The sequence below is a fragment of the Nonomuraea sp. NPDC049725 genome (genome assembly GCF_040674795.1).
Classification (GTDB): Bacteria; Actinomycetota; Actinomycetes; order Streptosporangiales; family Streptosporangiaceae; genus Nonomuraea; species Nonomuraea ceibae.
Genome location: NZ_JBFANJ010000010.1, coordinates 282,594 through 340,264 on the forward strand (window position 1 = coordinate 282,594; position 57,671 = coordinate 340,264).

General features: G+C 72.2%; 46 protein-coding genes, 1 tRNA gene and 1 pseudogene (2 of these 48 cut by a window edge). 17 read left to right on the plus strand and 31 right to left on the minus strand.

Annotated features, from left to right (window positions below; all coding sequences use genetic code 11):
• From AB0J53_RS26695 to AB0J53_RS26720, 6 genes are all read right to left on the minus strand, one after another.
• Positions 1–537: the beginning of a sugar transferase gene (locus tag AB0J53_RS26695; protein WP_219500396.1), read on the minus strand. Its footprint begins 816 nt before the window's first position; 537 of the gene's 1,353 nt are visible here — the first part of the coding sequence; it begins with the start codon at positions 535–537; its stop codon lies off the left edge, out of view.
• A gap of 193 nt (positions 538–730) precedes the next feature.
• Complete coding sequence (gene pth / locus AB0J53_RS26700; protein ID WP_219500348.1) at positions 731–1,315, minus strand: aminoacyl-tRNA hydrolase; 585 nt, start codon at positions 1,313–1,315, stop codon at positions 731–733.
• 60 nt (positions 1,316–1,375) lie between these two features.
• Positions 1,376–1,990: a 50S ribosomal protein L25/general stress protein Ctc gene (locus AB0J53_RS26705; protein WP_357586222.1), complete on the minus strand. Its 615-nt coding sequence runs from the start codon at positions 1,988–1,990 to the stop codon at positions 1,376–1,378.
• Positions 1,991–2,090: 100 nt separating this feature from the next.
• Complete coding sequence (locus AB0J53_RS26710; RefSeq protein WP_219500340.1) at positions 2,091–3,068, minus strand: ribose-phosphate diphosphokinase; 978 nt, start codon at positions 3,066–3,068, stop codon at positions 2,091–2,093.
• The gene (gene glmU, locus AB0J53_RS26715) at positions 3,055–4,515 is read right to left on the minus strand and encodes a bifunctional UDP-N-acetylglucosamine diphosphorylase/glucosamine-1-phosphate N-acetyltransferase GlmU (protein WP_364177028.1); all 1,461 of its coding nucleotides are present in this window, start codon (positions 4,513–4,515) and stop codon (positions 3,055–3,057) included. Before glmU ends, AB0J53_RS26710 begins: the two co-directional genes overlap by 14 nt.
• A gap of 120 nt (positions 4,516–4,635) precedes the next feature.
• Positions 4,636–4,707, minus strand: a tRNA-Gln gene (locus tag AB0J53_RS26720).
• Between the two features lie 268 nt (positions 4,708–4,975).
• Here AB0J53_RS26720 and AB0J53_RS26725 point away from each other — a divergent pair.
• The 4 genes from AB0J53_RS26725 to AB0J53_RS26740 all read left to right on the plus strand — a co-directional run bounded on the left by AB0J53_RS26725 (position 4,976) and on the right by AB0J53_RS26740 (position 9,874).
• Positions 4,976–5,917, plus strand: a complete 942-nt coding sequence (locus tag AB0J53_RS26725; protein ID WP_364177031.1) for an acyl-CoA desaturase — start codon at positions 4,976–4,978, stop codon at positions 5,915–5,917.
• 48 nt (positions 5,918–5,965) lie between these two features.
• The gene (locus AB0J53_RS26730) at positions 5,966–6,910 is read left to right on the plus strand and encodes a TetR family transcriptional regulator (RefSeq protein ID WP_364177034.1); all 945 of its coding nucleotides are present in this window, start codon (positions 5,966–5,968) and stop codon (positions 6,908–6,910) included.
• An 80-nt stretch (positions 6,911–6,990) separates the two neighbouring features.
• Entirely contained in the window at positions 6,991–9,051 is a 2,061-nt protein-coding gene (locus tag AB0J53_RS26735; RefSeq protein ID WP_364177037.1) for an RNA degradosome polyphosphate kinase, read from the plus strand.
• Entirely contained in the window at positions 9,041–9,874 is an 834-nt protein-coding gene (locus tag AB0J53_RS26740; protein ID WP_364177040.1) for an NUDIX hydrolase, read from the plus strand. Before AB0J53_RS26735 ends, AB0J53_RS26740 begins: the two co-directional genes overlap by 11 nt.
• On the opposite strand, the gene AB0J53_RS26745 is transcribed toward AB0J53_RS26740, so the two are convergent.
• From AB0J53_RS26745 to AB0J53_RS26755, 3 genes are read right to left on the minus strand one after another with little or no spacing between them, the layout of a single operon-like run.
• Entirely contained in the window at positions 9,849–11,357 is a 1,509-nt protein-coding gene (locus AB0J53_RS26745) for a CYTH and CHAD domain-containing protein (protein ID WP_364177043.1), read from the minus strand. The two genes, AB0J53_RS26740 and AB0J53_RS26745, sit on opposite strands and share 26 nt — an antisense overlap.
• Positions 11,358–11,411: 54 nt before the next feature.
• Positions 11,412–11,759, minus strand: coding sequence for a VOC family protein (locus AB0J53_RS26750; protein ID WP_364177046.1), 348 nt, complete (start codon positions 11,757–11,759; stop codon positions 11,412–11,414).
• Complete coding sequence (locus AB0J53_RS26755; RefSeq protein ID WP_357586216.1) at positions 11,756–12,523, minus strand: trans-aconitate 2-methyltransferase; 768 nt, start codon at positions 12,521–12,523, stop codon at positions 11,756–11,758. The genes AB0J53_RS26750 and AB0J53_RS26755 overlap by 4 nt, the downstream gene beginning before the upstream one ends.
• 55 nt (positions 12,524–12,578) lie before the next feature.
• On the opposite strand from AB0J53_RS26755, the gene AB0J53_RS26760 reads away from it, so the two are divergent.
• Positions 12,579–13,079 carry a MarR family transcriptional regulator gene (locus AB0J53_RS26760; protein WP_219500316.1) on the plus strand — a complete coding sequence of 167 codons (501 nt, stop codon included), beginning with the start codon at positions 12,579–12,581 and terminating at the stop codon, positions 13,077–13,079.
• Between the two features lie 177 nt (positions 13,080–13,256).
• Here AB0J53_RS26760 and AB0J53_RS26765 read toward each other — a convergent pair whose 3' ends face one another.
• Together AB0J53_RS26765 and AB0J53_RS26770 are read right to left on the minus strand one after the other, a co-directional pair.
• Positions 13,257–15,083 (minus strand): ABC-F family ATP-binding cassette domain-containing protein, encoded by a 1,827-nt coding sequence (locus AB0J53_RS26765; protein WP_364177050.1) that lies wholly within the window; start codon positions 15,081–15,083, stop codon positions 13,257–13,259.
• A 578-nt stretch (positions 15,084–15,661) separates the two neighbouring features.
• A complete protein-coding gene (locus AB0J53_RS26770) occupies positions 15,662–16,564 on the minus strand; it encodes a 4-(cytidine 5'-diphospho)-2-C-methyl-D-erythritol kinase (RefSeq protein WP_364177052.1) in 903 nt (300 codons plus the stop codon).
• Between the two features lie 215 nt (positions 16,565–16,779).
• Here AB0J53_RS26770 and AB0J53_RS26775 point away from each other — a divergent pair, with 215 nt between their 5' ends.
• Positions 16,780–17,682, plus strand: coding sequence for an arginase family protein (locus tag AB0J53_RS26775; RefSeq protein ID WP_364177055.1), 903 nt, complete (start codon positions 16,780–16,782; stop codon positions 17,680–17,682).
• Here AB0J53_RS26775 and AB0J53_RS26780 read toward each other — a convergent pair.
• Entirely contained in the window at positions 17,655–18,236 is a 582-nt protein-coding gene (locus AB0J53_RS26780) for an NlpC/P60 family protein (RefSeq protein ID WP_219500308.1), read from the minus strand. The two genes, AB0J53_RS26775 and AB0J53_RS26780, sit on opposite strands and share 28 nt — an antisense overlap.
• Positions 18,237–18,358: 122 nt before the next feature.
• Positions 18,359–19,198: a 16S rRNA (adenine(1518)-N(6)/adenine(1519)-N(6))-dimethyltransferase RsmA gene (gene rsmA, locus AB0J53_RS26785; protein WP_364177297.1), complete on the minus strand. Its 840-nt coding sequence runs from the start codon at positions 19,196–19,198 to the stop codon at positions 18,359–18,361.
• 90 nt (positions 19,199–19,288) lie between these two features.
• On the opposite strand from rsmA, the gene AB0J53_RS26790 reads away from it, so the two are divergent.
• Both AB0J53_RS26790 and AB0J53_RS26795 read left to right on the plus strand, forming a co-directional pair.
• Positions 19,289–20,887, plus strand: a complete 1,599-nt coding sequence (locus AB0J53_RS26790) for a serine/threonine-protein kinase (protein ID WP_364177059.1) — start codon at positions 19,289–19,291, stop codon at positions 20,885–20,887.
• Positions 20,884–22,065 carry a hypothetical protein gene (locus AB0J53_RS26795; protein WP_364177062.1) on the plus strand — a complete coding sequence of 394 codons (1,182 nt, stop codon included), beginning with the start codon at positions 20,884–20,886 and terminating at the stop codon, positions 22,063–22,065. Before AB0J53_RS26790 ends, AB0J53_RS26795 begins: the two co-directional genes overlap by 4 nt.
• On the opposite strand, the gene AB0J53_RS26800 is transcribed toward AB0J53_RS26795, so the two are convergent.
• Positions 22,051–22,992, minus strand: coding sequence for a ubiquitin-like domain-containing protein (locus tag AB0J53_RS26800; RefSeq protein WP_364177065.1), 942 nt, complete (start codon positions 22,990–22,992; stop codon positions 22,051–22,053). The genes AB0J53_RS26795 and AB0J53_RS26800 overlap by 15 nt on opposite strands.
• An 80-nt stretch (positions 22,993–23,072) precedes the next feature.
• Positions 23,073–23,927, minus strand: coding sequence for a TatD family hydrolase (locus tag AB0J53_RS26805; protein ID WP_364177067.1), 855 nt, complete (start codon positions 23,925–23,927; stop codon positions 23,073–23,075).
• An 18-nt stretch (positions 23,928–23,945) separates the two neighbouring features.
• Here AB0J53_RS26805 and AB0J53_RS26810 point away from each other — a divergent pair, with 18 nt between their 5' ends.
• Both AB0J53_RS26810 and AB0J53_RS26815 read left to right on the plus strand, forming a co-directional pair.
• Positions 23,946–27,035: a BTAD domain-containing putative transcriptional regulator gene (locus AB0J53_RS26810; RefSeq protein ID WP_364177069.1), complete on the plus strand. Its 3,090-nt coding sequence runs from the start codon at positions 23,946–23,948 to the stop codon at positions 27,033–27,035.
• A gap of 55 nt (positions 27,036–27,090) precedes the next feature.
• The gene (locus tag AB0J53_RS26815; protein ID WP_364177072.1) at positions 27,091–28,308 is read left to right on the plus strand and encodes an FAD-dependent monooxygenase; all 1,218 of its coding nucleotides are present in this window, start codon (positions 27,091–27,093) and stop codon (positions 28,306–28,308) included.
• Here the strand turns inward: AB0J53_RS26815 and metG are convergent.
• On the minus strand, positions 28,253–30,034 hold the full coding sequence (gene metG, locus AB0J53_RS26820) for a methionine--tRNA ligase (RefSeq protein WP_364177075.1): 1,782 nt from the start codon (positions 30,032–30,034) through the stop codon (positions 28,253–28,255). The two genes, AB0J53_RS26815 and metG, sit on opposite strands and share 56 nt — an antisense overlap.
• Positions 30,035–30,078: 44 nt before the next feature.
• Positions 30,079–31,308: a glycosyltransferase gene (locus AB0J53_RS26825; RefSeq protein ID WP_364177078.1), complete on the minus strand. Its 1,230-nt coding sequence runs from the start codon at positions 31,306–31,308 to the stop codon at positions 30,079–30,081.
• A gap of 186 nt (positions 31,309–31,494) precedes the next feature.
• Here AB0J53_RS26825 and AB0J53_RS26830 point away from each other — a divergent pair, with 186 nt between their 5' ends.
• A complete protein-coding gene (locus AB0J53_RS26830) occupies positions 31,495–32,952 on the plus strand; it encodes a hypothetical protein (protein ID WP_364177081.1) in 1,458 nt (485 codons plus the stop codon).
• Here the strand turns inward: AB0J53_RS26830 and AB0J53_RS26835 are convergent.
• Both AB0J53_RS26835 and rsmI read right to left on the minus strand, forming a co-directional pair.
• Positions 32,888–34,462, minus strand: a complete 1,575-nt coding sequence (locus AB0J53_RS26835) for a phospholipid carrier-dependent glycosyltransferase (RefSeq protein ID WP_364177084.1) — start codon at positions 34,460–34,462, stop codon at positions 32,888–32,890. The two genes, AB0J53_RS26830 and AB0J53_RS26835, sit on opposite strands and share 65 nt — an antisense overlap.
• A gap of 10 nt (positions 34,463–34,472) precedes the next feature.
• Positions 34,473–35,321 (minus strand): 16S rRNA (cytidine(1402)-2'-O)-methyltransferase, encoded by an 849-nt coding sequence (gene rsmI, locus AB0J53_RS26840; RefSeq protein ID WP_364177087.1) that lies wholly within the window; start codon positions 35,319–35,321, stop codon positions 34,473–34,475.
• Positions 35,322–35,399: 78 nt separating this feature from the next.
• On the opposite strand from rsmI, the gene AB0J53_RS26845 reads away from it, so the two are divergent.
• A complete protein-coding gene (locus AB0J53_RS26845) occupies positions 35,400–37,034 on the plus strand; it encodes a phospholipid carrier-dependent glycosyltransferase (RefSeq protein ID WP_364177090.1) in 1,635 nt (544 codons plus the stop codon).
• Positions 37,035–37,147: 113 nt separating this feature from the next.
• Entirely contained in the window at positions 37,148–38,332 is a 1,185-nt protein-coding gene (locus AB0J53_RS26850; protein ID WP_219500282.1) for a hypothetical protein, read from the plus strand.
• A 321-nt stretch (positions 38,333–38,653) separates the two neighbouring features.
• Here the strand turns inward: AB0J53_RS26850 and AB0J53_RS26855 are convergent, their stop codons facing one another.
• Positions 38,654–40,447, minus strand: coding sequence for a glycoside hydrolase family 15 protein (locus AB0J53_RS26855; protein ID WP_364177092.1), 1,794 nt, complete (start codon positions 40,445–40,447; stop codon positions 38,654–38,656).
• Between the two features lie 38 nt (positions 40,448–40,485).
• Entirely contained in the window at positions 40,486–40,962 is a 477-nt protein-coding gene (locus tag AB0J53_RS26860; RefSeq protein WP_364177094.1) for a MerR family transcriptional regulator, read from the minus strand.
• Between the two features lie 46 nt (positions 40,963–41,008).
• On the opposite strand from AB0J53_RS26860, the gene AB0J53_RS26865 reads away from it, so the two are divergent.
• Positions 41,009–41,602, plus strand: a complete 594-nt coding sequence (locus AB0J53_RS26865) for a methyltransferase domain-containing protein (RefSeq protein WP_364177097.1) — start codon at positions 41,009–41,011, stop codon at positions 41,600–41,602.
• On the opposite strand, the gene AB0J53_RS26870 is transcribed toward AB0J53_RS26865, so the two are convergent.
• From AB0J53_RS26870 to AB0J53_RS26880, 3 genes and pseudogenes are all read right to left on the minus strand, one after another.
• The gene (locus tag AB0J53_RS26870; protein WP_364177100.1) at positions 41,593–42,903 is read right to left on the minus strand and encodes a hypothetical protein; all 1,311 of its coding nucleotides are present in this window, start codon (positions 42,901–42,903) and stop codon (positions 41,593–41,595) included. The genes AB0J53_RS26865 and AB0J53_RS26870 overlap by 10 nt on opposite strands.
• Positions 42,904–42,914: 11 nt before the next feature.
• Positions 42,915–43,019, minus strand: a pseudogene (locus AB0J53_RS26875) (SDR family oxidoreductase); the annotation flags it as partial.
• Between the two features lie 51 nt (positions 43,020–43,070).
• Positions 43,071–44,039, minus strand: coding sequence for a hypothetical protein (locus AB0J53_RS26880; protein WP_364177103.1), 969 nt, complete (start codon positions 44,037–44,039; stop codon positions 43,071–43,073).
• Positions 44,040–44,072: 33 nt separating this feature from the next.
• Here AB0J53_RS26880 and AB0J53_RS26885 point away from each other — a divergent pair, with 33 nt between their 5' ends.
• Positions 44,073–44,504: a MarR family transcriptional regulator gene (locus tag AB0J53_RS26885; RefSeq protein WP_364177106.1), complete on the plus strand. Its 432-nt coding sequence runs from the start codon at positions 44,073–44,075 to the stop codon at positions 44,502–44,504.
• Here the strand turns inward: AB0J53_RS26885 and AB0J53_RS26890 are convergent.
• The 6 genes from AB0J53_RS26890 to AB0J53_RS26915 all read right to left on the minus strand — a co-directional run bounded on the left by AB0J53_RS26890 (position 44,482) and on the right by AB0J53_RS26915 (position 54,686).
• Positions 44,482–44,970: a hypothetical protein gene (locus AB0J53_RS26890; RefSeq protein ID WP_364177109.1), complete on the minus strand. Its 489-nt coding sequence runs from the start codon at positions 44,968–44,970 to the stop codon at positions 44,482–44,484. The two genes, AB0J53_RS26885 and AB0J53_RS26890, sit on opposite strands and share 23 nt — an antisense overlap.
• Before the next feature lie 79 nt (positions 44,971–45,049).
• Positions 45,050–48,154, minus strand: a complete 3,105-nt coding sequence (locus AB0J53_RS26895) for a DUF5722 domain-containing protein (protein WP_364177112.1) — start codon at positions 48,152–48,154, stop codon at positions 45,050–45,052.
• An 11-nt stretch (positions 48,155–48,165) separates the two neighbouring features.
• Positions 48,166–49,617 carry an extracellular solute-binding protein gene (locus AB0J53_RS26900; RefSeq protein ID WP_364177115.1) on the minus strand — a complete coding sequence of 484 codons (1,452 nt, stop codon included), beginning with the start codon at positions 49,615–49,617 and terminating at the stop codon, positions 48,166–48,168.
• A 49-nt stretch (positions 49,618–49,666) separates the two neighbouring features.
• Entirely contained in the window at positions 49,667–50,491 is an 825-nt protein-coding gene (locus tag AB0J53_RS26905; RefSeq protein ID WP_219500261.1) for a carbohydrate ABC transporter permease, read from the minus strand.
• Positions 50,488–51,378 (minus strand): sugar ABC transporter permease, encoded by an 891-nt coding sequence (locus AB0J53_RS26910; protein ID WP_308125605.1) that lies wholly within the window; start codon positions 51,376–51,378, stop codon positions 50,488–50,490. Before AB0J53_RS26910 ends, AB0J53_RS26905 begins: the two co-directional genes overlap by 4 nt.
• 170 nt (positions 51,379–51,548) lie before the next feature.
• A complete protein-coding gene (locus AB0J53_RS26915) occupies positions 51,549–54,686 on the minus strand; it encodes a family 78 glycoside hydrolase catalytic domain (protein ID WP_364177120.1) in 3,138 nt (1,045 codons plus the stop codon).
• 182 nt (positions 54,687–54,868) lie between these two features.
• On the opposite strand from AB0J53_RS26915, the gene AB0J53_RS26920 reads away from it, so the two are divergent.
• Both AB0J53_RS26920 and AB0J53_RS26925 read left to right on the plus strand, forming a co-directional pair.
• Positions 54,869–55,903 (plus strand): LacI family DNA-binding transcriptional regulator, encoded by a 1,035-nt coding sequence (locus AB0J53_RS26920; protein ID WP_308125604.1) that lies wholly within the window; start codon positions 54,869–54,871, stop codon positions 55,901–55,903.
• Between the two features lie 92 nt (positions 55,904–55,995).
• Positions 55,996–57,537 carry a DUF5722 domain-containing protein gene (locus tag AB0J53_RS26925; protein ID WP_364177123.1) on the plus strand — a complete coding sequence of 514 codons (1,542 nt, stop codon included), beginning with the start codon at positions 55,996–55,998 and terminating at the stop codon, positions 57,535–57,537.
• Here AB0J53_RS26925 and AB0J53_RS26930 read toward each other — a convergent pair.
• Positions 57,522–57,671, minus strand: the 3' portion of a protein-coding gene (locus tag AB0J53_RS26930) for a methyltransferase domain-containing protein (RefSeq protein ID WP_364177126.1). 195 nt of this gene lie beyond the right edge of the window; only the last 150 of its 345 coding nucleotides appear in the window; the start codon falls outside the window, past its right edge — the gene reads right to left on this strand; its stop codon occupies positions 57,522–57,524. The two genes, AB0J53_RS26925 and AB0J53_RS26930, sit on opposite strands and share 16 nt — an antisense overlap.

The following is a 57,671-nucleotide window of genomic DNA, read 5'->3' on the forward strand; positions in this document are numbered from 1 at the left end:
GTCGCTGAAGTGGCCGGCGACGGGCACCTCGGCCACGCTGTCGAGGGCGGCGTCGTCGGGCAGGCAGGCGGCCACGACGTCCATGCCGTGGTAGCGCTCCTTGCGGAACAGGCGTACGAGCTCGTCCACGGAGGCGGCGTGGCCGACGGCCACCACGCGGCGCAGGCACTCGCCGCGCGCCCGGCGGCGGTGCAGGGCGCGCCGCAGGGCGTGGCGCAGCGCCAGCGTCAGCAACGTGACCAGCGGCAGCGCGAGCACCACGTAGCCGCGGGCGACGTCGGCCTTGGTCAGGTAGGAGCCGATGGCGAGCAGGGCGGTGAGCGCGGCCCCGCAGCGCACGATGCGGCGGAACTCCTCCGAGCCCTCGCCGATGAGGCGCGGCTCGTAGGCCCGGTTGAGCGCGACGGCGCCCAGCCACACAGCGGGCAGCGCGACGCTGACCAGCAGGTAGGGGAGCGCGTGGGCGCTGACGTGGCCGAACCGGAAGCAGAACGCGGCGGCCGACCCGGCGCCGGCGGCGAGCAGGTCGGCGCCCATCGCCCGGAGCTGGTAGGCGCGCACCCAGCCGGGCACGCGCGGCCCGGCGCGCCAGGCGACGCTGGGCTCGGCTCCGGCGACGGTCAGCAACCCGTCCTGCACGCACGCCTCCAGGTGACGTTCGTCAACGGAATGTCACCAGATCGTAGCCCTGTGTGCAGGCTGCCCAGGCGGGAACGGCGTTATGAGCGGATCAGCGTGGAGGGCCGGAAATGTTCAGATCGGCGCGGTGAAACTCGTTCTGCGTCACGTCGAGGCCGCGCTCCATGAGCGACTCCACCACGTCGGCCGCCCGGTCGACCAGGAACGGCAGGTCCTTGCGCTCGGCCGTGGCGAAGTCCTTCAGCACGAACGAGGCGGGGTCCATCCGGCCGGGCGGCCTGCCGATGCCGAACCGTACGCGCAGGTAGTCGCGGGTGCCGAGGACCTTGGTGATCGACTTGAGCCCGTTGTGCCCGTTGTCGCCGCCGCCCAGCTTGGCGCGCAGCGCCCCGTACGGGACGTCGAGCTCGTCGTGGACCACGATGAGCCGGTCGGGGCCGATCTTGTAGAAGTCGGCGAGCGCCTTGGTCGGCCCGCCGGAAAGGTTCATGTACGTGAGCGGCTTGGCGAGCACGGCGGCCCGCGTCTCCAGCACCTCGGCCCGGCTGCGGTGCGCCTTGAACCGCCCGCCGGCCCTGGCGGCCAGCTCGTCGAGCGTCATGAAGCCCGCGTTGTGCCTGTTGCCCGCGTATTCGGGGCCGGGGTTGCCGAGCCCGACGATCAGCCAGCGGTCCATGTGCTTCCCCTCAAGCGGAAAGGGGCAGCCGGCATGCCGACTGCCCCGTGACCGGGATGGTTACTCGGCGGCAGCGGCCTCGGCGGCCTCGCCCTCGGCAGCCTCGCCCTCGGCGCCCTCCTCCTCGGCGGGAGCCTCGGTCGGCTTGGCGTTGACCTGGATGACCACGGTCTCCGGGTCGGCGATCAGCGTGGTGCCCTTGGGCAGGTCGAGCTGGCCGGCGGTGATCGAGGCGCCGACCTCCAGGCCCTCGACGCTGACCTCGACGCCGGTCGGGATGTGCGTGGCCTCGGCCTCGACCGCGATGCTCATGAGCTGCTGGTCGAACAGGCCCTCGGAGTTGACGTCACCGACGGCGGTGACGGGGATCTCGACGGTGACCTTCTCGCCGCGCTTGACCAGGAGCAGGTCGACGTGCTCGACGAAGCCCTTGATCGGGTCACGCTGGACGCCCTTGGGCAGCGCGAGCTCGTCGACGCCCTCGCCGTGGAGGCGGATCAGCACGTTGGGCGTGCGGAGCGCGAGGAGCACCTCGTGGCCCGGCAGGGTCAGGTGCTTGGGGTCGATGCCGTGCCCGTAGAGGACGGCGGGCACCTTGTCGGCGCGGCGGATCTTGCGGGCGGCGCCCTTGCCGAACGTGGTGCGCTGCTCGGCGGCGATACGGACTTCAGACACGACATCTCCTAGGGATGCAGAGTGCGAATGGGGTTTTGCGCTCCCCCTCACCCGCCCTAGCGGAAGGCGTTACGAGCGCAACCCTCTCAGCCTACCGGGCTCAGGTGTCTCCCTCGAACAGACTGGTGACGGAGCCGTCGGTGAACACCTCGGTGATGGCGCGGGCGATCAGCGGGGCGATGGACAGCACGGTCAGCTTGTCGAAGCGGCTCTCCTGCGACAGCGGCAGCGTGTTGGTGACGATGACCTCGGAGATGCGCGAGTTCTTCAGCCGGTCGACCGCCGGGTCGGAGAACACCGCGTGCGTGGCGGCGGTGATCACATTGGTGGCGCCCTGCTCGTAGAGGGCGTCGGCGGCCTTGCAGATCGTGCCGGCGGTGTCGATCATGTCGTCGATGAGCACGCAGGTCCGGCCGCGTACCTTGCCGACGACCTCGTTGACCTTCACCGAGTTGGCGACGTCGAGGTCGCGCCGCTTGTGGATGAAGGCCAGCGGGGTGCCGAGCGTGTCGGCCCAGCGCTCCGACAGCCGCACCCGGCCGGTGTCGGGCGAGACGATCGTGGTGTTGGCCAGGTCGAGCTTGTTCTTCAGGTAGCTCTCCAGCACCGGCATGGCGAACAGGTGGTCCACCGGGCCGTCGAAGAAGCCCTGGATCTGCGAGGTGTGCAGGTCGATCGACATGAGCCGGTCGGCGCCCGCGGTCTTGAAGATGTCGGCGATCAGCCGGGCGGTGATGGGCTCACGGCCGCGGCCCTTCTTGTCCTGCCTGGCGTAGCCGAAGAACGGCATGACCACGGTGATGCGCTTGGCGGAGGCCCGCTTGAGCGCGTCGACCATGATGAGCTGTTCCATGATCCACTGGTTGATCGGGCCGGTGTGGCTCTGGATCACGAAGGCGTCGCAGCCCCGGACGGATTCCAGGTAGCGGGCGTAGATCTCGCCGTTGGCGAAGTCGATCAACTTGGTGGGGGTAAGGGAGACGCCCACGTGCTCGGCGACCTCCTCGGCCAGCTCCGGATACGCGCGGCCGGAGAAGAGCATGAGGTTCTTCTCGCCCGGCTGTTTAATGCTGGTCACTGCTGCTCTCCTGCTGTTGCTGCTCGGCCAGCGCCCGCTCGGCCGCGGCTGCCGACTTCGTGCCCGCGCGCCTGCGCAAGACCCATTTCTCGATGTTGCGCTGACGCGCTCTCGCCACCCCGATCGCGCCGGGCGGCACATCGCCGTCGATGACGGAGCCGGCGGCCGTGTAGGCGCCGTCGCCGATCGTCACCGGGGCGATGAGCATGGTGTCGCAGCCGACGAACGCGCCGTCGCCCACGGTGGTGCGGCTCTTGTTGACGCCGTCGTAGTTGACGAAGACCACGGCCGCGCCGACGTTGACGTCGTCGCCGATCGTGGCGTCGCCCGCGTAGGTCAGGTGTGGGACCTTGGAGCGTTCGCCGACCTGGGAGTTCTTCATCTCGACGAAGGTGCCGGCCTTGGACTTGCGGCCCAGGACGGTGCCGGGACGCAGGTAGCAGTAGGGGCCGACGCTGGCCTCTGGGCCGATCTCGGCGCTGTCGGCGACGGCGTTGCGGACGACCGCGCCGGCGCCGACCCGGGTGTCGGTGAGCGTGGTGGCGGGCCCGACCTCGGCGCCGGCCTCGATGACCGTGCTGCCGTGGAGCTGGGTGCCGGGGTGGATGACGGCGTCGGGCTCGATGGTGACGCCGACGTCGATCCAGGTGCTGGCCGGGTCCACGATGGTGGCGCCGGCGCGCATGTGGCGCTCCAGCAGGCGCTGGTTGAGCACCTTGCGGGCGTGGGCGAGCTGGACGCGGTCGTTGACGCCCTCGACCTCGGCGTGGTCGGCGGCGACGTGCGCGCCGACCCGGTGGCCGTCGCCGCGCAGGATCGACAGCACGTCGGTGAGGTACTCCTCGCCCTGGGCGTTGTCGGTGGACACCCGCTTGACGGCGTCGGCCAGGAGCGCGCCGTCGAAGGCGTAGATGCCGGAGTTCATCTCCTTGATGGCGCGCTGCTCGGGGGTGGCGTCCTTCTCCTCGACGATCTCCAGCACGGCGCCGTCCGGGTCGCGGACGATGCGGCCGTAGCCGGTGGGGTCGGGCACCTCGGCGGTGAGCACGGTGACCGCGTTGCCGTCGGCCTCGTGCTTGCGCAGCAGCTCGGCCATGGTCTCGGCGCGCAGGAGCGGCACGTCGCCGTAGGTGACCAGGACGGTGCCGGTGATGGCGCCGACCTCCTCCAGCACGGTGCGGACCGCGTGGCCGGTGCCGCGCTGCTCGCGCTGGACGACGGCGCGGGCGTCGGGGCTGGTCTCGGCGAGGTGGGCGCCGACGCGTTCGAGCGCGTGGCCGATGACGACGATGAGCCGCTCGGGACCGAGGTCACGGGCGGCGGAGAGCATGTGGTCGACCAAGGCTCGGCCGCACAGCTCGTGCAGGACTTTCGGGGTCTGGCTCTTCATCCGGGTCCCCTCGCCGGCGGCGAGGACGACGACGGCTGCCGGGCGCGGCACACTCACGGACTGAGGCTCCCTGTGGCTGGACGGTTCAGGGCAGTGGCTACCGCACCGCTACCCTCCCGACATCGTGAGGATACCTGCCCGTCCTGGGCTCTCTCGCGAGGGGGGACGCCCGAAAGGCTCCCGGAAGAGGACTCGAACCCCTACAAAGTGGACCAAAACCACTTGTCCTGCCGATTAGACGATCCGGGATTAATCGGACACCGTGGCGTCCGACACACCCCCTACGATACCGATTCCGCGCCCACCTTCGCCCCCATCTGAGTGTCAGGGCGTTCTCTGGGCAGGGAGACGGCATAACAGACCGTCCCAAAAGCCGCAAGCCATGAAACCCACGCATGTCGTTGGCAAGCCCGTTGCGAAACACACATCGCCGCTTAGGGCTTCCTAACTTACGATGGCGTAGGTTACGTTTGCGTAGCCAGGACAATCACCGCAAACAGCTCGTGAGAGGCAGCCGATGACCGTACTCGCCGAACGCTCGACCCCAGGACCGAAGCCCGACTTCGAACCCGAACCGCGCACCAAGGCCGAACTGATCACGTTCGCGCTGGTCGTCGGGCTCCCGCTGATCGCTATCGGCGCCGCCGTGCCGATCGCGTGGGGATGGGGGCTCATCGGCTGGAGCGACGTGGTGATCGCGGCGGTCTTCTACGTCATCTCCGGTCTCGGCGTCACGGTCGGCCTGCACCGCTACTTCACCCACGGCTCGTTCAAGGCCAAGCGCCCGCTCAAGATCGCTCTGGGGATCGCGGGCAGCCTCTCCCTGGAGATGTCGGTGCTCGACTGGGTCGCCACCCACCGCAAGCACCACAAGTTCTCCGACAAGGAGGGCGACCCGCACTCGCCGTGGCGCTTCGGCCCCGGATTCAAGTCCATGACCAAGGGCCTGCTGTACGCGCACATGGGCTGGCTGTTCGACGCCGACCGGGTCAACCGTGAGAAGTACGCCCCGGACCTGGTCAGGGACCCGGACGTGATGAAGCTCCACCGCTGGTTCGGCGCCCTCGCGCTCACCTCGATCCTGCTGCCGGGCGTCATCGGCGGCCTCGTCACCTGGTCCTGGCAGGGCGCGCTGACCGCGCTGTTCTGGGGCTCGCTCGTGCGCATCGGCCTGCTGCACCACGTCACCTGGTCGATCAACTCCATCTGCCACGTGTTCGGCGAGGAGGACTTCCAGGTCCGCGACAAGTCGCGCAACGTGTGGTGGCTGGCCATCCCGTCGTTCGGCGAGTCGTGGCACAACCTGCACCACTCCGACCCCACCTGCGCCCGGCACGGCGTTCTCAAGGGGCAGATCGACCTGAGCGCCGGCGTCATCCGGATCTTCGAGCGGCTCGGCTGGGCGCACGACGTGCGCTGGCCCACTCCGGAACGCCTGGCGGCCAAGAGAATCTCCTGACAGCACGCCATTATGGGAACCGTGACCGAATCCCGATCTCGCAGGCGTATGACCGGAAGAGAACGAAGAGAGCAACTGATACTGATCAGTCGCACCCTGTTCGCTGAGAAGGGGTTCGACGGGACCTCCATCGAGGAGATCGCCGCGACCGCCCAGGTCTCCAAGCCGGTGGTCTACGAGCACTTCGGCGGCAAGGAGGGCGTCTACGCGGTGGTCGTCGACCGCGAGATGCAGAAACTCCTCGCCATGATCACCGAGGCGCTGTCGGCCACCCACTCGCTGGTCAAGCTGGAGCGGGCCGCACTGGCCCTGCTCCGCTACATCGAGGAGAGCAGCGAGGGGTTCCGCATCCTGGTCCGCGACTCGCACGCCGCGTCGGGCACCGGCACGTTCGCCAGCCTGATCAGCGAGATCGCGAGCCAGGTGGAGGACGTCCTGGCCGACGAGTTCGTCGGCCGGGGCTACGACCCCAAGCTCGCCCCCATGTACGCCCAGATGCTGGTCGGCATGGTGGCGCTGACCGGCCAGTGGTGGCTGGACGTGCGCAAGCCCGGCCGCGAGGAAGTCGCGGCCCACCTGGTCAACCTGGCCTGGAACGGCCTGACCGGGCTCAACCCGCAGCCCACGATCACCCTGGCCACCCGGCCGCAGCCCGTCGCCGTACCGCAGCCCGCCGTACCGCAGCCCATCGTCCCGCAGCCCGCCGTCGCGCCGCGCACCAGCGACAAGGAGCTGCGCGAGCTGGAGAAGGCCCGCGAGCGGGAGCAGAAGGAGGCGGAGAAGATCCGCCAGCGGGAGCTGAAGGAGGCCGAGAAGGCCAGGGTGCGCGAGCTGAAGGAGCGCGAGCGCCTGCTCAAGGAGGCCGAGAAGGAGCGCGAGCGGCTCATGAAGGAAGCCGAGAAGGTCCGCGAGCGCGAGGACAAGCTGCGCCAGCGCGAGGCCCGGCTGGCCGAGCGGGCCGCCCGCCTCGGACAGGGCGAGCCGGGTGACTGAGAGCCGGGCGTCTCGCCAGGCGAATAAGTCGTTGCGGGGAAGTTAACGTTCTGTTCAACCGGACCGGGCATATTCCACGTATGTCCGCTGAACTGCTGCATTCCGGTAACGATCTACCCCTGCCACAGGAGAGGTTCCTCAATCGCGAGGAGAGCTGGCTGCAGTTCAACGAACGCGTGCTGGAGCTGGCCGAGGACGCGTCACTGCCGCTGCTGGAACGGGTCCGCTTCCTGGCGATCTTCGCCAGCAACCTCGACGAGTTCTTCCGCGTCCGGGTGGCCGGGCTCAAGCGGCGCATGGCGACCGGCCTGCTGCTGCGCACCAAGAGCGGGCTCAAGCCGAGCGAGGAGCTGGCCAGGATCGCGACCGTCGCCGACGATCTGGCCCGGCGGCACGCGGCGGCCTTCCACCAGCGGATCCGCCCGCAGCTCGCGACCGAGGGCATCGAGATCGTCCGCTGGGACGACCTGGGCCGCGAGGAACGCACCGAGCTGCGCAAGCTCTTCCGTGAGCGGATCCGGCCGGTCCTGACGCCGCTGGCCGTCGACCCCGCCCACCCGTTTCCGTACATTTCAGGGTTGAGCCTGAATCTGGCTGTCGTGGTGCGCAACCCGGCCACCGACCACACCGTGTTCGCCCGGGTCAAGGTGCCCTCCCAGCTACCCCGGTTCGTGACCGCGTCCAAGGACCGGTTCGTACCGCTGGAAGACGTCATCGCCGCGCACCTGGGCCAGCTCTTCAAGGGCATGGAGATCGTCCAGCACCACGTCTTCCGGGTCACCAGGAACGAGGACCTGGAGGTCGACGAGGACGTCACCGAGAACCTCATGCAGGCCCTGGAGAAGGAGCTGCGGCGGCGCAGGTTCGGGCCGCCGGTGCGGCTGGAGGTCGAGGACACCATCACCCAGGAGGTGCTCGACCTGCTCGTGGAGGAGCTGGAGCTGGCCCCGCACGAGATCTACCGGATCGCCGGGCCGCTCGACCTGACCGGGCTGCACGCGATCGCCGACCTGGACCGGGGCGAGCTCGGCTACCGCCCGTTCGTGCCCGCCGAGGCGATCAGCTCGGCCGACGACCTGTTCGCGGTGCTGCGCGAGCGCGACGTGCTGCTGCACCACCCGTACGACTCGTTCGCCACCAGCGTGCAGCGCTTCATCGAGGTGGCCTCCGCCGACCCGAGGGTGCTGGCGATCAAGCAGACCCTCTACCGGACCAGCGGCGACTCCCCCATCGTCGACGCGCTCATCGACGCCGCCGAGGCGGGCAAGCAGGTCGTGGTCGTGGTGGAGATCAAGGCCAGGTTCGACGAGCACGCCAACATCTCCTGGGCCCGCAAGCTGGAACGGGCCGGCTGCCACGTCGTCTACGGCGTCGTCGGGCTCAAGACGCACTGCAAGCTCGCGCTGGTCGTCCGCCAGGAGGCCTCCGGCGAGCTGCGCCGCTACTGCCACATCGGCACCGGCAACTACAACCCCAAGACCGCCCGGCAGTACGAGGACTTCGGCCTGCTCACCGCCGACCCGCTGGTCGGCGAGGACGTCACCGACCTGTTCATCCACCTGACCGGCTACTCCAACCATTCGGCCTACCGCCGGCTGCTGGTCGCGCCGCACTCGCTGCGCGGCGGGCTGCTGGCCAGGATCGAGCGGGAGATCGCCCACCAGCAGGCGGGCCGCCCGGCGCGGATCAGGATCAAGACGAACTCGCTGGTCGACGAGCCGATCATCGACGCCCTCTACCGCGCGTCACGGGCCGGCGTGCCGGTGGACCTGTGGGTGCGCGGCGTGTGCACGCTGCGGCCCGGCATCCCCGGCCTGTCGGAGACGATCCGCGTCCGCTCGGTGCTGGGACGCTTCCTGGAGCACTCCCGGGTGTACGAGTTCGGCCTCGGCAGGCGGCCCGAGGTGTGGATCGGCAGCGCGGACCTGATGCGGCGCAACCTCGACCGCCGGGTGGAAGCCCTGGTCAAGGTCACCTCGCCGCAGCACAAGGCGTACCTGATCGAGCTGATGGACCAGGCGATGGCCGAGACCACGAGCACGTGGTGGCTCGGCTCCGACGGCGCGTGGGTGCGCCACCAGGGCGATGACCTGCAGAGCCATCTGATCGGCACGCGCCGCTGGAGGACCATTGACGACTGACCCGATCCGGGCCGCCGGCGCCGTCGTGTGGCGCGGCGAGGAGAGCTCCCCCGAGGTGGCCGTCGTGCACCGGCCGCGCTACGACGACTGGACCTTTCCCAAGGGCAAGCTGGAGCCCGGCGAGCACGTGATCGCCGCCGCGCTGCGCGAGGTGCGCGAGGAGACCGGCCTGACCGTGACGCTCGGCCGCGCCCTGCCCCCGGTCCACTACCTGCTCGGCACGCGGCTCAAGCGGGTCGACTACTGGGCCGGGCGGGTGGCGGCCGAGGACCCGTTCACGCCCGGTGACGAGGTCGACGAGCTGCGCTGGCTGTCCCCGCAACGGGCGCGCGACCTGCTGACCTACGAGTGGGACGCGGGCCTGCTGCGCGCGCTGCCCGCCGCGCCGCTGGACACGGTCCCGCTCGTCCTGGTGCGGCACGGCTCGGCGGGCTCCCGCCAGGCGTGGCACGGCGACGACGCCCTGCGCCCGCTCGACGCCGAAGGCAGGGCCCAGGCCGCCACGCTGGCCGCCGTCCTGCCCGCCTACCGGCCCAGAACCGTGCTGAGCTCACCCAGCCTGCGCTGCGTCCAGACGCTGGAGCCGTACACCCGCGACATCACCCGCGACGCGCTGCTGGCCGAGGAGAGCCAGGACCCGCGCAAGACCCCGGCGCTGGTCGGCGAGCTGACCGGGCCCGCCGTCGTGTGCAGCCACGGCAAGGTGCTGCCCGAGCTGATCGCCGCGCTCGGCGGAACGGACGCGCACCTGCGCAAGGGCGCGTTCGCCGTGCTGCACCGGGTGGGCGAGCGGGTCGTCAGCGTGGAGCACCACGAGACGTGAGCTTCGCCACGGCCCGCGTCGTCTCCGCCCACACCCGGGGGAACTCCGCGTGCGCCCGCTCGGCCGCCGCCCGTTCGAGCCCGACCAGCAGCCCGTACGTGAACGTGTCCTCGCCGGCCTCCCTGGCCGCCTGCGCCTCACGGGCCAGCGTCTCCTGCGCGACCACCCCGTCCTGGTGCGCCCCCAGCACTTCCTGTACGTCCTCCGCCAGCTCGGCGAGCCTGGCCATCGGCTTGCCCAGCGGCCCCTGGAGCGCCTCGGCGGTGTAGCGGGCGCGCTTGGCGGCCTTGCGCACGTCGTGCATGGCCAGCTCGCGCGCCTGCGGGTCGGCGATCGCCCGCGCGGTCTCGTACGCCCCGGTCACCCGGGCCCAGCCCGCCTCCGCCACGTCCTGGAGGGTGCTCGCGGCGGGCCCGTCCGCGGCCTTCGTCAGCCGGGGCGCGGCCACCAGCCCGTCGAGCGCGTCCAGCAGCCGGTAGTAGCGCTCGCCGCTGAGCTCCTCGCGGATGCGCCCGTAGGCCTCCTGCTCGCGTTTGAGCAGGTCGTCGCCGAGGCGGACGCGGATGGGGCCGGTGACGAGCTCAGGCGCCAGCCGGTCCAGCTCGGCGGCGAACCTGGACCTGGTCACCTCCAGGTCACGGGCCTCGCCCAGCACCTCGCCGAGCCATCGCAGCTCCTCCTGCAGCTCGGCCGTGCCCCGGACGATCGGCTTGAACGCCTTGAGCGCGCTGCGCAGCCTGCGGGCGGCCACGCGCATCTGGTGCACCGCGTCGTGCTCGGCCCTCCGTACCCGGGGATCCTGGGAGAGGAGGGCGGCCACGTGACCCGCCAGGTAGCCGGCGACGGCGTGACCCGCGGTGCCCGGCTCCAGCTCGGCGCGCGGGACCGGTGGCGGGCCGAGGAGCTTGGCCAGCTTGCTGGCCGCCGCCGACGGCGAGGCGCCCGCCTTCGTCAGCCGCTTGCCCACCTTGGCCAGCAGCTTGGCGTCGCCCTCCAGCAGCTCGGCCTCGACCTCGCGCCAGCGGGTGACCGTATCGCCGCCGGTTTCGCCGTTCTTGCCGAACACCGTGCCTTTGACGCGGTCGTCGGCGATCTCCACGAGCTTCGTGTCGCCGTCGCGCAGGACCGTGATGCTGCGGCGCGTGTCGAGCTCGGCGACCACCTGGAGCTCGGCTCCCCGCGTGTAGGCGCGGACCAGCTCGGCCAGCTCGGCGGGGACGATCCTGGTGCTGCGGGTGAGCGGGTGGGTGATCTCCTGGCGCACGCCCTTGGCCTTGGGCAGCTTCAGATGCCAGCCGGGATCGGCGCCGCCCCGCCTGCGCCGGAGCGTGACACCCCTGGATGCCAGCCGCAGATCGGGTGTGTCGTAATAAAGGGCGACGAGCCGGAAGGATTTGGGGCCGACGACCTCCGCCAGACCGGTCAGGTCCGGCACCTCGAAGCCGGGGGGAACGTCGAACTTGTCCTCGATCTCGATGCCCACGACACCTCGCAAGAGTCCGGTTCTCCGGACAATGATGTCACCCCGGGACGAACATCACACGGGCTGAAGCAGCTCGATCCTGTTGCCCACCGGGTCCGACACGTACACGCGCCGGTGGCCGGGGAACAGCTCGTCCGGCACCGCGTCGGGCAGCCTGGCCACCAGCGCGTCCAGGTCCGACACCAGGAACGCCGGATGCGCCTTGCGGGCCGGCCTGAAGTCCTCCTCGATGCCGAGGTGCACCTCCACGCCGCCGCCCCGGAACCAGGCGCCGCCCCGCCTGGCCAGCTCCGGCGGCTTGGGCACCTCCGTGAGCCCGAGCACGCCCGCGTAGAACGCCCGCAGCTCGGGCTCGCTGCCCGCCGGCGCGGCGAGCTGGACATGGTGCAGCGCTGTGATCATTTCTGGGCCACCACGAAGATCCGGCGGAACGGGAACGGAGTGCCGTACTCCCTCGCGGGATAGGCGTCGGCGAGCAGCCCGGCCAGCTCCGCGGTGAACCGCTCGGCCTCGTCCGGGCGCAGCCGGTCGAGGACCGGGCGCAGCGCGGTGCCGGACACCCAGTCGAGCACCGGCCTCTCGCCCTGAAGGATGTGCACGTACGTGGTCTCCCAGGCGTCCACCCGGCAGCCGCTCAGCAGGTCCGCGTAGTCCACCGGCGTGCCGACCGGGTCGCCCCTGTCGAGGTCGCCGAGCCGGTCCGACCATTCCCGCGACGCGCACAGCTCGCGGATGGCCGCGTGGCTGGGGGCGCGATGGTTGCCGGGGACCTGGAAGGCCAGCCAGCCGCCGGGGCTCAGCGCCTCGACCCAGCGTTCGATCAGGTCGCGGTGCTCGGGGACCCACTGGAGGACGGCGTTGCTGACCAGCACGTCCACGGGGCGGTCGGGGTGCCAGGTGGTCACGTCGGCGACGGCGAAGCTCGGCGTGGCGCCGTCGATCGAGCGGGCTCTGGTGATCATGTTCGGGGAGGAGTCGAAGCCGTCCACCGTCGCCTCCGGCCAGCGGCGGGCCAGCTCCGTGGTCAGTTCGCCGGTGCCGCAGCCCGCGTCCACGACATAATCGGGGCTGTCGGCCCGTACCCGGGCGAGGAGCTCGAAGAACGGCCGCGACCGTTCGTCGGCGTACCTGTCGTACGTGGCCGGGTCCCACATATCTCTTGACATGAAGATAATTGGTATCGAGATATGTATCTCGATGTCAAGACAGTACACTCATGCCATGACGCACGATGCGCAGGACGAGGTCGACAGGCTCGTCGCGGCGTGGCGGGCCGAACGCCCCGACCTCGACGTCGAACCGCTCCAGGTGCTCTCGCGGGTGTCCAGGCTGGCCAAGCACCTCGACCGGGCCCGGCGGGCCGCCTTCGGCGAACACGACCTCGAACCCTGGGAGTTCGACGTGCTCACCGCCCTCCGGCGCGCCGGCAAGCCGTACGAGCTCAGCCCCGGCGCCCTCCTCCGCGCCACCCTCGTCACCTCCGGCACCATGACCAACCGCATCGACCGCCTCGCCCAGGCCGGCCTCGTCCGCCGCCGCCCCGACCCCGAGGACCGGCGCGGCGTCCTCGTCTCCCTCACCGACACCGGGCTCGCCCGCGTCGACGCCGCCTTCTCCGACCTGCTGCGGCGCGAGCACGAGCTCCTGTCCTCCCTCGCCCCGGATGACCAGCGAACCCTCGCCGCCCTCCTCCGCACCCTCCTCGCGCCCTTCGACAGCTGACCCCCGGCTGAGCTCCACGCCCCTCCCCTCACATGGGGGCGGCCCGCACAGGCCATCCGGCACGGGGCTCCCAGCGGGGTCTGGCACAGAAATGCCCCAGGGGGCAGCCGCCACCCCCCGGTCGCCCTTGATGCCCGAGGGCCCGTACGGCGTTCACCCGAGGCGGGGTCGGCGGCGTCAGTCGCCCAGGCGGTCGGCGAGCTCCAGCCACTCCGCCTCGACGCTCTCCTTCTGGGCGTGCAGGTCACGGAGCTGGGCGTCGAGGGAGCCGAGCTTGGCGTAGTCGCTGGCCGCGTCGGCCATCGCGGCATGCAGCTTGGCCTCCTGGCCGCTGAGCTTGTCGAGCTGCCGTTCGAGGCGGTTGAGCTCCTTGCGCAGCTCGCGCTCCTCCTTGGCCGAGAGGCCGGAGACCTCGCCGGTGGGAGGCGCGGGCTGGGCCGCCGAGTTGGCCGACTGGGCGGCGGGCTGCCCGGCCGGGGTGCCGGCGACGCGAGCCGTCACGGCGGTGCCGGCGGCGCGGCGTTCGAGGTATTCGTCCACCCCGCCCGGCAGGAACGACAGCCGGCCGTCGCCGAGCAGCGCCACGCACCGGTCGGTGACCCGCTCCAGGAAGTAGCGGTCGTGCGTGACCAGGATCAGCGTGCCGGGCCAGGCGTCGAGCAGGTCCTCCAGCTCGTTCAGCGTCTCGATGTCGAGGTCGTTGGTCGGCTCGTCGAGCAGCAGCACGTTCGGGTCGTCCATGAGCAGGCGCAGCAACTGCAGCCGCCTGCGCTCGCCACCGGACAGGTCGCCGACGACCTTCCACTGCGCCTCGCCCTTGAACCCGAGGCGTTCGAGCAGCTGGGAGGCCGTCCACTCCTTCTTGCCGACCTGGATGTACTTGCGCACCGACTCGACCGTCTCCAGGACCCGCCGCGTGGGGTCGAGCTCGGCGAGCTCCTGCGACAGGTGCGCGAGGCGTACGGTCTTGCCGCGCACGACCCGCCCCGAGTCGGGCTTGATCGTGTCGGCGAGCAGGCGCAGCACCGACGACTTGCCGGACCCGTTGACGCCGATCAGGCCGATGCGGTCGCCGGGGCCGAACTGCCAGGTGCAGTCATCGAGCACCAGCGGGCCCGCGCCGGGACCGCCGGCGTGCAGCGTCACGTCCTCGAGGTCGTACACGGTCTTGCCCAGGCGCGCGGCGGCGAAGCGCATCAACTCGACGGTCTCGCGCGGCGGCGGCTCGTTCGCGATCAGCGCCTGCGCCGCCTCGATCCGGAACTTCGGCTTGGACGTACGCGCGGGCGGGCCACGACGCAGCCAGGCGATCTCCTTGCGCATGAGGTTCTGGCGGCGCTCCTCGGCGGCCTGGGCGATGCGCGCCCGCTCGGCCTTGGCCAGCACGTACGCGGCATATCCGCCCTCGTAGCGCTCCACCCGGCCGTCGACGACCTCCCACGTACGGGTGGACACCGCGTCGAGGAACCAGCGGTCGTGCGTGACCACCACCAGCGCGCCCTTCCGGCCCGCCAGATGGGCGGCCAGCCAGGCGATCGCCTCGATGTCGAGGTGGTTGGTGGGCTCGTCCAGCATGATCAGGTCGTGCTCGCCGATCAGCAGCCGGGCCAGCGCCGTACGCCTGCGCTCGCCGCCCGACAGGTCGCCCGCCTTGGCGTCGAGGTCGAGGTCGCCGATCAGGTTGCCGAGGATCTCGCGGACCCGCTGGTCGCCCGCCCACTCGTGCTCGGCCAGCTCGCCCAGCACGGTCTCGCGCACGCTGTGTGACGGGTCGAGCAGGTCCTGCTGCGACAGGAAGCCGACGCGCAGGCCCCGTGTGTGCGTCACGCGCCCGCTGTCGGGCCGGACGTCTCCGGCGATCACGCTCAGCAGCGTGGTCTTGCCACCGCCGTTACGGCCCACGACACCGATGCGCTCACCCATCTCGACCCCGAGGGAGACGTCGCTGAGCAGCGGCTTGGGCCCGTAGGCGTGGGAGACTGACTCGAGATTGACCAGGTTCATCGTTCTCCAAGCGTATCGGCTCACGGAGAGCACGAAACTCCCCCAGCGGGCCGACGACCCGCCGCATCCACCTTCAGCTCCGCCCATACGCCTGCCCCGACCTGAACGCCCCGCCCCGGGCCAGCCGAACCGCAACGACCAGACGGCCCGTGCACCGCGCGAGTGCACCCATACGCCCGTGCGCCCGAAGGCCCGCGCGAGCGCACCCCACGCCCGCACACCCACGCACCCGTACGCCCGTGCGCCCACACGCCCGTGCAGTCGTACGCACGCACACTCGCACGCCCGTACGCTCCCGGGTGATCACCCCGCCGGTCCCCACGTGCAGCCAGAACGGGCGGGCCGAGCGGGGGCCCGAGCGGGGGGCCCGAGCGGGCGGGCCCCAACGTGCGACCGGAACGGGCAGGCCGAGTGGGCGGGCCAGCCGCGCGGCCCCAACGCGCGGCCCCAACGCGCGGCCCGAGCGCGCGGCCCGAGCGCGCGGCCCGAGCGCGCGGCCTCAAGGCGCGGGCCGTGCGGCCACAACTGCGGCCCGAACGTGCGGGCTAAGCCGGCGGGCGACCCGAGCGGGCTGGGGGTTAGAGGAGGGTGGCGCCGGGGGCGGGGCCGGAGGTGGGGATGGCCGTGTAGGTGCCTTCGGTCTGGGCCAGGGCTTGGGCCAGGCGGGTTGCGTGGGCGGCGTCGGCGGCGAGGAAGGCGCAGGTGGGGCCGGAGCCGGAGACCAGGGCGGCCAGGGCGCCGGCGGCGCGGCCCGCGGCCAGGGTGGTGGCCAGGGAGGGGCGCAGCGCCAGGGCGGCGGGTTGGAGGTCGTTGGCGAGGTGGAGGGCGAGGCCGTGCGGGTCGCCGGTGCGCAGGGCCTCCATGAGGTCGGGGTCGACCTCCGGCCAGGGGATCTTCGACGACGTGGCGGCGCGGAGGCGGTCGCACTCGGCGTAGACCGTGGGGGTCGACAGGCCGCCGTCGGCGATCGCGAAGGCCCAGTGGAAGGCGCCTCGGGTGGTGAGCGGGGCGAGGCGTTCGCCCCGGCCGGTGCCGACGGCGGTGCCGCCCATGAGGGCGAACGGCACGTCGCTGCCCAGGTCGGCGCCGATCTCCATGAGGTCTTCGCGCGGCAGGCCGAGGCCCCACAGCTCGTTGCAGGCCAGCAGCGCCCCGGCCGCGTCGGCGCTGCCGCCCGCCATGCCGCCCGCCACCGGGATGGCCTTGCGGATGACGAGGTCGACGCCGTAGGTGCGGCCCGCGTGCTTGGCGAGGGCGCGGGCGGCGCGGACGGCGAGGTTGCTGTCGTCGACCGGGACCCGGTCGGCCCATTCGCCGGTCACCGAGACGCCGATGGTCTCCGACTCGCTGGCCACCACCTCGTCGAAGATCGAGACGGCGTGGAAGACGTTGACGAGGTCGTGGTAGCCGTCATCCCGGAGCGGGCCGACGGAAAGCTGCACGTTGACCTTGGCGGGCACCCGTACGGTCACCGAACTCATGGATTCTGCCGCCACTTTCACTGCCGACGGGGCGAGGACACTCGATGGTAGCGGGACCGGGGGCGTGGGAAGGCGCCGTCCGGGATTCGGGGGCTGTGGAAGGGCGTCCTCGCAGGTCGAGGGTGCGGCCTCGCCCGCGCGGGCGGGGGGCGTGGCGGCGGGCGCGGGGCGGGATGATGGGGCGGTTCGCGATGTTTGTGGGAGGGGTGGGGGTCATGGGTGAAGTGACCGTTGTCGAGGTGCCGCAGTGGCGGGGGTCCGGGGCGCCGACGGCGGAACGGCTGCGTGAGGGGGCGCGGTTGCTGGCCGGGATGGTCCCGGCCGGCACGCGGGTGCGGGTGGACGTGGTGGACGACGATCTGGCCGTGACCGCCCGGCGGGTGCGGACGGCCCTCGCCACGGCGGACGGGTCCGGGCTGGTGGTGGTCGTGGGGGGCGATTGCGGGGTGGAGCTGGCGCCGGTCGAGGCGGCGCTGCGGGAGTACGGCGAGCGGCTGGTGGTGGTGTGGTTCGACGCGCACGGCGATCTGAACACTCCTGAGTCGTCGCCGTCGGGGGCGTATCACGGGATGGTGCTGCGGGCGCTCACCGGGGAGGGGCCGGTGGGGCTCGTGGCGGCGCCACCGCTGGACCCGGGGCGGATCGTGCTCGCGGGGGTGCGGGATCTGGACGCCGGGGAGGCGGAGTTCGTCCGGGCGGCGGGCGTGGGGCACGTGCGGGGGGCCGACGTGGGTGCGCTGCTCGACGCCGTCGAGGCAGCCAGCCGGGCGGACGGCGGGCGGGACGGCGGGGAAGGCGTCGGGGCGGGCGTCGGGACGGGCGTCGGAGGGGACGGTGGGGCGGGCAAGGTGGTTTACGTGCATGTGGACCTCGATGTGCTGGATCCGGGGGTGTTCGGGAGCGTCGGGGCGCCGGTGCCCGGCGGGTTGCTGCCCGAGGAACTGCTGGGCATGGTGCGGGCGCTCGCGGAGCGGCACCCGGTGGCCGGGCTGGGGATCACCGAGTACGAGCCCGCGCGGGAGGAGGACCGGGAACTGCTGGCGCCCCTGGTGAAGGCACTGGTCGAGACCTGCGCCGGACGGGAGGCGGGTCAGCCCGGGCGGACGGCGCCCCGGTAGGTGGCGCGGAAGTAGGGGTTGTCGAGGAAGCGCGTCGTCCTGACCACGTCGCCGGTCTTCGGGGCGTGCACCATGACGCCGCCGCGTACGTAGAGGCCCACGTGGGTGGGGTCGCCGGAGCCGCCGCCGAAGAAGACCAGGTCACCCTGGCGCAGGGCCGTCAGCGGGACGCGGCGGCCCTGGCGGAACTGGGCGCCCGTGTAGTGGCCGAGTCGGACGCCCGCGCGGGCCCAGGAGTACAGGGTCAGGCCGCTGCAGTCGAAGCCGACCGTGGACGCGCCTCTGCCGATGCCCCGGGTGGGGCCGGACGGGGAGCCGCCGCCCCAGGAGAAGGGGGTGCCGAGCCGGGCCAGGGCGGCGGCCGCGGCGACGGCGCCCTTGGTGGTGGGGGCGCCGGGTTTCAGGCGGATGACCGCGCAGGCGACGGCGGCGGAGGCGGACGCGGGGCACGGGTCTCCCGGCGCGGACGCCGCCGCCGGAGACATGGGGAGGGCGAGCGCGGCGGTGAGGGCGGCCCCGGACACAGCGGCGGGGATGGTCTGGTGGACGGTCATGGTCGGCCTCCTGTCGTTGAAACGGGAGGCCCCAGGATCGTCCGGTGAACCTGGGCGTCATCGACCCGAACCAGGTTCTGTGGACAACTCGGCGCACGACGCCTGGAGGCTGTGGACGGAGGCTAAGGGTGGTGCTCGGCGATCCGGGCGAACGCCTCGACGTCGAGCTGTTCGCCCCGGGCCGAGGGGTCCACGCCTGCCGCGCGCAGCGCCGCCTCCGCCTGCGGCGGGCTGCCCGCCCAGCCGGCCAGGGCCGCGCGGAGCGTCTTGCGGCGCTGGGCGAAGGCTGCGTCGATCACCGCGAACACCTCTTCCCGCGACGCCGTGGTGGACGGCGGTTCGCGGCGCGTGAGGGAGACCAGGCCGGAATCCACGTTCGGCACCGGCCAGAACACCGAGCGCCCCACCGGCCCGGCCCGCCGCACGTCGGCGTACCAGGCCGCCTTGACCGACGGCACCCCGTACACCTTGGAGCCCGGCGCGGCCGCGAGCCGGTCGGCGACCTCCAGTTGCACCATGACCAGCCCCTTGCGCAGCGAGGGCAGCACCTCCAGCAGGTGGAGCACCACCGGGACGGCCACGTTGTAGGGCAGGTTGGCGACCAGCGCGGTCGGGGCGTGTCCGGCGAGGTCGGCTTCGGTGATCTTCATGGCGTCGGCGCCCACGACGGTGAGCTTGTCCGAGAGGTCGCGTTCGGCGACGGTGAGCGGAAGCTGCCCGGCCAGGACCGGGTCGATCTCGACTGCCACCACGTGACGGGCCTCGGGCAGCAGCGCGAGCGTGAGGGAGCCGAGGCCGGGACCCACCTCGATGACCACGTCGTCGGCCGTCACCTCGGCCACGCGGACGATCCGCCGGACGGTCCCCGCGTCGATCACGAAGTTCTGGCCTAGCTTTTTGGTAGGCCGCAGATCTAGCTTGTTCGCCAAAATACGTATTTCTGCGGGGCCCAGCAGCCTCATCATCCATACAGTCTCCCGCATCGAAGAACCTGCGATGGCGAACGGGGGCCGGTGAGGGGAGGATGGGTGGAACAGGAAGGGACGTCCCTCATGGAGCCAACGGGCGCCGCCCCGCTTCGCCCCACGGATCTGCGGGAGATCGGACCGTACCGGCTGCTCGGGCGGCTCGGCGAAGGCGGCATGGGGACCGTGTTCCTCGCCCGGGCGCCGACGGGGCGGTTCGTGGCCGTCAAGGTGGTCAAGGCCGAGTTCGCCAACCAGGAGGGGTTCGCGGCCCGGTTCCACGCGGAGGTCGACAACGCGCGGCGCGTCGCGTCGTTCTGCACGGCCCAGGTGCTGGACAACGGCGACACCGGCGACGGCAGGCCGTACATGGTGACCGAGTACATCGCCGGCACCCCGCTCTCCGACCAGATCGCCACGTACGGGGCCCTGGACCCCGGGCCGCTGCACGGCGTGGCGCTGGGCGTGGCGGCGGCGCTGGCCGCGATCCACGTCGCCGAGCTGGTGCACCGCGACCTCAAGCCGGCGAACGTCATCCTGTCGCTGTCGGGGCCCCGGGTGATCGACTTCGGCATCGCGCGGGCGCTCGACCGGGAGACCGGGTTCACGCTCTCCGGTGAGCTGCTGGGCAGCCCGGGGTGGTGGGCGCCGGAGCAGGTGCGCGGGCAGAGCGTGACCCCGGCGGCGGACATCTTCGCGTGGGGATGCCTGGTCGCGTACGCGGGCAACGGGCGGCATCCGTTCGGGCGGGGCGACCCGATCACGCTCGCCACCCGGGTCCTGCACCTGCAGCCCGACCTGGGGGTGCTGCCCGCGCCGCTGGACGAGCTGGTACGGCGCGCGACCGACATGGAGCCCGCGCGGCGGCCCACGGCGCAGGAGCTGGTGCTCGCCCTGGTCGGAGGGGCCGCGCCGACGTCGGCGAACCCGCCCACGCTGGTCGCGACCGAGGTGCTGAGCGACTGGCGGGCGCCGCAGAACGTGGTGGACGAACCAGACATCACGGCCACCTTCACGACGCCCCCGCCCGGCGACACGACCGCCGTGCGCCCCGCCGCGCCCGGCGACATGACCGCCGTGCGGCCCGCCGCGCCCGACCCTCCGAAGAAGGAAGTCGCGCACCACACGCTGCCGCCTCCCGACAGCGCCACCGACCCCGGTCACCAGCGGCCTCGCGGCACGCGGTGGCTGATCGCCGGCGCGGCCGCCCTGCTGGCCATCGCCGTCACCGGCGCGGTGCTGATCGCGACCTCCGGCCGCGACGGGGGCGTCCCGGGGGCGAGCGCGTCGCCGGTGGCCGCCGGGCAGCCCGCCGGTGACGTGGGCCGCCGGTTCACGCTGGGCGCGGGGTTCGACGACCCGATGCTGATCGTGCCGAGCGCGCCCGAGTGCGGCCTCAAGGAGTACGACGGCCGGACGCAGACGCAGGGCCAGCTCTGTGTGCTGCGCTGGACCGTGCTGAACCCCGGCGGCACGTCACGCGAGCTCGGCGACCCGGCCGTGACGCTCCGCGACGACCAGGGCGGCAGCCACGGCCCGCTGGAGGGCGGGCCGCCGGTGGCGGCGCTCGGGCCGGGTGACCGGATCGACGGCGTGTTCGTGTTCGACCTGCCGCTCTACCGCAAGCCGGTGGCGCTGTCGGCGACGATGCTCAAGGACGGCGACCAGATCGAGGTCAGGCTGTGAAGATCCTGCTGGCTCTCTTGCTGGCGCTGAGCCCGCTGTCCGTCCAGGCGGCCGGGTCGGCGTGCGGCGGGGCCGCCGACTTCGACGGCGACGGGGTGGACGACGTGGCGGTGGGCGACCCGTTCGCGGACGACCGGCGCGGCGCCGCGTACGTGATCTCGGGTGACAAGGTCGTCCCGGTCGAGGTGCCGGGGCTGGCGGAGGGCGACGGGTTCGGCTGGTCGGTGGCGCTGGCCGAGGTCGACGGCGACGCCTGCGCCGACCTGGTCGTGGGCGCCCCCTACACGGATGTGGCGGGCACGGCCGACGCGGGCGCCGCGTACGTGATTCGCGGCGGCGGGGCGGCGGCGCCGCAGCGGCTGGTGGCGCCCGGGCCGCAGCGCGGCGCGCGGCTCGGCTGGTCGCTGGCGGCCCGGGACGACCTGGTGGCGATCGGCGCGCCGTACGAGGACGACGGGACGCTCGCCGACGCGGGCGCCGTCTACGTCCGCAAGGGCTCCGGGGCGCTGCGCCGGATCAGCCAGCAGTCGGTGGACGTGCGGGGCAACAGCGAGGTGGGTGACCAGTTCGGCTGGTCGCTGGCGATGGGGCCGGGCAACGGCCTGGTGGTCGGCGTGCCGTACGAGAACGACGACGGCGCGGGCCGGCAGGTGGCCGAGGGCAAGGTCGACTCGGGCTCGGTGGTGGTCGTCGCGGACGCGCTGGCGGCGCGGCTGTCCACGGTCAAGCTCGACTCCCCCACCGACGCCTCGGGTGACCGCTACGGCTACGCGGTGGCGTGGGTGGCGGGCGCCGGGCCGGCCGTGGGGGCTCCGGGAGCGGGGTACGTGCAGCTCTACGACGAGAAGCTGACCCCGAAGGTCCAGGTGCGGCAGGGCGGCGGGGCGGCGTTCGGGTTCGCGCTGGCCGCCTCGGACGACGGCAGGCTGGCGATCGGCGCCCCGTACGGCGGCGAGGTGCGCGTGGTCGACGCCGCCGACGGCGCCGACGACCGGCGGTTCGCGCCGGCCGGCGGGCTGACCGGCTGGGCGCTGGCCTTCAGCGGCAACAAGCTGTACGCGGGCCGGCCGGACGCGGCCCCGTACGGCTCGGTGTCGGTCGCCGCGCGCAACGCCGACGGCCTGCGCGCGGTCCAGCCTCGGAAGGGGGCCGACTTCGGCGTCTCACTGGCCGGCTGAGGCGCTGGCCGACGAGACAGTGGGCGTGCCGAACAGGTGCGCCCCGCAGTTCGGCCACTGGCCCTCCCACTTGCCGGCGACCTTCTGGTAGAGCAGTTGCGCCCGGTACGTCTGCTCCTCGGCGGGCCAGGCGTGCGGCATGCCGGTGCCGCCGACGAGCTGCCACATCGGCAAACTGAACTGGTAGAGCCCGTAGTAGGGCCCGTGCAGGTTGACGGCCTTGGGGTTGCCGCGTGACTCGCAGTGGGCCAGCGCCGCCCAGTTGAGCCGCATGACCTCCAGCCCGACGGGCACGGTGCGCGGCGGCAGCACGGTGATCACGGTGCCCTCCGCCGGGAACGTGTGCGCGGCGGGCCGCACCTGCTGGCCTGGCTGGAGCGGGATCCCGCTCTGCCGGAGCGCTTCGCGCACGGTCCTGGCGGTGGTGCGGGTCTGGCGGGTGCTGCCGTTGGCGAACACGTACACGGTGCGCTTGGTGTAGACGGTCAGCGACATGCCGGTCAGCGGCACGTGGCGGTGGCGCGGCGCCGACAGGCGGCCGGCCGGGATGTCGAGTTCGGCCAGCGCGCCGCGCACGGTGGTGGCGGTGACGACCCGCCGCGTGGTGCGGCCGTCGACCGTCAGCGTGATCGGCCTGGCGCGCCGGATCTCGATGCGGGCGCCGTCGATGACCTGCGCATGGGCGGCGGGACGTACGACGTCGTCCCTGCCGAGCTTGACTCCCTGGTCGCCGAGCAGTTCGAGGACCGAGGAGGCGAAGCTCCGCACGGCCCTCGGCTCGCCGTCGACCACCAGCACCACGTCCTTGGCCAGGCTGCCGATGACCGCGATGGCGGTCACGGTCACCACGCCCGCCAGGCACACCACAGGCGTCCACGGCGAGCGCCAGGGGATCTTGGGACGCGGGGCACGCCGCTTTCCTCGCACGGGCGACCTCCGGTTGAGCTTCAGGCGCCCGACGGTAGTGACGGCGGAACCTCCGCCGCCGCGGCTTCACCGAATCATGGCTACCACTCGCCGAAGACCGTGATTCCGTTGGCGCTGATGGTCTCGCACAGCGCGTCAGGATGGACGCCCTTGACCTCGGCGAGGCAGCGCAGCGTGATCGGGATGAGGTAGGGGGCGTTGGGTTTGCCCCGGTGCGGGACCGGCGGCAGGTAGGGGGCGTCGGTCTCGACGAGCATCAGCTCGGCGGGCGCCACCTGCGCGGCCTCGCGCAGGTAGCCGGCGTTCTTGTACGTGACCGGCCCGGAGAAGGACATGAAATATCCGGCGTCGGCGCATTTCTTGGCCATGTCGGCGTCGCCGGAGAAGCTGTGGAACACCACCACCGGCGGCGGCCCTGCCTCCGCGAGCACCTTCAGCACGTCGTCGTGCGCCTCGCGGTCGTGGATGACCAGCGCCTTGCCGGTGCGCCTGGCGATCTCGACGTGCGCGCGGAAGCTCGCGTGCTGATCCTCCTTGGACGCCCAGTCGCGGTAGTAGTCGAGCCCGGTCTCCCCCACGGCCCGCACCTCGGGCCGCCCGGCCAGCGCCTCGATCTCGGCCAGCACCTCAGGAGTGGCGTCGTGGGCCTCGTTCGGGTGCACCGCGACCCCGGCGTAGACGCCCTCGTGCGCGGCGGCCACCTCGGCGTTCCACCGCGACGACGGCAGGTCGTAGCCGATCGTCACCAGCCGGGTGACGCCCACGGCGCGGGCGTCGTCGAGGATGCTCCGCACGCTCGCCTCGGCGGCCTGCGCGGCCAGCGCCACGGGGTCGCCGGACGACGCCTGCCGGTCGCCCACCATGATGTCGAGGTGGCAGTGGCTGTCGAACACCTGCGCGGACAGCGGCTCCGGGGCGGCGGGAATCTTGCTCACGCTCCTAAGGTAGCTTCCATGCGTTTCGGCATCCTCGGCAGCACCCGCGCGTGGCGCGCGGACGGCTCCGAGGTGGCGCTCGGCGGGCCGGCCCGGCGCGCGCTGCTGGCCTGCCTGCTGCTCACCCCGGGCCAGGTCGTGCCGCGCGAGCGGCTGATCGACGTCCTGTACGGGGACCGCCCGCCGGGCGACGTGCGGCACGCGCTGCAGTCGCAGGTGTCGAGGCTGCGGCGCGACGGCGTCGCGGTGGAGCTGTCGGCCGCCGGCTACCTGCTGGCCGCCGCCCCCGACGACGTGGACGCCCACCGCTTCCTGCGCCTGGCCGCCGAGGGGCGTGACGCCCTGCCGGGCGACCCCGGGCTGTCGGCGAGGCTGCTGCGGGAGGCGCTGGCGCTCTGGCGCGGGCCGGCCGTGGCCGACCTCGATCCCGCGTTCGGCGCGGCGCTGGAGGAGCACCGCCTGGAGGCGCTGGAGGACCGGATCGAGGCCGACCTGCTGCGGGGCCGCCCGCGTGAGGTGATCCCGGAGCTGGGCGAGCTGATCGACCGCCACCCGCTGCGCGAGCGGCTGCGCGGGCAGCTCATGCGCGCCCTCCAGGCCGAGGGCAGGCAGGCCGAGGCGCTGGTGGCGTTCGAGCGGGCCCGGCGGGTGCTGGCCGACGAGCTCGGCGCCGACCCGTCGCCCGCCCTGACCGGCCTGCACCGGTCGCTGCTCCACGGCGAGCCCGCGCCCGCCGGGCCTGCCCTGCCCGCCCCGCTGACCAGCTTCGTCGGCCGCGAGCGTGACGTGGCGGCGGTGCGGTCGCTGCTCGGCGGGGCGAGGCTGGTGACGCTGCTCGGCCCGGGAGGCGCGGGCAAGACCCGGCTGGCGGTGGAGGTCGCCCGGCCGTACGCGGACGTGTGCCTGGCGGCGCTGGCCCCGGTGGCGGGCGGCGGCGCGATCCCGCGCACGGTGCTGGCCGCGCTCGGCGTCCGCGAGAACGGCCTGCTCGGCCCGGTGCGGCCGGGCGGCGCCGCCGACGAGACCCGCCTGGTCCAGGTGATCGGCGAGCGGGCGTTACTGCTCGTGCTCGACAACTGCGAGCACCTGGTCGGCGAGGCCGCCGCGCTGGCCGAACGGCTGCTGGCGGCCTGTCCCGGCCTGCGGGTGCTGGCCACCAGCCGCGAGCCGCTGAACGTCACGGGCGAGCACCTGTGGCCGGTGCGGCCCCTCGCCCCGGACGACGCCGTCCGGCTGTTCACCGACCGGGCGTCGGCGGTCCGGCCGGGGTTCGCGGCCGGTGAGGCGGTGGCGCGGATCTGCGCCACGCTCGACGGGCTGCCGCTGGCGATCGAGCTGGCCGCGGCCCGCACCCGTACGCACGAGCCCGCGGAGCTCGCCGGGCGGCTCGCCCACGACGACCGGTTCCGCCTGCTGTCGCGGGGCAGCCGCACCGCCGACGCCCGCCACCGGACGCTGCGTGCCGTGGTCGCCTGGAGCTGGGACCTGCTCACCGCCGACGAGCAGGCGATGGCCCGCCGGCTGACGGTGTTCCCCGGCGGGGCGACGGCCTCGGCGGCGGCCCGGGTGTGCGCGCTGCCGGGGGCGGAGGAGCTGCTCGACTCGCTGGCGGACAAGTCGTTCGTGGAGGTCTCCGGCGGCCGCTACCGGATGCTGGAGACCATCCGCGCCTTCTGCGCCGAACACCTCGCCGCCGAGGAGCCCGCCGTACGCCGCGCGCACGCGGAGCACTTCCTGGCCCTGGCCGAGGAGTCCGACGCCCACCTGCGGCGCGAGGGGCAGCTCGACCGGCTGGAGCGGCTGGCTGCCGAGCACGACAACCTGATGACCGCCCTGGGCTGGGCCGTCGAGGCGGGCGAGGTGGCGACCGGGATGCGGCTGCTGGGGGCGATGTCGTCCTATCTGTGGATGCGCGGCATGCGGAGCGCCGCCGCCGGACCGGCGCTCGCGCTGCTGGAGGCCGCCGGTGACGTGCCCGACCCCGAGCTGGGCGACGACTACGTGCTGTGCCTGCTGACGGCGGTGAGCGGCGGCCTCACCCCGGCCGTCCGCGAGCCGTGGACCCGGGCCGCCGAGACGCTGGTGGCGCGCGGCGAACGGGGGCGGCGCAGGCCGTTGCTGGCGTTCCTGTGGCCGATGGTCACCGCCGGGGGCGACCACCCGCAGGTCACGATCCAGGTGATCCGGCAGGCCGCCGCCAGCCCCGACCCGTGGGAGCGGGCCGTCTCCCGGCTGGTGTGGGCCTACCCGCAGATGGCGGAGGCCGACTTCGGCGCGGCCGAGCGCGGGCTGGACGCGGCGCTGGCCGGCTTCCGGGCGCTGGGCGACCGGTGGGGGGCGGCGCTGGTGCTCGACGCGCTCGCCTGGATGGCGAGCGTGCGCGGCGACGACGCGACGGCGCTGGCCCGCGTCGAGGAGGCGGTCGCGCTGGCCGAACGGCTGGGGGCCGCCGAGGACCTGGCCGACCTGCTGTGCAACCGGGGCGACTACCGCATCCGCCACGACCTGGCCGGCGCCAGGGCCGACTACGAGCGGGCCGCCGAGGTGGCGCGGCGGGTCGGGCTGCCCACGTACGTCGGCACGGCGCTGCGCGGGCTCGGCGACGCCGCCTACCAGGAGGGCGACCTGGCCGGGGCGCGCGGCCTCTACGAGCAGGCGGTGCGGCTGGCCGACCCGCAGTGGCTCAAGAGCTCGGGCAGCAGGGCGCGGCTGCTGGTGGGCATGGGCAGGCTCGCGCGGGCCGAGGGCGACCTCGCGGCGGCCAGGGCCGCGTTCGTGCAGGCCGTGGAGGTGTCGCTGACGGTGGGGGCGATCCCCGAGTGCGCCCGGCCGATCGAGGCGCTGGCCGTGCTGGAGACGTACGCCACCGTCCCGGACGCCGGGCGGGCCGCGAGGCTGCTGGGGGTCGCGGCCGGGATCCGCGGCGCCGAGTCCGCCGACCCCGAGGTGACGAGCGCCGCCGCGGCCGTGCGCGACCTGCTCGGCGAGCCTGAGTACGCGCGCGTCAGGGGCGAGGGCGCGGGCCTGGGCATCGCCGAGGCGTGCCTGCTCGCCGGGGTCGCCCCTGCGGCCGTGGCGGCCTCACCCCTGCGCTCGACCAGCCGCTGAGGCCGGTGACTCACCGGTGAGCGGCCGGTGAGCACCGCCGGGCAGGCTCGGCCGCATGGACATCCTGATCTCCGGCGCGAGCGTCGCCGGCCCCGCCCTCGCCTTCTGGCTCACCCGCCACGGCCACCGCGCCACGATCGTCGAACGCGCGCCCGCCCTGCGCGCGGGCGGCTACGCCGTCGACTTCCGGGGCGAGGCGCACCTGACGGTGCTGCGCCGGATGGGCCTGCTCGACGCCGTCGAACGCGAACGGACCCGGATGGGCACCACCTGGAACGTCAACGAGGCGGGCAGGAAGCTGACCCGCATGCCCGAGGACCTGTTCGCCGGGGACGTGGAGATCCTGCGCGGCGACCTGGCCGCGATCCTGCACGAGGCGACCAGGGACGACACCGAGTACGTGTTCGGCGACTCCATCACCTCGATCTCCGAGGCCGGGGAGGTGACGTTCGAGAGCGGCGCGGCGCGGCGGTTCGACCTGGTGATCGGCGCCGACGGCCTGCACTCCAATGTGCGGGCGCTGACGTTCGGCCCGGAGCGGAGCCTCGTCCACCACCTGGGCCTGTACTGCGCGGTGTTCACCCTGGACAACTACCTGGGGCTCGACCACAGCGGCCTGGCCTACAACGTGCCCGGCCGGACGGTCGGCGTCTACAGCGCCAGGCACAACGCCGAGGCCAAGGCCATGTTCTGGTTCGCCTCGCAGCCGCTGGATCATGACCGGCGGGACGTGGCCGCGCAACGGCGGCTGCTGGCCGAGGTCTACGCCGGCGTCGGCTGGGAGACGCCCCGGCTGCTGGCCGCCATGGCCGGGGCCCCCGACTTCTACTTCGACTCCGCCAGCCAGGTCAGGCTCGACCGCTGGTCACAGGGGCGGGTGGCGCTGCTCGGCGACGCCGCCTGGTGCCCGTCGCCGCTGTCGGGCATGGGCACCGGGCTGGCCGTCGTCGGCGCGTACGTGCTGGCGGGCGAGATCGCCGCGGCCGGGGCCGACCACCCGGCCGCGTTCGCCCGCTACGAGCAGGTCATGCGCGGCTACGCCACCGCCTGCCAGAAGTCCGGCGAGGGCGTCAGCAAGTTTATGGTGCCCGACAGCAAGCTCATGGCCTGGCTGGTCAACCAGAACTACAAGCTGCTGCCCTACATGCCGTGGAAGAAGGCGATCGCCAGGTCGGTGCGGAAGACGGCCGAGGCCGTCTCCCTGCCCGACTACGGCGTCACTCGCCCAGCCGCGCGAGCTCCTCGTCCACGACCTTGGGGTCGAGCTTCTTGAACAGCGGCACCGGCGGCGCGAGCGGGGTGCCCGGCTTGATCGGCCGGTGCTCCCAGCGGGCGGCGCCGTCGTAGTCGCCGGTGATGATCGGGTAGGACTCGCCGCCATCCTCGTCGACCTCGCGGATCTCCGGCATGCCGGACCAGACGCCCTGGCCGCCCAGCATGGCGTGGACCTTGTTGGACGAGCTCGGCAGGAACGGCGTCAGCATCGTCTTGGCGTCGTCGACCACCTGGAGGGCGACGTGCAGGATCGACTTCTGCCGCTCCGGGTCGTCCTTGAGCTTCCACGGCTCCTGCTCGGCCAGGTATTTGTTGGCCTCGCGGACCACGTCGAGCGCCTCGGTGATGGCGTTCTTGAAGCGGGAACGGCCCAGCTCGGCGCCCACCGGGGCGAACGCGCCGCGCGAGCGCTCCAGCAGCGCCCGGTCGGCGTCGGTCAGGTCGCCGGCCTCGGGCACCACGCCGAAGTTCTTCGACGCCATGGAGATCGACCGGTTGACCAGGTTGCCCCACGCGGCGACCAGCTCGCCGTTGTTGCGGTTGACGAACTCCTGCCAGGTGAAGTCGGTGTCCTGGTTTTCGGGCCCGGCCACGGCGATGTAGTAGCGCAGCGCGTCGGCGTCGTAGCGGGCCAGGAAGTCGCGCACGTAGATGACGACCTGGCGGGAGGAGGAGAACTTCTTGCCCTCCATCGTCAGGAACTCGCTGGAGACCACCTCGGACGGCACGTCGAGCTTGCCGAGCTCGCCCGGGCGGCCGTCGCGGGCGCCGATGCCGCTGTAGCCGAACAGCATCGCCGGCCAGATCTCGGCGTGGAAGACGATGTTGTCCTTGCCCATGAAGTAGTAGCCGCGCGCGTCGGGGTTCTGCCACCACTGGCGCCAGGCGTCGGGGTCGCCGGAGCGCCTGGCCCACTCGATGGAGGCCGACAGGTAGCCGATGACCGCGTCGAACCACACGTACAGCCGCTTGTTGGGCTGGTCGCGCCAGCCGTCGAGCGGGATGGGCACGCCCCAGTCGAGGTCGCGGCTGATCGCCCGCGGCTGCAGGTCGCCGAGCAGGTTGAGGGCGAACTTGAGCACGTTGGGCCGCCACTCGCCCTGCTTGGACTGCAGGTAGGTGCCGAGCACCTCGGCGAAGGCGGGCAGGTCGAGCATGAAGTGCTCGGTCTCGGCGAAGACCGGGGTCTCGCCGTTGATGCGGCTGACCGGGTTGATCAGGTCGATCGGGTCGAGCTGGTTGCCGCAGTTGTCGCACTGGTCGCCGCGCGCGCCGTCGTAGCCGCAGATGGGGCAGGTGCCCTCGATGTAGCGGTCGGGCAGGGTGCGCCCGGTCGACGGGGAGATGGCGCCCATCGTGGTCTTGGGGAAGATGTAGCCGTTGTCGTAGAGACCCTTGAAGATCTGCTGCGTGACGGCGTAGTGGTTCTTCGTCGTCGTGCGGGTGAACAGGTCGTAGGACAGCCCCAGCCCGGTCAGGTCCTCGGCGATGACGCGGTTGTAGCGGTCGGCCAGCTCCCTGGCCGTGACGCCTTCCTTGTCGGCCTGCACCTGGATCGGGGTGCCGTGCTCGTCGGTGCCGGAGACCATCAGCACCTTGTTGCCCGCCATCCGCTGGTAGCGGCTGAAGATGTCGGACGGCACGCCGAACCCGGAGACGTGCCCGATGTGGCGGGGGCCGTTAGCGTACGGCCACGCGACGGCGGTCAGAATGTGCTGGGACATGGGTCCAAGCCTACGGGCCGACGCCGCGCGCCTCGAACGAATTGCTAGCGCGAGGTTGCCGAACTTTCCTCACGTGTGACGGCCTCGGCGGCCTCTTCGGCGGCCTTCGCGGCGACGTCGATGGACGACTCGCGGGTGCGGCGGATGCCGAGGATGCTGATGAACAGCGAGGCGAAGATCGTCTGGAAGCTCATGATGAGCGCCGTCGCCGACGGCACGACCAGACGCAGCGACTCGCGCGGGTCGAGCTCGCCGAAGTCGCGCACCTGCCAGTGGACCAGCGAGGCCACCAGGCCGACCAGACCGGCCAGGGCCAGCAGGCCGCCGACGATCAGGCCCTTCTCCAGGCTGACGATGTCGATGAGCCTGCGCACCCGGGACGACTCAGGCAGGAAGCCTTCCTCGGCCGCGTAGACCTTGGTGAACAGCGCGAACAGGGCCGCCTGGAAGCCGATCACCACCGCGGCCGACGCGCCGACCAGCGTGTCGACGTCGAAGGCCAGCTCGCCGATCTCGACCGGCCCGAACGTCAGCGCGGTGCCCGCGACCAGCCCCAGCACCATGAGCAGGATGCCCGGGTAGAAGAACAGCCACTTGGGGCTGTAGAGCAGCAGGAAGCGCAGGTGACGCCAGCCGTCACGCCAGGAGCGCAGGTGGGGCGGGCGGGAGCGGCCGTCGGGCGAGAGCGTGGTCGGCACCTCGCGCACGTCGAGCCCCGACAGCGTCGAGCGCACGACCATCTCGCTGGCGAACTCCATGCCCCCGGTCTGCAGGTGCAGCTTGAGGATGGAGTCGCGGCGGAAGCCGCGCAGCCCGCAGTGGAAGTCGCCGATCGCCGACGGGAAGAACAGCCGGCCGATGAACGAGAGCACCGGGTTGCCCAGGTAGCGATGCAGCGGCGGCATCGCGCCCGGGGCGATGCCTCCCTTGAACCGGTTGCCCATCACGAGGTCGGCGCCGTCGCGCAACTGCTCGACGAACGGGAGCAACGAGGTGAAGTCGTAGGAGTCGTCGGCGTCGCCCATGATCACGTAGCGGCCGCGCGCGGCGCGGATGCCACCCATCAGGGCGTTGCCGTAGCCCTTCTCGTCCACGTGGACGACGCGGGCGCCGGCGTCACGGGCGAGCTGCTGCGAGCCGTCCGTGCTGCCGTTGTCGGCGATCAGGACCTCGCCCTCGATGCCGTGCTCCTCCATGCACGCCAGTGCCTTGCGCACACAGACTTCCACGGTCTCCGCCTCGTTGAGGCAGGGCATGACCACCGTCAGTTCCACGTCTCAACCCTTCAGTTAAGGCTCTTCCAGCACACCATCATGCCGTGTGCCCGTCCATGGTCGGGGCAAGTCACCGAAACGACTGGCATTCTTTACAGCATGGTGAGCGTCGCGGAGATTACCCCTGTGGACCACTCCGCCCCAGGCCGGACGGCTCGTGCGCGGGCTTTCCTGGGCCGTCATCGGGTGTTCGCCGCAGCGTTCGCCGCGGGTGCGGTGCTGCGGCTGATCACCATGCTCGGCTACGGCCCGGCGATGTGGTTCAACGACTCCTACGAGTACGTGTCGGTGGCGCTGCACCCCCGGCCGCACCCGATCCGGCCCGACGGCTACGGGTTCTGGCTGCTGCTGCTCAAGCCGTTCCACAGCTTCACGCTGGTGACGCTGACCCAGCACCTGATGGGCCTGGCCACGGCGGCGCTGATCTACGCGCTGCTGCGGCGCAAGTTCGCGCTGCCGAAGTGGGGGGCGACGCTGGCCGCCGCGCCGGTGCTGTTCGACGCCTACCAGATCCAGCTCGAACAGCTGATCATGTCGGACTCCATGTTCACGCTGCTGGTCGTGGGCGTGATCACGCTCGTGCTGTGGAACCGGCGCATGTCGTGGAAGGTCGGCGCGGTCGTCGGGCTGCTGCTGGCGCTGACCTGGCTGACCCGCTCGATCGGGCTGCCGATCCTCGCGCTCGTCGTGCTCTACCTGCTGGTCAAGCGCACCGGGTGGAAGCCGGTCGCGGCCGTGGTGACGGCCTGCGCGCTGCCGGTCGCCGCCTACATGGGATGGTTCGCGGCAAGTTTCGGCAAATTCGCGATGACCAACAGCGACGGCCTCATCCTCTACATGCGCACCGCGATCTTCGCCGACTGCGACAAGATGAACATCGACCCCTACAAGGAGGTCGAGCTCGTCCTGCTGTGCATCAACGACCCGGTGCACGAGCGCAAGGACTACGCGCAGTGGTATCTGTGGGGCCAGGGCAGCGGCGACGGCGAGGGCACCGGCGAGGTGCTGCACCGCTGGGGCACCGGCAAGAAGTTCACCGACGTCACCAACGAGGCGGCCAGCGCGTTCGCCATGCGGGCGATCATGTCGCAGCCCGGCGACTACCTGGGCGTGGTGGCACGCGACTTCCTGCGCTCCTTCCACTGGGGCCGGCCGGTCTTCCCCGACGCCGCGACCTACAACATGTACGAGTTCAAGCCCTACTACGAGCTCGACAGCACCGGCAATCCCAAGCGGCTGCCCAACTGGCCGTCCTACCAGGGCTGGACCCACACCGACGCGTTCGCCTACGAGCAGGGGCCGCCCGAGACCAAGATCGTCTCACCCTGGGCCGACATCATGAGCGGCTACCAGAAGGTGTTCTACCTGCGCGGCATCATGCTCGCCGGGATCATGCTGATCGGCCTCTACGGCATCGCGGTGCGCTGGCGGACGCTGGGCGGGCCGGTGGTGCTGCCGTGGCTGGGCGCGTTCGGGCTGCTGCTGGCTCCGGCGGCGACGGCCGAGTTCGACTACCGCTACGTGCTGCCCGCCGTGCCGCTGGCCTGCATCGCGGCGGCGATCACGCTGCGGCGGGGCGTCACTTGGGCGCCGTCTTCACCCAGGAGTCGACGAGCATCCGCGACCACCACTCCGCCTGCGTGATCGTCTCGGCCGACAGCACCGGATAGAGCCAGCCGAAGTTGATCAGGACGATGAGCGCGAACGCCCCCACGGCCGCGGCCCCGGCCGCCCGCCGCGCCGGGGCGGCGTCCGCCCTGCCGAGCGCGAGCCCGGCGACGAGGGTGACCGCCAGGACCATGAACGGGACCAGCGGGATCATGTAGAACAGGTACATCGTCCGGTTCTGCGCCAGCGCGTAGTAGAACCAGGGCAGCCAGCCCGCCGCGTAGGTCAGCAGCACCGCCCCGGCCCGCCAGTCGCGGCTCGACACGTACCAGGCGACGAGGCCGAGCAGCGCCAGCGCGGAGCCGTACCAGAGGGCGGGGGTGCCGACGCCGAGCACGGCCTGCGAGCAGGCGTCGGAGCCGCAGGCGGACGGCGGGATGCCGGTCGGGTAGTGGAACGACACCGGCCTGAACAGCAGCGGCCACGTCCACGGCTCGGACATGTAGGGGTGGTACTGGGTCAGGTCGGTGTGGAAGCCGAGCACCTGCAGCTGATACTGCAGCCACGACCTGACCGAGTCGACGACGAAGAACAGCGGCCCCGACGAGGTGGCCTGCTCCCAGTTGCGGCCCCAGCCGTTGTCGGTGACGAACCAGGTCGTCCACGACAGCAGGTACGTCACGGCGGGCACGACGGCGAGCGCGACAGGCCATCCGGGCACGTCCAGGGCGAGGCTGGCCCGGTACGGCCGGCGCAGTCCGATGACGCGGCGGGCTCCCATGTCCCACATGAGGGACATGACGGCGAAGGCGATGAGGAAGAAGATCCCCGACCACTTCACCGCGCAGGCCGCGCCCAGGCAGATCCCGGCGGCGACGCGCCAGGGCCGCAGGCCGAGCGACGGCCCCGGACCGCTCTCGTACCAGTCGGCGAGCTTCTCCCTGGCCCGGTCGCGGTCGACCACCAGGCAGGCGAAGGCGGCGAGCACCCAGAACATCAGGAAGATGTCGAGCAGCGCGGTGCGCGAGAGCACGAAGTGCAGCCCGTCCAGGGCCAGCAGCAGACCGGCGAAGCAGCCCAGCAGCGTCGAGCGGGTCATCCGCCGCGCCACCCGCGCCAGGATCAGGATCGACAGCGTCCCCACCAGCGCCGCCGCGAACCGCCAGCCGAACGGCGTCATGCCGAACAGCCACTCGCCCACCGCGATCATCCACTTGCCGAGCGGCGGATGCGCGACGTAGAGGGCGCACTCGTGGGCGTCGGCGCACTGCTTGAAGATGTCCAGGTTGCCGGTGATCAGCCGCTTGTCGGCGACGGGGTCCTCGGCGGTGCCCAGCATCGCCCGCTCCGCGCCGTACTGGAGCAGCGCGTAGGCGTCCTTGATGTAGAACGTCTCGTCGAAGACGACGGCGTGCGGCTCGCCGAGCCGGAAGAAGCGGAGGATCCCACCGAAGACCGCCACGAGGATCGGGCCCAGCCAGCCCCACAGCGGGCCTTCCTGCATCGGCGGGACCAGGCGCTGCCGCGAAACCCCCCAGTTCTTCACGATCCGCACACTATGGCGTCGAGGATCTTCTGTGAACCGCGTCATAAAGCTCGCGTTTGGGCACGCCCGCGCCCTTGGCCACGTCCGCGACGGCGATCTTGGCCGGCTCCCCGGCGGCCACCCGGCGGTCCACCTCGGCCACGAGCGCGTCGATGTCCGGCGGCCCGTCGTCGGGCGTGAACCCGGCGACCACGACCGTGATCTCGCCCTTCACGCCGTCCGCCGCCCAGGCCGCCAGCTCGCCCAGGCCGCCGCGCCGGACCTCCTCGTAGGTCTTCGTCAGCTCGCGGCAGACCGCCGCCTGCCGGTCGTCGCCGAACGCGGCGGCCATCGCCGCCAGCGAGTCGTCCAGCCGGTGCGGCGCCTCGAAGAACACCATCGTGCGCTCCTCGCGCGCCAGCGCGGCCAGGCGGCGGGCCCGGTCGCCGGCCTTGCGCGGCGGGAAGCCCTCGAAGCAGAACCGGTCACTCGGCAGCCCCGAGACGGCCAGCGCCGTCGTGACGGCGCTCGGCCCCGGCAACGCGGTCACCGTGACGCCCGCGTCGACCGCCAGCCTGGTCAGCCGGTAGCCGGGATCGGAGACGCCCGGCATGCCCGCGTCGGTGATCACCACGACGGTGCGGCCGTCCTTGAGCGTCTCGACGAGCTCCTGCGCGCGGCCCGCCTCGTTGGCGTCGTAGTAGGACACGACCCGGCCGCCGATCTCCACCCCCAGCTCACCGGCCAGCCTGCGCAGCCTGCGGGTGTCCTCCGCCGCCACCACGTCGGCGCTCTCCAGCACCTCGCGCAGCCGCGGCGAGACGTCGCCCGCCTGGCCTATCGGGGCCCCTGCCAGCACCAACCTGCCCTGTCGTGTCACCCGACCATTGTGACAGGGCACCCGGATTGCCCCGTGTTTCTTGGGTAAGCACCGGCTTCCGCACCGTACGATGGCCGAATGGCGGTGACCGATTTCCCGTACCAGACCTCCGGCGGCGAGCCGAAGCCTGGCGCGAGCAGTCCCCCTGGTTCGTCCGTGCGCGCGCGCATGATCCCCCCGATGCCCGGCAAGGCGCTGTGGGGCTGGATCGGGCCGCTGCTCGTCACCGTCTTCGGCGGCGTGCTGCGCTTCACCGGGCTGGGACACCCGAACGCCGTCGTCTTCGACGAGACCTACTACGCCAAGGACGGCTATTCGCTGATCACCTGGCTGGTCGAGCGCGTCACGATCAAGGACGCCGACAAGGCGATCCTGGCCGGCAACACCGACATCTGGCAGAAGTGCACCGACGACCTGGGGCCGTGCGCCTCCTACGTCGTGCATCCGCCGCTCGGCAAGTGGATGATCGGCGCCGGCGAGTGGCTGTTCGGGCTCACCCCGTTCGGCTGGCGCTTCGCCGCCGCGGTCATCGGCACGCTGTCGATCCTGATCCTGGCGCGGGTGGCGCGGCGGATGACCCGCTCGACGCTGCTGGGCTGCTTCGCCGGTCTGCTGCTGGCCCTGGACGGGCTGCACTTCGTGCTCTCGCGCACCGCGCTGCTCGACATCTTCCTGATGTTCTGGGTGCTCGCCGCCTTCGCCTGCCTGGTGGTCGACCGCGACCGGGCCAGGGAGAAGCTCGCCGACTGGTACGAGAGCTCGCCGCTGACCCCGCAGGGCCCCTCGCTCGGCTGGCGGCCCTGGCGCATCGCCGCCGGGGTGTGCCTGGGCGCGGCGATGGGGGTCAAGTGGTCCGGGCTGGCGTTCGCGGTGGCCTTCGCGATCCTGTCGCTGCTGTGGGACTTCGGGGCGCGCCGGGCCGTCGGCCTGCGCCACCCCTACCAGGGGGCGTTCGCCAAGGACGTGCCCAACGGGGTCGTCGCCTTCGCCCTCGTGCCGTTCGTCACGTACATGGCGACCTGGACGGGCTGGTTCGCCACCGCCACCGGCTACGGGCGCAAGTGGGACCAGGCCACCTCGTCGGGCAACCCGTTCTTCTTCCTCATCGACTCGGCCCGCTCCTGGGTGGAGTACCAGTGGCAGGTCTTCAGCTTCCACAACGACCTGGCCACCTCCCATCCCTACATGTCGGAGCCGTGGTCGTGGCCGCTGCTGCTACGGCCCGTCGCCTTCCACTACGAGGGCAAGCAGCAGGTGTGCGGGGCTCCCGACTGCTCGGAGGCGGTGCTCGGGGTGGGCACGCCGGTGATCTGGTTCGGCGCGCTGGCCGCCCTGGTGACGCTCATCGCCTGGTACGTGGGCAACCGCGACTGGCGGGCCGGGGCCGTGCTTCTCGCCTACGCGATGGGGTGGCTGCCCTGGTTCTACTTCGCCTTCGCCGAGAACCGAACAATGTTCCTTTTCTACGCGATCCCGATGGTGCCGTTCATGGTGCTGGCGATCACCCTGTGTGCCGGATGGCTGATAGGGCCCACGGTCCGCACCGACGACGGCCGCCTCCCGATGCGCCGCACCACCGGCGCCGCCCTCGTCGGAGCCTTCGCACTGCTCGCTTTGATCAACTTCTGGTGGCTTCATCCTGTACTGTCGGCCGAAGTCATTCCCTACAGCGACTGGAACGCGAGGATGCTCTTCGACAAGCTATGGATCTAACCCGGTCACAGTCCATTACATAGTGATTTCGTAGGGTAGTCGCTGTGCAAGACCCAATACGCACCGGATTCGGTCATCGTCAGGCCTGGGGTCCATACGGCAAACTTCGAGGCATGAGTGCACCAGACGTCACCGCGCTTCTCGCCGAGTTGGAGCGGTCCCAGCCGGACCTCGCCGACGACGCCAGGACCGCCGTCGAATGGCTGACCGGCGGCGAGCCGCTGGAAACGGTGACCCAGCTCGACGTGTGCGAATTCCTCTGGTACACGCTGCCGCTCAAGGTGGGCGGCGACCACGAGCGCCTGGCCTCCTCGCTGGGCAGGCTGCTGCAACTCGGCGGGCTCGAACGCTACGCCGCGCTGTGCGTCTCGCCGACCACCGCGCAGATCCTGCGCGCCTACGCCCGCGAGGGTGAGGAAGCCGGCACCGCCGCCTACCAGGAGGCGCTCGAAGCCACAGGCGTCCTGCCGCCCGACGTGCCCGAACTGCGCTGGAGCATGATCATGGGGCCGGAGGAGCTCGGCGCCCACGTCGCCTGCTCGGCCGCCCTGGAGCTCGCTATCGTCGCCGGCGAGAGCGTCGACCGCGTCGCCCTGACCCGCCGCTGGCTCACCGAGCCGCGCGCCGACCTCGGCGGCGACAGCTGGCTGCACCGCGTCCACGGCGAACGCCTCAACCGCTGGGTCCTCGGCCGCGGCCCCGCCCGGCGCGAGCTCGCCCAGCCCTTCGAGGTCCGCCTGTACGCCCCCGTGACCCCGCAGCCGCTGCCCGCCCTGCACAAGCTGCTGTCGCTGGCCGCCTCCGACATAAACCTGCCGCTCCGCCTGGCGCCCTCGCCCGAGGCGCTGCGCCTGCGCGAACTCGCCGAACGCGACCTGGGCGCGCTCAGCCGCGACGGCTCCCGCCTGGCCATCACCGACCACGGCCGCGCCCTGCTCGCCTCCCCCGACGCCATGTGGGAGGCCGTCACCCGGCTGCTGCTGGCCCGGGGCGAGCACGAGTTCGAGGTGTCGGCGCGGGAGGCGGCGCTGATGCTGCTCGCCGACGGCGTCCTCATGTCACCCGCCCAGCTCCGCGAACGGGTCGCCGAGGTCGTCGGCGGCGAGGGCTGGCACCCGGCGACGGGCCTGGACGACGTGTCCGCCCCGATCAACGCCCTCGTCGGCCAGCTCACCGCCCTCGACCTGGCCTTCGGCGACGACCTGGCCGTCCGCCTGACGCGCACCGGCCAGTTCGCCGCCCTGGCCGCCCTGCGCGCCCACGCGCTGCGGCCCCGCAAGTACGTCAACTCCACCTGAGAACGCCGAAACGCCCGCCTTCCCGGAGGAAGGCGGGCGTCCCGACGTGTAAACCGATGTGCAGGTCGCCTCTCGGCGAAAGGCACAACGCGGCTCCAGCCGAACGGTAGTCCGCGAAGGCAATAGGTGAGGCCCGGGGACACTGGACACACCGGCTACGTGGTGTATAACCACAAGCCCCCCTGACCCATTCCCCGGAGCCGGAGACTTTTCGACGCACCCCCGAACGTCTCAACCGGTGAGCAGGGCGTGGAGGCGGCCGCGTCCTCGGCGTCGATCGCCGACCGTACTGCCGCCCACGCCTCGGTCATGCCGGGCACACTAGGCGCGGCGACCGACAAACCCGTCGCGTGCGTGGGAGGCCCAGTCGTGCAGGGCGTCGGTGTGGCCGGCGGCGTCGAGGTTCAGGGCGGCCTCGATGAGGGCCAGGTGGGTGAACGCCTGCGGGTAGTTGCCGAGCATGGCGCCGTCGGCGGCCATCTCCTCGGCGAACAGGCCGAGCGGGCGGGCGCGGGCGCACAGCGTCTCGAACCGGTCGCGCGCCTCGGCGGTACGGCCCGCCAGCACGAGCGCCGACACCATCTCGAACGAGCACATCAGGAACGCCCCCTCCGGCCCGTCGACGCCGTCGCCGGTGGCGTCCGGGTCGTAGCGGTGGACCAGGGCGCCCCCTTCGCCGAGCCGGGCCTGGATGTGGTCGAGGGTGCCGAGCACGCGCGGGTCGCGGCAGTCGAGGAAGCCGACGAGCGGCACCCGCAGCAGCGACGCGTCGGCGCCGGGCGAGCCGTACGACTGCGTGAACGCGCCGATCTCCCGGTCGAAGCCGCGCGTGAGGATCTCGTCGCGGGCGGCATCGCGCTCGCGCCGCCACGCGTCGATCGGGGCGCCGGTCGAGCCCGTGGCCTCGGCCAGCCGGACGGCGCGGTCGAAGCACACCCAGGCGTACAGGGTGGTGTAGGTCCAGTGGCGTGGGTTGTGGCGCACCTCCCAGGGGCCGTCGCCGGGTTCGCGCCAGCGGGCCGCGCACTGGTCGACGAGCCGCCACAGGCTGTCCAGCTCTTCGCCGGTGAGGTCGCCGGTGACGTCGTGGTAGGCGAGTGCGGCGTCGAGCACGTGGCCGTAACCGTCGAGCTGGTGCTGGTGGAAGCCGTCGTTGCCGACGCGGACGGGCCGCGACCCGGCGTAGCCGTCGAGGTGGCCGAGCGTCGTCTCCCGGGCGACCTCGCCCCCGTCGACGGCGAACATGGGCGGCAGCCGGTCGTGGCAGCTCGCGCACCGGTCGAGCACGAACCGCAGGTAGCGGCCCGCCTCCTCGCGGTGGTCCAGGCGCAGCAGCGCGAGGACGGTGAGCGCGCAGTCGCGCTGCCAGGCGTAGCGGTAGTCCCAGTTGCGCGGGCCGCCCGGCCATTCGGGCAGCGACGTGGTGGGGGCGGCCAGCAGCGCCCCGGTCTCGTCGTACAGCAGGCCGCGCAGCACCACCGCGCTCTGCCGCACCTCGGCCGCGCCGACGCCGGAGTAGCCGGACCGTGCCGACCAGGACCGCCACGACCGTACGGTCTCGTCGAGGAGGGCGTGGGCGTCGGCGGGGGCGCGCTCGCCGGTGTAGGCGAGCGTGAACGCCACGGACTCGCCCTCGCGCAGCGACGCTTCTGGCGGGCCGGTGAGAACCGCCCCGTCGTCCTCCACGAGCGTGTCGTCGCGCCGGGTCCAGCGGGCGTCGCGGGTGGCGTAGCCGGGCCTGGCCAGCACGCGGGAGCGGACGCGCGCCCGGCCGCGCTCGCAGGTGGCGAGCCGGACCAGCCGGTGGACGGGTTCGAGACCGCCGTCGCCGGTGGTGGCGAGGAAGTCGTGCACGGCCACGACGCCGTCGGGGCCCTCCCAGCGGGTCCGCAGCACCAGCGTCTCGTCCAGGTAGCGGCGCTCGCGCACCGAGGCGCCGTCGACGGTCAGCTCCCACGCGCCGCCGCCGCGCCGGTCGAGCAGCCTGGCGAACAGGCTGGGCGCGTCGAAGCGCGGCGCGCACATCCATTCGACCGCGCCGTCCGGGCCGACGAGGGCGCCGGTGTGGCAATCGGACAGGAAGGCGTACGCGCCGATCGGCGGACAGTCGCTCATCGTCCCCTCATCCCCGCCGCGGCTCCCGAGTCGGCAGGTCAGGGCTGCCCGGAGGGCTCGGCGGCTAAACCGGGCGGGCCGCCCGCGCCCCGCAGGCCGTGCTCGGCGGCGAGCTGCTCCGGGGACACGCCGTCGAGCAGCCGGTCGAGCTCGCCCATCAGGAAGCCGCACTCACGCACCGGATGCTCGGTGGGGCAGTCGAGGGCGTGCCGCAGTACCTCCTGGGCGGTCCGGGCGCGGGCGACGAGCGCGTCCAGCGCGGCCAGCGTGCCGGTGACCTCCTCCCGCCAGCGCGCTCCCGGCGCGTCCAGCACCGCGCCCGCCGTGTCGAGCGGGATGCCGAGAAGCTGCGCCGTCCGCAGGAAGGCCAGCCGGCGCAGCTCCTCGACGCCGTAGACGCGCCTGCCCTGCCTGCGGCCCACCGGCCGCACCAGCCCGCGTTCGTCGTAGTAGCGCAGCGCGGAGGCGTTCAGGCCGAGCCGCCGGGCCGCCTCACCGATCGGGATCAGGTCCATGTCTCCCATTTGACTTCAACCCGGCTTGAACCGCTTGGCTGAATTCATGCCAACCACGACATCCTGGATCGACGGCCGTTCCTACGACTCGCCCTTCACGCATCCGGTGGGGTGGGTGGGCCGGATGGCGGGCCGGTTCATGCTCTGGACGAATCGGCACCAGAAGGAGATCCTGCCCCTGGTCGCCGCCGGGCCCGGGCAGCGGGTCCTGGAGATCGGCTACGGCGCTGGCGGCCTGGCCCGGCTGCTCTGCGCGACCGGCGCGCGGGTGTGCGGCGTCGACCCGTCACCCGACATGCGCCTGCTCGCCGCCCGCCGCGCGCCCGCCGCCGACCTGCGGCTCGGCACCGCCTCCGACACCGGCTTCCCCGACCGGGCGTTCGACCGGGTGGTCTCGGTCAACACCGTGGCGATCTGGCCGGAGCTCGCCCCTGCCGTGCGCGAGCTGCACCGCGTCACCCGGCCGGGCGGGCGGACGCTGATCGCCTGGCACGGCGGCTCCGCGCCGTCCCGGGTGGCGCGCGGCCTGCGCATGTCCGACGCCAGCCTGGAGCGGGTACGGGCCGCGCTCGGCGACGTGTTCGACCGGGTGGACCGGGAGGAGCTGTCCGGCCTCACGGTCTTCGTCGCTCACCGGTAGTCGATCACCCGCTCGCTCCTGCCGGGATAGACCATGACGAGGACGTGCTGCGGGGTCCACGCCTCCCAGTCGGGCTCGCGGTAGTGCACCCGGACCCGGTAGCGGCCCGCGCCCCGGACGGCCAGGTTCGGTAGCCCCTCCCCGGACATGGCCTCCACCAGCTCCAGCACCCCGGTCGGGCTCTCGTAGCCCAGCTCCACGACCCGGTCCCAGCCCTTGGTCTCGACCGGCGGCCGGCGGTCGTACGCCTCACCGGTCAGGCAGTTGGTGTAGTCGGAGTGGGTGGTGATCAGCAGGTGGCCGCGCCGGGCGGCCACGAGCCCGTCGTCCTGGGCCCTGTTCAGCAGGTCGTCGTCCAGCGCCTCCTCGGTCTCGACGGCCTCCATCACGCCGTAGTCGGTCAGCATGCGGTCGTGGGCGACGCGTACCGGCCTGATCCTCGGCCGGTGCCTGGCGCGGTCGCACACGGCCTGTTCGGCCGCCTCCTCCGCCTCCCAGGCGGCCTGGTCGGCGGCCTGGGCACGCCGCAGCACGTCGGCCGCCGGCGGGCAGATCGGGGCGATGGCGTACGCCTCCGTGGGCTCGCCGCGGAAGGCCGCGCACCGCTGCCGCCCATAGGCGAGGGCGAGGTGGTCGCCCACCTTGGTGAACCTGCCGTCCTGGCGCAGCCCGCAGAGGTAGGCGCCCGTGCCGGACTCGCAGCCGCCGGTCGTGATGGGCCCCGGGGTCAGGTCGGCGGCGGGGAGGAACGCCAGCGCCCCCAGAGCCGTCGCTCCCGCCACACCCCGCCGGAACCACCGCGAACGCACCATCCGGCGCGTCCGGAGCCTGGGACCGCGCGCGGCGACCAGCACGCAGAGGGCGGCGATCGTGGGCGCGACGTCGTTCCGGAGGAAGAAGCGCGCTCCCTCGACCCCGCCCCACATCTCCAGGCACTGCCGGTCGATCGCCATGTCCACGCCGAACGCGATCAGGCCGTGGCCGTACAGGAGCAGGGTCACCACCGCGGTCACCCGGGCCAGCACCCGCCCGATCCGGGGCCGCCCCAGCCGGGTCGTCAGCCAGTGCGCCCCGAAGGCCGCCACGATCAGCGGCGCCGCGTTGTACCAGAGCAGCGGCACCCGTTCCACCAGCGGCCACACCCTGTCCGGGATCTCCCAGCGCAGGTCGGCGCCGGGGCAGAACCCGCTGGAGAAGTACCCGAACGCCAAGGTCTCCCCGGTCAGCGACAGCAGGTAGGCGACCCCCGCCGCCGTCGCCGTCAGCGCGGCCGACCACCATAATCGTGATCTTCGAGTCATGCCCCCAGAACTTACCCCGCGACCCCGACAAGCCCGCCGTCCACGACGAGGTCCTGGCCGGTGATGTACGAGGCGTCGTCGGAGGCCAGGAAGGCCACGGCCGCCGCCACGTCCTCCGAGAGCCGCCGCCGCTCACCGGCGGAGTGCAAAGGGGACATTCCTCAACCCTAGCCGCGCACGGCGGCGACCAGCCTCATCCCGCCCCAGAGCAGGGCGGCGAGCACCGCGACGAGCAGGTATTCGATGGCCGGGATGCGCACCACCTCGTCGAGGCTGCCCCAGCCCCGCACCGCGTAGACGGCCACGACGGCGGCCACGTAGCCGGCGGCGAGCGCCCAGCGGGCCGGGACGCCGAGGCCGAGCCCGTGCATCTGGGTGAGGACGAACACGCCGAGGAAGCCGAACAGGAACATCGGCCACAGCCCGCCGGGCCCGGTGCTCATGACGGCGACCAGCGTGCCGTGCGCGGCGACCAGCAGCTCCAGGGTGAGCGTCCACCAGCGGTTCGTGTGGGCCCGGGTCAGGAAGAGGCTGCCCTGGAGCAGCAGCAGGAACATGTAGAAGAACCCGATCAGGTGCCCGCTGGTGGTCTCCATCGGGTGGTACCAGAACGTGTAGACGGCGGCCCAGCTGAACAGGTAGCCGTGGTAGCGGCGGGCGAAGTCGACGACCCCGGCGGAGATCGGCGCGGGCCGGCCGGCGAACAGGCCGCGGCGGCGGTTCTCCATGAGCAGGACCACGACGAGCAGCAGCACCACCGAGCCCTGCGAGCTGAAGATCGACACGTCCTGGGCGAGGCCGTCGTAGAACACCTGGGTCTGGAGCTGGTGCAGCACGATGAAGCCGAAGTTGACCGCCAGCGCCACCACGTTGACCCGGTGGAGGCCGGAGGTGTAGCTGCGGACGCGGGTCTGCGCGTAGTAGATGACGCCCCAGAGCGCGAGCTGGTGTCCGGCGTAGCCGAGCCAGGCCGACAGGCGGGTCCAGACGGTCGGCTCGGGCAGCTTCCAGTAGTACCAGGCCGCGCCCTGGTCGGGCAGGAGCGCGACCTGGAGGCGCTGCCCCGCCACCCAGACCAGGCCCGTCAGCACGGCGCTGGCCACGACTCCCCAGAGCACGACCCGATTGCTCAGCATGCTGAACATTATGAACTACGGGACAATGTGCCGGTGGACGAGGGAGAGGCGATCCGCGGCGACATCGCCGCCTGGCCGACCGGGCGCCTGCTGTCGGTGGCGGCCCGCGTCGTGGAGGGCCGCTTCCACGCGTTCCTGGAGGCGCACGGCCTGACCCACGCCGGGCTGATCGCCCTGCACCACCTGGCGGCGGGCCCGCTCTCGCAGCGGGAGATCGCGGCGCTGTGCCGGGTGACCGACCAGACGATGAGCCGCACCGTCGAGCACCTGTGCCAGGCCGGCCACGTCGAGCGCCATCCCGACGACCGCGACCGCCGCCGCATGCTCGTACGGATCACCGAAGCGGGCGCCGCCGCACTGGCCGCCGCCCGCCACGAGGAACGCGCTTCCGAGCACCTGATGGGCTCCCTTGACGATTACGACTGGTTCCGCGAGCAGTTGATCAAGCTGATCGCAGCCGGCTGACCACCGGGAGCCGATGGGCGTCGGCCGCCCACAGCGCGATCGCGATGTAGAGCACCTGCTCAGGCACGCGCAGCCACAGGGGCGAGGCGTCCGGCACGTCGGCGACGGCCGCGTAGACGTTGGCCGGCAGCACCAGCAGGAAGAACAGCGCCAGGCAGAGCCCCGCGGCCCGCCGGGTGGCGCCGAGGACGAGCCCGGCCGCGCCCGCCAGCTCCAGCACGCCCGTCGCGTACACCATGAAGCTCGGGAACGGGACGAACGGCGGCATCATGGCGACCATCGACGCGTGGTTGGGCATGAACGTGACGCCCGCCGGGACGAAGTGGGCACTGGCGGTGAGGACGAGCATGACCGCGAGCCCGTGCGCCGCGCTGACCTTCCAGGTGGCGAAGCGGCGGACGCCGAGCGCGCCCAGCAGCCTGAACAGCAGGAGCGCCCCGACCAGGACGCCGATGACGATGAACATGATCGACCCTCCTTCTGGATAGTGACACTATCCAGTGATTAACTAGATAGTAGCACTATCCAAAAGGGGGAACAAGGGGTCAGGAGATGCTGCGGCCCTCCACGGCGTCGAGCAGCAGCGGGGAGGCGCCGGCGTCGCCGCGGACGCCGAAGCCGTAGCGGTAGCCGGCCCGCACGTCCGGGTCCGACAGCTCGGGCAGGTGCTCCAGCGTCGCCACGGTGACCAGCTCCCAGCCCGATCCGGTGTCGGCGTACATGGCGGCCCGGTCACCCACCAGCGACAGCGCGAACCGGCCGCCGTCCGGGATCGTCACGCCCTGCTTGATGCCGAACACCGCCAGCCCGCCGGGCACCTGCGGCCCGCGCACCTCGAAGCCGGCGAACTTCTGCGTGTTCACGTAGAAGGCCACCACGTCCGTTTTGCCGTCCTTGACGAGGCCCGTGTAGACGGTGTCCATGTCGGTGGAGTCGCCCTGGAACTTCCGGATGGTGATGGCCGTACTGAACGCCGGGTTGCGCGGCGACACGCCCGACGACAGCAGCCCGAACCAGCCCGCCGTCGCGTTGCCCGCCGACAGCGCGCCGTCCGCGTAGCTCACCCGCGGCAGCTCCTTGTTCTCCGGCTCCACCCGGTGGACCTGGTAGTCGCCGGCCGTGTCGAAGCCGTCGGCCAGCTCCTGGTTGGCGAAGGCGTCGGGCGCGGGCGGCACGTAGCCGGCCTCCGGCGGCAGCCGGAACGTCACCCGGTGCTCCTGCCGCAGGTAGGACGCGCACACGATCGGATACTCGCCGTCGGCGGGCCCGTACGCGGTCAGCTTGGTGTCGAACGTGCGGCTCTCGCCGGCGCGCAGGCCGGTGACGCGCAGCGCCGCCGGGTCGACGGTGACGCCGTCGCAGGCCGTGAGCCTGACCTGGCCGGCCATCGGCAGCACGTCGCGGTTGGTCACGGTGAAGGTGACCGTGGAGCCGACCAGGCCGCGCTCGGCCGTGGCGGCGGTGATCTCGACGTTGCGCCGGTCCGGGGCGGGCAGCGCGGCGGCGGCCAGGCTGAGCCTGTCGATCTCGTACGAGCCGGCCCAGTCGGAGCCCACCGAGCCGCGTACCCACACCTTGACGCGGGAGATCGCGTCACGCGCGGCCCAGCGGGACAGGTCGAGCGTGAGCCTGTTCCAGCCGCGCGCGGGGTCGATCGCGCCCACGCCTTCTGCCACGGCGCCGTCGCGCCCGTACACGCGGATCTTGGCGGAGAACGCGTTGCCCGGTTTGAAGCCGTCGTCGGCGCTGTCCGGCACCCGGATCGACACCGAGAGCCGCGCGGTGCGCGAGGCGTCGAGCGGCTTGCCGAACAACACGTCGGCGCCCTTGTACGACTTCGCGTACTGGGACCAGCCGGGCAGGTCGCGGTCGAAGCGGACGCGCAGCGCGTGCCCGCCGTCAGCGGCCACCCGCTCCACGGCGGCGGCGTTGTCCGAGGGCCGCCAGCCGTCCGTGCCGGTCTCGAAGCCGGACACCACCCGCTCGGCCACCGGCTTGGCGTCGAGCTGCGCGCCGACCGTCACCGGCGGCTTGCGGACCGCCAGCTCGGCCGGGTCGAACCCGGGGATGACGTCCTTCCAGTCGGAGATCCCGATGATCTCCTTGGCGAACTCGGTCACCTCCAGCGACCGCGCGGTGTCGATGGCGGCGAACACCTCGTGCACCGGCTTGCGCTCGCCCGCGTTGGACGGCGAGGCGTGCTCCTCGTCCCACGTCCACAGGCCGAGCCGCAGCCCGCCCTCCTGCTTGTGGTCGACGTGCCGGTGCAGGATGAACGAGTCGATCCCGTCGGCGAAGGCGACCTTGTAGTAGGCGTAGGCATAGGCCGCGGCCTGGAGCCTCAGCTCCTTCGCGGTGTAGTCCTGCGAGTTCAGGCCCTGCTCCGACAGGATCACCCGCCGTCTCTCACCGCCGTACGTGAGGTGCTCCTGGGCGAGGTAGCGCGGCAGCAGCTCGATGTTCTTGAACGTGATCCGCATCGTGTCGAAGCTGTCCGTGGCGGTCTTGTCCTGCCAGAACGCCGGATTGAACAGGTTCTCCGGATACGGGTGGTAGGCGATGTGCCAGTCGAAGTCGCCCTGCCTCTTGGTCAGCGCGTTGAGCCCGTCGACCACGTCGCGGCCCTTGTAGGTGTACTTCGGGTCGTCGTTGGCCGCGCCGGTCCAGAAGTGCGTGAGCGAGGTGTAGACGCGGGCGGCGGCGTCGGACTTGCGCACGGCCTGCCAGGTCAGCCGCATCGCACGGGTGTACTGGTCGAGGAAGACGTCACGGTCCTGCGGGCCCATGTTGTACCAGAACTGCTGGGCGTCGATCTCGTTGCCGACGATCCAGCCCCACGCCCTGCCGTACTGGCCGTCGGCCCGGCTGTAGCGCTGGGCGAAGAACTCCATCGCGGCGGTGAAGTGCGCCTCGCCCTCGGCCGTCTTGGTGTTGAACGCGTAGACGGTGCCCTTGCCGAGCTCGGCGTCGGGGTGGATGAGCGTGCGGGCGGCCGAGTTCGGCGCGGTGCTGTTGTAGACGAGCACGATCAGGTTGACCAGGACGCCGTTGTCCGACAGCGGTTTGACCTGGGAGTCCACCCCGGCGACGGCGCCCCGGTCGAAGTAGTAGGTCCTGCCCTGCGAGACGAACTCGATGGTGTTGCCCGGCGCGCCGGGGCCGGACATCATGACCGAGTCGAGGGCCAGGTTGATGCCCGCGTGCTGGACGCCGATCTCCTCGGCGTCGTCGGTCATCTGCACCTGCAGACCCTTTTTGGACGAAATTTCGGGATAAGGGGTCTGGCTGGTGGGCCGGAACGTCAGCTTGTCGGCGTAACGCACCTCGCCCAGCGGCCCGTCCGCCCCCACCGCGACGAACTTGTCGTGCAGCCGGTCCTGCTCCCCCTCCATCCGGGGCACCTCGACGCGGAACTCGCCCGCCTCGACGCTCGCCACCGGCTCCTCACCCTCGTGGCCGTCCTGCCAGGCGTCCAGCGCGTACAGCCGGGCGGGCCCGGAGGCGGTGCCGGTGACGGTGATCGTGCTCTCGCCGACCTCCACCCCGGTCACCCCGGTCACCCCGGTCACCTCGGCAGCCGCCGCCCGCGCGGGCAGGCTGACGAACAGCATCGGCACGGCCAGCGCGAAGGCCGTCAATAAGCGCAGCATCCCATCTCCTCCTACTTCGCCCAGTCCTCGTCGCCCCAGGCGTTCTTCTTGATGCCGGCCTCGACGCCGCGGTCCCACCACTTCGCCAGGTCGTCCAGCTCCTCCTCCAGCGACCGCTCGCCGAGCAGGTAGCCGTCGAACACGTCGCGGAACGAGGTCCCCTCGGGCCCGCCGGGCAGCCCGGTGACCCGGAACGTCTTGCCCCACTCGCCCTCCAGCAGCCCGGCGGTCTCGGGCGACGGCTCGACGCCCTCGATCGCGGGCAGGCCGCCGGTCGCGTCCAGCCACGGCTTGATCGCCGGGGAGCTCATGTACTGCAGGAACTTGACCGCCGCCGCGTACTTCTCGCCCTTGACCGTCGACGGGATCATGTAGCTGGTGCCGCCGATCGAGGCGCCGTAGCGGGCCGGGGCGTCGCTCGACAGCGGCGTGGTGGCCTTGGTGATCGTCGGGAACGGCATCGTGGCCAGCGGGAACTTCGCGTCCGCCTTCAGCGCCTCGACGGCGAAGTCGGTGCCCCACGACATGGCCGCCTTGCCGGCCACGAAGTCGCGGTAGCCGACCGTCGCGCCGCCGTCGGCCACGCCCGTCCAGTTGGGCGTGCCGCAGTCGAAGAACTCCTTGTAGAGCTTGAGCGCCTCGGCGACCTCGGGCGTCTTCGTGCTGAGCGTGCCCTCCTTGATCGCCTTGCTGAGCGACTTCTCCGTCACCAGAGGCGCGACGGTGGCCTTGCCGGGCTTGCCGGTGGCGTCGAAGAAGTTCCACTCGTCGTGGTACTTGTCGACGAGCTGGGTGCTGATCGACTCCCAGGTCCAGCCCACGGCCATGCCGCCCTTGTCGAGCGCGACCGGGTCGTAGCCGGCGTCCTTCAGCTTCTTGCAGGCGCTCCTGAAGTCCTCCCAGGTGGCCGGCGGCCCGTCGAGGCCGGCCTTGGCGAAGGCGTCCTTGTTGTAGAACAGGCCGATCGCGACCAGGTTGAACGGGATGTACTCCAGCTTCCCGCTCTCCTTGCTGAGCGCCTTGGCGACGCCGGGGCCGAAGTAGTCCTTCTTGAACACGTCGAGCCAGCGCTGGTTGCCCGGCACGTACGGGTTGGGCTTCTGGAGCTCGGCGTCGAGGGCGTGCACCTCGTGCGCCTTGTGCGGCGGCTGGTTGAAGACGAGTTCGGGCGCGGTTCCGGCGGCGAGCTGGGTGGTGATCGTCTGGGAGAAGCCGTCGAGGGGCAGCACCTGGGTCCTGACCTCGATGCCGGGCTCGCGCTTCTCGAAGGCGTCGACGATCGCCTCCCAGGCGGGGCCGAAGCTGCTGCCACTGGAGTTCCACTGGTTGGGGCCGGCCAGGGTGATCGTGACCTTGCCGTCGGCGCCGGTCGCGCCTTTGTCGCCGGTGCCCAGCAGGCCGCAGCCTGTCAGGGCGAGCAGCATGGCGGCGCCCGCCAGCCCGCTCTTGGGGGGTGTTCTCATGAGAGCTGGGTCCTTTCGTGGTTGATACGTTTCAAACAACCGCATGACCTCACTTGCCGGAGACGATGCCGCCCTGGATGCCGGCCAGGAACCACTTCGACAGGAACGTGAACAGCGCCAGCAGCGGCAGGCTGGCCAGCACGTATCCGGCGAACAGCGGCCCCCACTGCTGCACGTTCTGGTTGGCGAAGAACGCCAGGCCGGCCGGGATCGTCCGGAACTCGTCGGTCTGCACGGTGAGCAGCGGCCAGAAGTAGTCGTTCCACACGCCCAGCACGGTCATCAGCGCCACCGTGCCGATGACCGGCCGGGCCAGCGGCAGCATGAAGGCCAGGAACAGGCGGACGCCGCCGGCCCCGTCCACCCGCGCCGCCTCGAAGATCTCCTCGGGGATCTGCGCCATGTAGGTGCGCATGATGACGATCCCGAACACCGTGTTGCCGGTGACGTGCGGAATGATCAGCACCAGCCGGCTGTCCAGGATGCCCAGGTCGCGCATCAGCACGAACAGCGGGATCAGGCTGGTGATCGACGGCACCATGAGCAGCGCCGCGATCAGCCCGAACAGCGCGCCGCGCCCCGGGAAGCGGTAGCGGGCGAAGACGAACGCGGCGGCGGGAGCCAGCACCAGCGTGCCCGCGATGGCCAGCCCCGCCACCACGAACGAGGTGAACAGGTACGGGCTGACCTGCTCCCAGGCCACCGCGTAGTTGTCCAGGTGGACCGGCCAGGCCGGCGACCAGTAGCTGGCGAAGAACTGCTCGTTGTCCTTGACCGAGGCGGCCAGCATGAACAGGTACGGGAACAGCCCGGCGAAGGCGAGCACCGACAGCGCCGCGCCCGCCACCAGGTTGGTCCTGCGCGTGCGGCTCACGCTCCCGCCTTCCTGCCGAGAACCAGCGAGACCAGGCTCACGCCGAGCGTCAGCGCGAACAGCACGGTGCCGAGCGTGGCGGCGTAGCCCCAGCTCGTGTCCAGGAAGGCGGCGTCGAGCATGCGCAGCACCGGCACCTGGGTGGCGTTGTCCGGGCCGCCCTTGGTCATGATGTGCGCCTGCATGCCGTACTGGAGCACCGAGATCACCGCCAGCACGAACAGCAGCTTGACGTCGCGCAGCATCATCGGCAGGTCGATGCTCCAGAAGCGGCGCAGCCGCCCGGCCCCGTCGACCTCGGCGGCCTGGTAGATCTCCGCGGGCACGTTCTGCAGGGCCGACAGGAAGACCAGGAACGGCAGGCTCGCCACCCAGGGGAAGCCGATCGTCATCAGCGCGACCAGGGCGGTGTCGGGGTCGCCGATCCAGTTGGCGGCCACCCCGTCCAGTCCCACCGCGCGCAGCAGGCTGTTGATGACGCCGTCGCGCGGGTCGTACATGAACTGCCACAGCAGCACGTTGACCACCGCGGGGAAGGCGAGCGGGAGGATGAGCAGCGTGCGGAAGACGAAGCGCAGCCGCTCGCTCGACAGCGACATCACCAGCTCGGCGGCCAGCAGCGGGAACACCCACATGAGCGTGACGGCCCAGACGAAGATGACGCCGATGTTGCGGAACGAGGCCCACCACAGGTCGTCGCCGAGCATCGTGAGGTAGTTCTCGAAACCGACGAAGGGCGACTCGAAGCCCGGCCGCCACTCGAAGAGCGAGTGGACCATGCCGTTCAGCGCGGGGTAGTACGCGAACGCCGCGAGCAGGGCGAACGTGGGGAGGAGAACGAGATAGACGCCCCACGGGAGCCGGCGGCGCGCCTTTGTGCTGGTCACGATGGAACTGCCTCTCACCTTGCCGTGTCCTGCGTTGATTTGAACGTTTCAGACACGTTTCGAGTCTCGCGATCCCCTCTATTTGTGTCAATAGCCTGGGATAACGGTTTGTTCACCGTGGCTGCCTTAAACCCGACATTTCGGGATGTACGGGCAGCCACGGTGAAACGTTAAAACGTCCGGAACGCGTACGTGCCGGAACCCACCCGGAAGACCGACCCGCCCTCGTCGCCGGGCCGGTCGAACAGCACGCCCGGCGACTCCGCCACGGGCGACCCGCCCTCGGTCACCCGCTCGGGCGGCGCCGGCACGTGCACCTCGCCGCGCGTGCCTGCCGGCAGCACCACGTCCAGCGCGAAGCCGTCGTCCCCCTGCCGCCAGGCGACCTCCACCCGGCCGTGCCGGGTGCGGTGCGCGGTGCGCGCCCACGTGATGCCGCCGCCGGGGCGCGGGCGCACCACGACGTCGGCGTAGCCGGGCGATCCGGCGGCCAGCCCGCCGACCGTGCGGTACATCCAGTCGCCGACGGCCCCGTACGCGTAGTGGTTGAAGGAGTTCATGCCCGGGTCCTGCAACCCCCGGTGGTGGCTCCAGGAGTCCCAGCGCTCCCACATCGTCGTCGCGTCGCCGTGCACGACCGGGTAGAGCCACGACGGGAACGTGTCCTGCGTCAACAGCCGGTACGCCACGTCCAGCCGCCCGGTCGAGGTGAGCGCGTCCAGCAGGAACGGCGTGCCGAGGAAGCCCGTCGACAGGTGGCCGCCGCGCGCCTCGATGTCGCCGGCCAGCCGCGCGGCGGCCCTGGGCAGCTCGTGCTCCTCCAGCAGCCCGGCCGTGATGGCCAGCACGTACGCGGTCTGCGTCCCGCTCGCCACCACGCCGGGCCCCTCGACGAAGGCCGCGCGGAACGCCTGCCGGACGCGCCCGTACAGCTCCATGCAGGCCCGCTCGTCCTCGCCCCGGCCGAGCGTGCCGGCGAGCCCGGCGAGCTGCCGTGCCGACAGCGCGAAGATCGCGGTGCCGACGAGCCGCTTGGGCGTCTCGGCGCCGATCGACAGCCAGTCCCCGAACCCCTCCTCGGGGAAGACGCCGTTGCCGGAGCGCTGCTCCAGGTACGCCAGCCAGCGCAGCATCGGCTCGAAGCAGGCGGCGACCACCCCGGCGTCACCGCGCAGCCGGTGCAGCGCCCACGGGAGCATCACCAGCGCGTCGCCCCAGCCGGGCGAGCCCGCCTCCTTGGCGTTGGGCGACAGCCCGCGCCCCGACAGCACGTCGGGCGCCACGTGCGTGACCGCGCCGTCGTCGGCCTGCGCGTCGACCACGTCGGCCAGCCAGCTCCGCAGGAAGGCGGCGGCGTCGTAGTTGAACAGCGCGGTGGGCGCGAACGCCCAGATGTCGCCGGTCCAGCCCAGCCGCTCGTCACGCTGCGGGCAGTCGGTGGGGACGGCCACGAAGTTGCCCCGCTGCCCCCACACGATGTTGCGCTGCAGCTTGTCCAGCCGCTCGTCGGAGCAGGCGAACTCACCCGCGGGCTCCATCGCGGCGTGGGCCACCCGGGCGATGAGCTCCGCCGGGGCCTCGCGCAGCCCTGACACCTCGACATAGCGGAAGCCGTGGAAGGTGAAGCGCGGCTCGAACGTCTCCGCCCCGCCGCCGCGCGGCAGGAACTCGTCCGTCGCCCGCGCCGAGCGCAGGTTGGCCAGGTGCAGCCCGCCCTCGTGGTCGAGCACCTCGGCGTGGCGCAGCACCACCGGCCGGTCGCGCCCGGCGCGGCCGGTCAGCCGGACCCAGCCGACCAGGTTCTGCCCGAAGTCGGCGATCCACACGCCCGGCCGCCGCTCCCACACGGCCACGGGCTCCAGCTCCTCGTGCACCCGGATCGGCGGCGCGACGGCGGCGGTCAGGCGGCCCGAGGGCGGGCTCACCGGCACCGCCGGCGCCCAGCCGGAGTCGTCGAACCCGGCCGCCGTCCAGCCGAGCGGCTCGGCGGCCAGGTCCTGCCGCTCGCCGTTCTGCAGGTCGGCGTAGCGGATCGCGCCCGACCCGGCCCGCCAGTCGCGATCGGTGCACAGCCGCGTCACGCTGCCGTCGTCGTGCAGGATCTCCAGCTCGGCGCGGAAGGCGAGCCGCCTGCCGTACTGGAAGGACCCGAACCAGCTGATGTGGCCCGCGTACCAGCCGTCGGCCAGGACCGCGCCGATCGCGTTGCGCCCCTCCGACACCAGCGCCGTCACGTCGTAGGTCTGGTACGTGACGCGGTGGCGGTAGTCGGTCCAGCCGGGGGCCAGGTGGTCGGCGCCGACCCGGGTGCCGTTCAGGTGCATCTCGTAGACGCCCAGCGCGGTGGCGTACAGCCTGGCCCGGCGCACCGGCGACGGCACGCCGAACTCGCGGCGCAGGTAGGGGCTGGGCCGGTCGCCGATCGGCTCGCGGCCGTGCGGCGGGTCGCCGTGCAGGCCCACCTCCTCGGCCAGCGACCACCCGGAGTCGTCGTAGCCCGGCTGCTCGAACCCGTCGCCGGGCTCGCCGCTCGCCCGCCACCGGCCGCCGGACGTGACGGTCACCGCGCTCTCCCCGGCCACCGGCACGAGCTGCGGCAGCACCGGCCGGCCCTCGACCACGACCTCCAGCCGCACGCACAGCCCGGACCCGTCAGCCCTGATCGCGAGCACGTTCTCGCCCGAGGCGACCAGGTCCCCGGCCTCGGCCACGAACGCGCCGTCGCGCGTCTCCCCCGCGACCGGCTCGCCGTTCAGGTACGCCTCGACCGCCGTGCCGCCGCCGATCACCAGCGACGCCGACAGCGGCCTGGCCCCGCCCGGCACGGTGAACCGGGTCCGGAACGCCCCGCTCTCCGCCGGCGACGGGCCGAGCGGCCCGGCCACCCAGACGCGCGGCACGTTCTCCAGCGACGGCAGCCGCTCCGAGCCGGGTACGGCGGGTGTGCCGATCCAGCCGGCCGTCCAGCCGCCGGCGTCGCCCAGCCCGGTCTCGAACCAGTGCGCCGGGCCCCACGCCGACCACGCGCCGCTCTCGTCGGCCACCCTGACCCGCCAGTGGTAGCGGGTCCGCGGCCGCAGCTCCGTCCCGCCGTACGGGACGTCGTACGTCGCGGCCGAGGTCACGTCGCCGCTGTCCCAGACCAGCTCGGCCCCGTCGTCCACCGGGTCGCCCTCGCGCGCCACGATCAGCCGGTACGCGCTCTGCGCCCGCCCGCGGCCGGGGCCGGTGAGCCGCCAGGAGAAGCCGGGCGCGCGCACGTCCAGGCCCAGGGGCTCGCTCAGCCCTTCCACCCGCGGATCGGTCACGGCGAGATGCATTGGACTCCCAAGCTAGTTGAAACATTTCAATATCTGCGCACCGTAAACAGTCCGAGGTCTCCGCGTCAATGCCCGCTCCCCCAGGCCCGGCCCGACGGCACGGTCGGCTGAAACATTTCAACAGGTAGACTGGACGCTTCCAGCCAGGTGACCAGAAGGGCTTTCCCCCGGTGACCGACATCCACAGGCCGGCCGAGCGCCGCCGGCTCAGCATGGTCGACGTCGCGGCCCACGCCGGCGTGTCCGTGGGCACGGTCTCCAACGTGCTCAACCGGCCCGAGCTGGTCGCCGAGCCGACGCTGCGCCGGGTGCGCGCCTCCATCAAGGCGCTCGGCTTCGTGCCCAGCGCGCCCGCCCGGCAGTTGCGCGGCGGCTCCGGCCGCTCGGTGGGCGTCATGGTGCGCGACATCGGCAACCCGTTCTTCTCCGAGGTGCTGCCCGGCATCGAGACCAGGCTGTCGCAGGAGCAGCTCCTGCTCGTGCTCTGCAGCTCCGGCGACTCGATCGAGAAGGAGGCCCACTACCTGCAGATCCTGGAGCAGCACCGGGTGCCCGGCATCCTCATCACGCCCGCCGGGCAGGACATCTCCCACCTGGTCGAGCTGCGCCGGCGCGGCATCGGCATGGTGCTGCTCGACCGGCCGGGCGCCGACTCCCAGCTGTGCGCGGTGGCGGTCGACAACGTCCGGGGCGGCGAGCTGGCCGGCGCGCACCTGCTGTCGCTGGGCCACCGGCGCATCGCGTTCCTCAACGGGCCGCCGATCGTGCGGCAGTGCGCCGACCGCAGGGAAGGGCTGGTCAAGGCGGTGCGCGCGGCCGGGCTCGACCCCGACGAGGTGATCACCGAGATCACGCTGCCCGCGCTCACCCCGCGCGAGGGTGAGGCCGCGCTGGAGCGGCTGCCGGCGCGCGGCGGGCCGACGGCGCTGTTCTGCGTCAACGACACGGTGGCGCTGGGCGCGCTGCGCGGGCTGGAGCGGCGCGGCGTCTCGGTGCCGCACGACATGGCGGTCATGGGCTACGACGACGTGGAGTTCGCGGCGCTGCTGTCGCCGGCGCTGACCTCGGTGCGCCAGCCGAAGCACCAGCTCGGCCAGGCCGCCGCCGAGCTGCTGCTGACCGACGCGCGGGGCGACTCGGGCCACTGGCACCAGGAGATCGTCTTCCAGCCGGAGCTCATGGTCAGGGCGTCGACGAGCGGCTAGGCACGTTTCAAAGCCGATCCCCGCAGGAAAACGGGTCTTGCCGGGCTGCCTTCTGGGCGTCATTGTTGAGACGTTTAAATCCAGGAGGTCCCATGCGTTGGCTCGTCGCCTTCCTCTTACTCCTCGTCGCCGCCGTCCCCGCTGACGCCACAGCCGCGTTGCCGTACCCGACCCGCTCCGACTACCGCATCAAGGGCCTCCAGCCGGACTTCTGGCCCGACAAGAACGAAATATCCGGCAACAACGCCGGCGGCGTCGCCATGAACCTCGTCTGGTCCGACTGGGAGCCCAGCGTCAGGACCCCGCCGTGCGCCACGGGCGCCCAGGAGTTCGGCGGACGCTGCTACACCGTCAACGCCGCCGTCGACGCCGCCGTCAAGGACTGGACCGCCCGCGGCCTCGTCGTCACCGCCGTCGTCTACGGCACCCCCGCCTGGGCGCGGCAGGGCCGCACCTGCACCCCGCACGCCCCCGGCTTCGAGAAGTTCTGCGTGCCGAACGACCCCGCCGAGTACGGCCGCTTCGCCGGCATGCTCGCCCAGCGCTACGACGGGCAGCACGGCAACGGCCGCATCGCCGACTTCGTCGTCATGAACGAGGTCAACAGCAACATCTGGTTCGACATCGGCTGCGGCCAGGGCACGCCCTGCGACACCACCGCCTGGCTCGACGCGATCGCCGCCACGTACAACGCCGCCTACGACGCCGTCATGGCCCAGCAGCCCACCGCCAAGGTCCTCACCTCGCTCGACCACTACTTCGGCACCGCCTACGACCGGCCCGCCGCGCACGAGGCCATGCTGTCGGGCATGACCGTGCTCAAGGGCCTGGCCGCCCGGGCGGGCAACCGGGCCTGGCGCGTCGCCTACCACCCGTACCCGCCGAACCTGCTGGCGCCGCAGTTCTCCGCCGACGACTTCCCCCGCGTCACCTACGGCAACATCGGCGTGCTCGTGGGCTGGCTGCGGCAGCAGTTCCCCGGCACGCCCTCGGCCTGGCAGGTGCAGCTCACCGAGAGCGGCGTCAACTCCCTGTCGCCCTCGTCGGAGGCCGCCCAGGCCGCGCAGCTCTGCAACAGCTTCCGCAACGTCCTCGGCACCCCGGGCATCGAGAGCTACATCTGGCACCGCATGACCGACCACCCGGACGAGACGGCCGCCGGCCTCGGCGTGGGCCTGCGCCGTACCGACGGCTCGGCCAAGCCCGCCTGGGCGACCTGGGCGCTGGCCAACCGCGCCGACCTGTCGCCGCCCCGGCTGTCGTGCGGGTTCGAGCTGCTGCCCCACACCCAGCTCCGGCGCGGCTACGACCCGGCCAAGGGGCACGTGGCCACCTCCCGGCTGCTGCCGCCCGGCTTCACCCACGAGCGCGTGTGGAAGCTGCTGCGCAACCAGGCGGCCGGCACCGTGCCGCTGTACGAGTGCAAGGTCGCCGCGCACACCATGCTCACCCGTGACCCGGGCTGCGAGGGCCAGTTCGCGATGGGGCCGGTCGGCCACATCCACACGAGCCAGGTGCCCGGCTCCGTCGCCCTGCACCGGTGCCGTTCGGCGGGCGGCGACCACCTCGTCACCGACCAGGCCGGCTGCGAAGGTCTCGTCCACGAACAGGTGCTGGGCTACGCGCTGACCTGACCCTCGGGCCGGGCGCGCACGCACAGCAGGGTGTCGCCGCCGGTCAGCACCTCGGTGGCGAACCCGTCCAGCCGCAGCCGCCCCAGCAGGTCGGCGTCGGTCAGCGCCGCGGTCCGCAGGATCGCCCGCCCGGC

Coding starts and splice junctions, on each gene's coding strand:
- AB0J53_RS26755 (WP_357586216.1), bottom strand. CDS start 12,523: ATGTCAAGAGATATGTGGGACCCGGCCACGTACGACAGGTACGCCGAC.
- AB0J53_RS26900 (WP_364177115.1), bottom strand. CDS start 49,617: ATGAGAACACCCCCCAAGAGCGGGCTGGCGGGCGCCGCCATGCTGCTC.
- AB0J53_RS26735 (WP_364177037.1), top strand. CDS start 6,991: ATGTCCGCTGAACTGCTGCATTCCGGTAACGATCTACCCCTGCCACAG.
- AB0J53_RS26780 (WP_219500308.1), bottom strand. CDS start 18,236: ATGACCGTCCACCAGACCATCCCCGCCGCTGTGTCCGGGGCCGCCCTC.
- rsmA (WP_364177297.1), bottom strand. CDS start 19,198: ATGAGGCTGCTGGGCCCCGCAGAAATACGTATTTTGGCGAACAAGCTA.
- AB0J53_RS26725 (WP_364177031.1), top strand. CDS start 4,976: ATGACCGTACTCGCCGAACGCTCGACCCCAGGACCGAAGCCCGACTTC.
- AB0J53_RS26750 (WP_364177046.1), bottom strand. CDS start 11,759: ATGATCACAGCGCTGCACCATGTCCAGCTCGCCGCGCCGGCGGGCAGC.
- AB0J53_RS26760 (WP_219500316.1), top strand. CDS start 12,579: ATGACGCACGATGCGCAGGACGAGGTCGACAGGCTCGTCGCGGCGTGG.
- AB0J53_RS26790 (WP_364177059.1), top strand. CDS start 19,289: ATGGAGCCAACGGGCGCCGCCCCGCTTCGCCCCACGGATCTGCGGGAG.
- AB0J53_RS26815 (WP_364177072.1), top strand. CDS start 27,091: ATGGACATCCTGATCTCCGGCGCGAGCGTCGCCGGCCCCGCCCTCGCC.
- AB0J53_RS26890 (WP_364177109.1), bottom strand. CDS start 44,970: ATGTTCATCGTCATCGGCGTCCTGGTCGGGGCGCTCCTGCTGTTCAGG.
- pth (WP_219500348.1), bottom strand. CDS start 1,315: ATGGACCGCTGGCTGATCGTCGGGCTCGGCAACCCCGGCCCCGAATAC.
- AB0J53_RS26870 (WP_364177100.1), bottom strand. CDS start 42,903: ATGACTCGAAGATCACGATTATGGTGGTCGGCCGCGCTGACGGCGACG.
- AB0J53_RS26845 (WP_364177090.1), top strand. CDS start 35,400: ATGGCGGTGACCGATTTCCCGTACCAGACCTCCGGCGGCGAGCCGAAG.
- metG (WP_364177075.1), bottom strand. CDS start 30,034: ATGTCCCAGCACATTCTGACCGCCGTCGCGTGGCCGTACGCTAACGGC.
- AB0J53_RS26855 (WP_364177092.1), bottom strand. CDS start 40,447: ATGAGCGACTGTCCGCCGATCGGCGCGTACGCCTTCCTGTCCGATTGC.
- AB0J53_RS26730 (WP_364177034.1), top strand. CDS start 5,966: ATGACCGGAAGAGAACGAAGAGAGCAACTGATACTGATCAGTCGCACC.
- AB0J53_RS26865 (WP_364177097.1), top strand. CDS start 41,009: ATGCCAACCACGACATCCTGGATCGACGGCCGTTCCTACGACTCGCCC.
- AB0J53_RS26810 (WP_364177069.1), top strand. CDS start 23,946: ATGCGTTTCGGCATCCTCGGCAGCACCCGCGCGTGGCGCGCGGACGGC.
- AB0J53_RS26775 (WP_364177055.1), top strand. CDS start 16,780: ATGGGTGAAGTGACCGTTGTCGAGGTGCCGCAGTGGCGGGGGTCCGGG.
- AB0J53_RS26765 (WP_364177050.1), bottom strand. CDS start 15,083: ATGAACCTGGTCAATCTCGAGTCAGTCTCCCACGCCTACGGGCCCAAG.
- AB0J53_RS26770 (WP_364177052.1), bottom strand. CDS start 16,564: ATGAGTTCGGTGACCGTACGGGTGCCCGCCAAGGTCAACGTGCAGCTT.
- AB0J53_RS26850 (WP_219500282.1), top strand. CDS start 37,148: ATGAGTGCACCAGACGTCACCGCGCTTCTCGCCGAGTTGGAGCGGTCC.
- AB0J53_RS26860 (WP_364177094.1), bottom strand. CDS start 40,962: ATGGACCTGATCCCGATCGGTGAGGCGGCCCGGCGGCTCGGCCTGAAC.
- AB0J53_RS26880 (WP_364177103.1), bottom strand. CDS start 44,039: ATGCTGAGCAATCGGGTCGTGCTCTGGGGAGTCGTGGCCAGCGCCGTG.
- AB0J53_RS26925 (WP_364177123.1), top strand. CDS start 55,996: ATGCGTTGGCTCGTCGCCTTCCTCTTACTCCTCGTCGCCGCCGTCCCC.
- AB0J53_RS26895 (WP_364177112.1), bottom strand. CDS start 48,154: ATGCTGCGCTTATTGACGGCCTTCGCGCTGGCCGTGCCGATGCTGTTC.